This is a genomic window from Paenibacillus sp. J31R109 (genome assembly GCF_059692055.1).
The window spans coordinates 1-57,671 of record NZ_JCAUAR010000022.1 but is presented as its reverse complement, the minus strand read 5'-3'; the positions used below and the strand labels follow the sequence as shown (position 1 = coordinate 57,671).

At 44.9% G+C, this 57,671-nt stretch carries 32 protein-coding genes (1 of these 32 running past the window's edge); 6 read left to right on the top strand and 26 right to left on the bottom strand.

Annotated elements, in window-relative coordinates:
• From AC58QT_RS31625 to AC58QT_RS31610, 4 genes are all read right to left on the bottom strand, one after another.
• Nucleotides 1–795 carry the start of an alpha-mannosidase gene (locus tag AC58QT_RS31625; RefSeq protein WP_497412484.1) on the bottom strand. Its footprint begins 2,358 nt before the window's first position, so the window shows 795 of its 3,153 coding nt (coding positions 1–795); its start codon is at nt 793–795; its stop codon lies off the left edge, out of view.
• A gap of 45 nt (nt 796–840) precedes the next feature.
• A complete protein-coding gene (locus AC58QT_RS31620; protein ID WP_497412483.1) occupies nt 841–1,683 on the bottom strand; it encodes a carbohydrate ABC transporter permease in 843 nt (280 codons plus the stop codon).
• Nucleotides 1,680–2,669, bottom strand: a complete 990-nt coding sequence (locus AC58QT_RS31615; protein ID WP_497412482.1) for a carbohydrate ABC transporter permease — start codon at nt 2,667–2,669, stop codon at nt 1,680–1,682. The genes AC58QT_RS31620 and AC58QT_RS31615 overlap by 4 nt, the downstream gene beginning before the upstream one ends.
• Before the next feature lie 90 nt (nt 2,670–2,759).
• Nucleotides 2,760–4,259, bottom strand: coding sequence for an ABC transporter substrate-binding protein (locus tag AC58QT_RS31610; protein WP_497412481.1), 1,500 nt, complete (start codon nt 4,257–4,259; stop codon nt 2,760–2,762).
• Between the two features lie 271 nt (nt 4,260–4,530).
• Here AC58QT_RS31610 and AC58QT_RS31605 point away from each other — a divergent pair, with 271 nt between their 5' ends.
• Together AC58QT_RS31605 and AC58QT_RS31600 are read left to right on the top strand one after the other, a co-directional pair.
• On the top strand, nt 4,531–6,294 hold the full coding sequence (locus tag AC58QT_RS31605; RefSeq protein WP_497412480.1) for a sensor histidine kinase: 1,764 nt from the start codon (nt 4,531–4,533) through the stop codon (nt 6,292–6,294).
• On the top strand, nt 6,291–7,949 hold the full coding sequence (locus tag AC58QT_RS31600) for a response regulator transcription factor (protein WP_497412479.1): 1,659 nt from the start codon (nt 6,291–6,293) through the stop codon (nt 7,947–7,949). The genes AC58QT_RS31605 and AC58QT_RS31600 overlap by 4 nt, the downstream gene beginning before the upstream one ends.
• A 35-nt stretch (nt 7,950–7,984) precedes the next feature.
• Here AC58QT_RS31600 and AC58QT_RS31595 read toward each other — a convergent pair whose 3' ends face one another.
• Nucleotides 7,985–8,605, bottom strand: a complete 621-nt coding sequence (locus AC58QT_RS31595; protein ID WP_497412478.1) for a transposase family protein — start codon at nt 8,603–8,605, stop codon at nt 7,985–7,987.
• A 466-nt stretch (nt 8,606–9,071) separates the two neighbouring features.
• Here AC58QT_RS31595 and AC58QT_RS31590 point away from each other — a divergent pair, with 466 nt between their 5' ends.
• Nucleotides 9,072–9,266, top strand: coding sequence for a hypothetical protein (locus tag AC58QT_RS31590; protein WP_497412477.1), 195 nt, complete (start codon nt 9,072–9,074; stop codon nt 9,264–9,266).
• 2 nt (nt 9,267–9,268) lie between these two features.
• Here AC58QT_RS31590 and AC58QT_RS31585 read toward each other — a convergent pair whose 3' ends face one another.
• The gene (locus tag AC58QT_RS31585) at nt 9,269–9,634 is read right to left on the bottom strand and encodes a helix-turn-helix transcriptional regulator (RefSeq protein WP_497412476.1); all 366 of its coding nucleotides are present in this window, start codon (nt 9,632–9,634) and stop codon (nt 9,269–9,271) included.
• An 83-nt stretch (nt 9,635–9,717) separates the two neighbouring features.
• The gene (locus tag AC58QT_RS31580) at nt 9,718–16,374 is read right to left on the bottom strand and encodes a chitobiase/beta-hexosaminidase C-terminal domain-containing protein (RefSeq protein WP_497412475.1); all 6,657 of its coding nucleotides are present in this window, start codon (nt 16,372–16,374) and stop codon (nt 9,718–9,720) included.
• A 215-nt stretch (nt 16,375–16,589) separates the two neighbouring features.
• On the opposite strand from AC58QT_RS31580, the gene AC58QT_RS31575 reads away from it, so the two are divergent.
• A complete protein-coding gene (locus AC58QT_RS31575; RefSeq protein ID WP_497412474.1) occupies nt 16,590–18,452 on the top strand; it encodes a discoidin domain-containing protein in 1,863 nt (620 codons plus the stop codon).
• Nucleotides 18,453–18,509: 57 nt separating this feature from the next.
• Here the strand turns inward: AC58QT_RS31575 and AC58QT_RS31570 are convergent, their stop codons facing one another.
• The 18 genes from AC58QT_RS31570 to AC58QT_RS31485 all read right to left on the bottom strand — a co-directional run bounded on the left by AC58QT_RS31570 (nt 18,510) and on the right by AC58QT_RS31485 (nt 53,178).
• Entirely contained in the window at nt 18,510–20,723 is a 2,214-nt protein-coding gene (locus AC58QT_RS31570; RefSeq protein ID WP_497412473.1) for a sugar-binding protein, read from the bottom strand.
• A 198-nt stretch (nt 20,724–20,921) separates the two neighbouring features.
• Nucleotides 20,922–22,382 carry an RICIN domain-containing protein gene (locus tag AC58QT_RS31565; protein WP_497412472.1) on the bottom strand — a complete coding sequence of 487 codons (1,461 nt, stop codon included), beginning with the start codon at nt 22,380–22,382 and terminating at the stop codon, nt 20,922–20,924.
• Nucleotides 22,383–22,669: 287 nt separating this feature from the next.
• The gene (locus AC58QT_RS31560) at nt 22,670–23,914 is read right to left on the bottom strand and encodes an MFS transporter (protein ID WP_497412471.1); all 1,245 of its coding nucleotides are present in this window, start codon (nt 23,912–23,914) and stop codon (nt 22,670–22,672) included.
• A gap of 17 nt (nt 23,915–23,931) precedes the next feature.
• A complete protein-coding gene (locus tag AC58QT_RS31555; protein ID WP_497412470.1) occupies nt 23,932–24,357 on the bottom strand; it encodes a MerR family transcriptional regulator in 426 nt (141 codons plus the stop codon).
• A gap of 123 nt (nt 24,358–24,480) precedes the next feature.
• On the bottom strand, nt 24,481–25,968 hold the full coding sequence (locus tag AC58QT_RS31550; RefSeq protein ID WP_497412469.1) for a glycoside hydrolase family 88 protein: 1,488 nt from the start codon (nt 25,966–25,968) through the stop codon (nt 24,481–24,483).
• Between the two features lie 63 nt (nt 25,969–26,031).
• Nucleotides 26,032–27,096, bottom strand: a complete 1,065-nt coding sequence (locus AC58QT_RS31545; RefSeq protein WP_497412468.1) for an alpha/beta hydrolase family protein — start codon at nt 27,094–27,096, stop codon at nt 26,032–26,034.
• A gap of 15 nt (nt 27,097–27,111) precedes the next feature.
• Nucleotides 27,112–27,477 carry a Rieske (2Fe-2S) protein gene (locus AC58QT_RS31540; RefSeq protein WP_497412467.1) on the bottom strand — a complete coding sequence of 122 codons (366 nt, stop codon included), beginning with the start codon at nt 27,475–27,477 and terminating at the stop codon, nt 27,112–27,114.
• Nucleotides 27,478–27,479: 2 nt separating this feature from the next.
• Nucleotides 27,480–28,574, bottom strand: a complete 1,095-nt coding sequence (locus tag AC58QT_RS31535; RefSeq protein WP_497412466.1) for an amidohydrolase family protein — start codon at nt 28,572–28,574, stop codon at nt 27,480–27,482.
• A gap of 110 nt (nt 28,575–28,684) precedes the next feature.
• Nucleotides 28,685–29,509, bottom strand: coding sequence for a helix-turn-helix domain-containing protein (locus tag AC58QT_RS31530; protein ID WP_497412465.1), 825 nt, complete (start codon nt 29,507–29,509; stop codon nt 28,685–28,687).
• A 169-nt stretch (nt 29,510–29,678) separates the two neighbouring features.
• On the bottom strand, nt 29,679–36,047 hold the full coding sequence (locus tag AC58QT_RS31525; protein WP_497412464.1) for an S-layer homology domain-containing protein: 6,369 nt from the start codon (nt 36,045–36,047) through the stop codon (nt 29,679–29,681).
• An 11-nt stretch (nt 36,048–36,058) separates the two neighbouring features.
• A complete protein-coding gene (locus AC58QT_RS31520; RefSeq protein WP_497412463.1) occupies nt 36,059–41,170 on the bottom strand; it encodes an immunoglobulin-like domain-containing protein in 5,112 nt (1,703 codons plus the stop codon).
• A gap of 540 nt (nt 41,171–41,710) precedes the next feature.
• On the bottom strand, nt 41,711–46,180 hold the full coding sequence (locus tag AC58QT_RS31515) for an AAA family ATPase (RefSeq protein WP_497412462.1): 4,470 nt from the start codon (nt 46,178–46,180) through the stop codon (nt 41,711–41,713).
• A gap of 84 nt (nt 46,181–46,264) precedes the next feature.
• Entirely contained in the window at nt 46,265–48,418 is a 2,154-nt protein-coding gene (locus AC58QT_RS31510; protein WP_497412461.1) for an MMPL family transporter, read from the bottom strand.
• A 9-nt stretch (nt 48,419–48,427) separates the two neighbouring features.
• A complete protein-coding gene (locus AC58QT_RS31505) occupies nt 48,428–49,582 on the bottom strand; it encodes an NAD(P)/FAD-dependent oxidoreductase (RefSeq protein ID WP_497412460.1) in 1,155 nt (384 codons plus the stop codon).
• Nucleotides 49,582–50,298 (bottom strand): methyltransferase domain-containing protein, encoded by a 717-nt coding sequence (locus AC58QT_RS31500; protein ID WP_497412500.1) that lies wholly within the window; start codon nt 50,296–50,298, stop codon nt 49,582–49,584. The genes AC58QT_RS31505 and AC58QT_RS31500 overlap by 1 nt, the downstream gene beginning before the upstream one ends.
• Nucleotides 50,291–51,439: a type III polyketide synthase gene (locus AC58QT_RS31495; RefSeq protein WP_497412459.1), complete on the bottom strand. Its 1,149-nt coding sequence runs from the start codon at nt 51,437–51,439 to the stop codon at nt 50,291–50,293. The genes AC58QT_RS31500 and AC58QT_RS31495 overlap by 8 nt, the downstream gene beginning before the upstream one ends.
• Nucleotides 51,440–51,609: 170 nt before the next feature.
• The gene (locus AC58QT_RS31490; RefSeq protein WP_497412458.1) at nt 51,610–52,224 is read right to left on the bottom strand and encodes a PH domain-containing protein; all 615 of its coding nucleotides are present in this window, start codon (nt 52,222–52,224) and stop codon (nt 51,610–51,612) included.
• A 78-nt stretch (nt 52,225–52,302) separates the two neighbouring features.
• Nucleotides 52,303–53,178, bottom strand: a complete 876-nt coding sequence (locus AC58QT_RS31485) for a helix-turn-helix domain-containing protein (protein ID WP_497412457.1) — start codon at nt 53,176–53,178, stop codon at nt 52,303–52,305.
• Nucleotides 53,179–53,316: 138 nt separating this feature from the next.
• Between AC58QT_RS31485 and AC58QT_RS31480 the strand changes: the two genes are divergently transcribed.
• On the top strand, nt 53,317–54,099 hold the full coding sequence (locus AC58QT_RS31480; protein ID WP_497412456.1) for a phytanoyl-CoA dioxygenase family protein: 783 nt from the start codon (nt 53,317–53,319) through the stop codon (nt 54,097–54,099).
• A gap of 104 nt (nt 54,100–54,203) precedes the next feature.
• Here AC58QT_RS31480 and AC58QT_RS31475 read toward each other — a convergent pair whose 3' ends face one another.
• Nucleotides 54,204–56,231: a beta-galactosidase gene (locus tag AC58QT_RS31475; protein ID WP_497412455.1), complete on the bottom strand. Its 2,028-nt coding sequence runs from the start codon at nt 56,229–56,231 to the stop codon at nt 54,204–54,206.
• Nucleotides 56,232–56,352: 121 nt separating this feature from the next.
• Here AC58QT_RS31475 and AC58QT_RS31470 point away from each other — a divergent pair, with 121 nt between their 5' ends.
• A complete protein-coding gene (locus AC58QT_RS31470; RefSeq protein ID WP_497412454.1) occupies nt 56,353–57,174 on the top strand; it encodes an AraC family transcriptional regulator in 822 nt (273 codons plus the stop codon).
• The last annotated feature ends 497 nt before the right edge of the window (nt 57,175–57,671 follow it).

Below are 57,671 nucleotides of genomic sequence, written 5' to 3'. Positions count from 1 at the left end.
TTTCTCGCGCGTATGTTTCAATTGCCATAACCACGCTACGTCAATATGCGTATGCCCTACGCAGTGAACCGTAATCGCAGAGTTCTTGTCTAGTGAATCCAGCTCACTACGAAGCACATCACTCGCAGCTGCGACGCTTTCATAGAACGCTGGGGACCCAGGTTCTGCCCAGCTGATTTGCAAAAATGCTTTATTCACCGCTGCAAGCAGCATTTGCTTGTCTGCACTGTTTTCAGGAAGACGTTTAATCGTTTCCAACGCCGCTTTAGCTGTAAAGAATACATCATCTGCGGTTTCATCCAGCCACGTCAACTCTGCCTTGAGAATTTTATGCTCTGCTTTATTCCGTGGACCCCAGCTGCCATAGCCCTTCAAACCTGACCACAAGCGGAATGCGAGTGTGTGCGTCTGCGTCGTACAAGCTTGCGGCAGCAGCACCTCTTGATGGTTCGTATCCACGCCTTGATAGGGTACGCCATTCACATAAAGCAGCGATTCAAAGCCCGATATATGATTAGGACCGGAAGTACCGAAGTCGAAACGGCCGACAATTTTTCTACCCTGCCAAGCTTCAGGAGCTTTTATTTCCGTACGGAGCCAAAGGTACGTATCATTGCCTTCCCATGAGTCACCTAACTGCAGCGCTTGTTGTTCAAATGCAGTTGGAGGTCGCTCCCCAATATTTCCCTCCTCATCCGATGCACATTGTAGAGAACGAATGGCAATAGCATCTCTATAACGATATTCTGAGAGCTCGGCAATTCGTTTATCTAATTTTTCTATCGTATACAACATGTTTGTAATCTCTCCTATCTCATTTGCTTACCCAATATCCAGCCATTACCCTTTGATCGAACCTGCAATTCCCTCAATAAAATATCTTTGTAGGAATAAGAAAACGATTATAATTGGTATCAAGGACATACATGCACCCGCTGCAATTCCCGTCCAATCCACTGTGTTTGTACCAAAGAAGTTATACATCCCAACCCCAAGCGTGCGAAGCTCTGGTTTACCTAAGGTAAAGATCAATGGCACTAAGAAAGCATTCCATGCGGCAATAAAGGTGAAAATGCTAACCGTCGCTATGATAGGCTTCGTTAAAGGCAGCATAATATTGAAGAAGATACGAGGTTGACTCGCACCGTCCATGACGCCAGATTCTTCAACTTCTTTCGGAATTGAAGCAAAAAAGCCCATGAACAGTAGAATGGAGACCACATTGGAAGGTCCCGCTTCGGCTAATACAACGCCCATTAGGCTGTTGTTAAAACCTAATTTTACAATCAGTTCAAATAACGGGATAATCGTAAAACCCTTTGGCAAAAACATAGCCACAATAAGCGCAGCTAGTATGATCTTCTTTCCTGGCATATTACCGCGACCGAGTGCGTAGCCAGCCAATGATGAAACAAGGAGTACGACTAAGATAACCATCAGAGTAACGAAGACTGTGTTAAAAAAGTATAAATAGAACTTCGCGCTTTCCCACGCCCGACTAAAATTCACTAAGGTCGGTTCCTTCGGAATTAACCGTAAGCCGCCTAGAAACATTTCACCTTGCGATTTGAACGCCGAGGAGATCATCCATAAGAACGGATAACTCCACAGGAAGGTAATCCCAATAAAGAGAAGATGCATGGCGGTCTGAGCCAGTGTTTTACCCCTACGTAGTGTTCTCATGCCGATTGTCCTCCCTTACCAGGTCTTACTTTCTTCATGACAGCCGCTTGAACAAGTACGACTAGGAATACGGCCATACTAAAAACGATCCCCGCAGCAGACGCGAAACCATAACGTGTAGTCGAAAACTCCGTTGTTTCGAACGCATAGCGATAAATATAGGTATCAATGACATCAGTGGATTTGACGGGTCCGCCTTCCGTCATCGTTTTGACTAAGTCAAAGGGATGAAGATTGCCTATGAATGTCAACAAGACAATGATAATACCAATGGGCACGAGCAACGGAATCGTAATACGTGTAAAACGTTGAACAGCGCCGGCTCCATCGATTTTCGCAGCTTCATACAGTTCTGCAGGAATGGTTTGTAAGCCTGCAAGCCAATAAATGAGCGGCGTACCAAAGCTTTTCCATAGCGAAATAAACAATAAGGTAGGTAAGGCTAGTTTCTGAGACCCGAGGAAATTAATCGGGCTATCGATCCATCCCATTTTCAACAACACATCGTTGATTGGCCCGCCAAGCGGATTTAACAAAATGACGAATACGATACCGACAACCGCAGTCGTCGAGATCACAGGCAAAAAGATCAGCAAACGGTAAATATTTCTTCCTTTTACGCCAGGGTGATTGAGAATAACCGCCACGATTAACGCTAGGGGTAATTGAATACACACATTACTTATTGCAAATGAGAATGTAACTTTGAAAGCATTCCAAAATCCTGGATCTGTATAGATCTCTATAAAATTGGCGAAACCAATAAAGTTCGATGGTCTCCCTGTCCCGTCCCAATCAAAGAAAGCGTAGTACCAGCTGCCAACAATAGGCCATATTGAAAACATAAGAAATAAAACTAGCATGGGTAATATAAACAAGTAATGCCAGCGATGCAGCTTGATCCGTTTCCATAAAGCAGATGTCGATGCTTTACTTTCAATTACTGAGGTCGAGGATGGTAATGTCCTCTCTTGGTGTGTGTTCATTCCTTCCACTCCTTTTCCCGAGCCATTAGGTGAAAAGAGATTCCACTCAAGCGATTATTCACTCTTGAGGGAATCTCCCCACGAAATCACTTATTTTCTAAGATAATCTTTCATTGGATCCCAATCTGAGAATTTAAGGTCATCGATTGTGATTTTACTTCCGCCATCAAGAGCCTTTTTCATTTCTGCTTCGATTAATTGATTGACTTTCTTGTCATAATCGCTAAATACAGCTTTCACATCTTCATTGTTGATAATCGCTTTTACGCCAAGGTCTTTGATTCTTGGTTTTGGCAATCCATCAGCGATTGGTTTGGATAACTTATCCATATCGGCATTTTTCAAGCTTACATGTGGTGCCAAACGCAAGGTCTCGTTCATCACTTGCAACACTTGTTTCGATACACTATCCAACTCAATACCATCATATGCCTTAGGAATAACTACCATTTCCTTGGAAGACTGGAAGTATGATTTTTGGAATTCAGCAGATCCGAAATAATCAAGTACTTTCCAAGCTGCATCCTTCACTTTGGAGCCAGATCCAATTACGAACTTAGGCTCAGCTGGTGTAGGCACATCTCTAAAACCTTTGCGTCCTGTGTCAGGTACTGGTGCTGCAGCGATACCAAGCTTAATATCTGGTTTCAGCTTTAGAATTTCAGCAGCCTGCCACGCTGCTCCAACGAACATCGCCACTTTGCCTGCAGCAAATTGCTGATGCATTTGCGCTGGATCCCAGTTCTCCCAACCAGGTGCCAGTACTTTCTGTGCATTCAAATCACGGAAAATTTCAACCGCAGGAGCCATGGAAGCTGCATTTGCCTGACCCGTTAGGAGGCTAATCGGCCAGTCTCCTTCTTGCTGAAGAACCCCACCTTCGTTAGATACGGCGAAGCCTGCGATGGTAGCGGAGAAAGCACCTAGGTCTTTACCCATGATGGAAGTACCATACACTTGTCCTTTGCCTTCTTTGGTAATTTTTGCAGACATATTCTTGAATTCGGAATACGTTTTCGGAGGTGTATCAATACCGTATTGTTTCAAAATGTCGACATTGTAGAATAAAGGTCTAACTTTACTGTAGCGCGGATCCGCCAAAGGCACGCCAATCACCTTGTCTTTATAACGCAACCAGCTATCCTTGTCGAAGGTACCTTGCGGGTATCTGGCTTTGAATTCCGGTGTCAAATATTCATCAATCGGTTGAATCCAACCATTATCGGAAGCAAGCTGCCACTGGGCTTTACCTCCAACGATGAAGAATACGTCTGGCCCTTCATTCGTCGCAAACATCAATTGCACCGCATTGTTATACTGTGCGGAAGGGTTCATTTGCAAATCAACTTTAACGTCTGGATTTTTGTCCATAAACTTCTTAACTTCTGATTTATAGAAAGCTTCATCTTCTGCTCTAGATGAAGGCAATACAACTTTAACCGTTTTTGGCGGTTGCTGAGCAGTAGGTTTGCTTGTTGCTGGAGCAACGCTTTGAGCAGGTTCAGCAGCGTTATTGGAACAGCCAGCGGACACGATCGTTGTACATAAGGCTAATACTGCCAATGCCGACGTTTTGACTTTTTTGTTCAATGAGTTCGACTCCCCTTATTTGCTAGTTTGATTTTGTTTACAACTTTATTGTAGCAATCGTATCCCTTGTGCAGTATCCCACCCTACTATAAACGAGGTGGATAAATCTATAGAAATGGTTCGATCATAGACTAGCTCAAAAATGCTTCGTATATAAGAATCCTACAAACTGTGTGGATTAATCTATGGACACCCCAAAATACATTGACATGCACCCTTGCTTGCTTAACAATTACTTATAGGAACGATTACGAAACAGGACAGGTGCAACATGGGAATCATTCAACATTATCTGCGTTCCACTAAACGCATTCGTTTTAAAATTTTCATCCTAAATTCAACTGTCGTTATTGCTGCTGTCCTGCTATTAGGCTTATTCGCTTACCGATACACACTCCAAATTGTAACGCAAAGTCAGTTAGAGCGAATGGAAATACTAGCAGATCGGACTGAGGAACAATTAGCAAGAACAACGAGTGATTTACAACAAGCGCTTTCTTTAATCTCCAGTGAGATTGCCCAATCCAATTTAACGGAGAAAGAAATCGCTGCTATTCTCAAAACGTACAATTACTCACTATACCCTCTGACACAGAGTTTATTTTTTATAGAGCCTTCAGGCCATGTTATTCAATCTAGTGGCACATATACGGTTCCGGCTGATATCTCAGATTACATTATTAACCAGACAGGCAGTAAACTAATCAATTACATCGGACCTTACTATTCACCATCCAAGGGTCTCATTAGTACAGTCACAGCGAATGTCAGACAAGGAACTGAGATCAAAGGAATACTTGCAATCGATATCAATTCCGAGAAAATCAACAAATTATTTATGGATAGTAACATTGATAAGGAAATATCTACACTCGTGTTTAATAGTGAGCTTCGTCCCATTCTTAGTGACATCAAGCTGCGTGGCACCTTTCAACAGCAGGAATACTCCGAGCTATTTCCCGCTCTACAGGAGCTCGTATACACAGCAAATAATGAGACCAAAATTGTTAATATCCATAATGATGAATATATCGTACGGATTAGTACACCGGATTTGTTCAAATTGAAATTGCTGCACTTCGTTAATAAAGATCGTTTCTTAGGTGAAGTGGAAAAGTTTAAAAATTATACACTTTGGTTCGCTGGTGTCTTTACCTTAATCGTGTTCATCCTTTCCCTCTACTTGGCGAGGTCGATTAATCAACCGATCCAAAAGTTAATCATTCAGATGAATCGGATTAAAAATGGCAATCTGCATATCCGTATCCGTCTCAAGCGTCAGGATGAATTTCTATCCTTAGCAGACTCGTTTAATGAAATGCTCGACCGGATTGAAACCTTAGTAGATGAAAAAGTACTCATTGAGAAAGCTAAAAAGAAATTTGAACTCAAAGCGCTGCGATCGCAAATTAATCCGCATTTTCTATACAATACACTAAATTCAATTAACGCACTTGTCGATCTGAATCGCACAGATGAGATTCCCAAAGTGCTGAATGCGCTCGTACGATTGTTTCAGTATACAATGGATCATGGGCTTGAATTTACAGAGTTAAGCGCGGAATTAGAAGGTCTAGAACAATATGTCTATCTCCAGCAAATACGTTACCAACATAAGTTTGAGGTACACTATTCCTTTGATGATGAATTACTATCCTACAAAATGCTGAAGCTCTCCTTGCAACCGATCGTCGAAAATGCGATATTCCATGGTATCAAAGGCAAGAAAAAAGGCGAAGGCCTCATAACCATCGGAGGCGGCTTCACGAATGGCAAAACCACAATCCTATTATTTGTGGAAGACAACGGTACAGGGATCCCCCCAGAGCGGCTCACACAGCTGCTTATTGATAATTTAGGAGCCCCTTCGCCTGTTAGGCCAAGTGGATTTAATTCAATTGGTTTACGGAACGTACATGAGCGCTACCAGCTTCACTATGGGAAGGAATATGGATTAAGTATTACGAGTCAGGAAGGATTAGGCACTCGGGTTGAACTTCTCATGCCAGCCATGAAAGGAGATGACAGCTTATGAAATCGAATGTGATTATAAGCGAAAATATACGTTGCATTATCGTGGATGATGAAGACTTAGTGAGGGAAAGGTTCCGTATCGGATTTCCGCTTGCTGAGAATGGCTTTGAAATCGTGGGGGAAGCAGAAGATGGCGAAGAGGCACTAGAGCTGTGCAAGCAGCTCAATCCTGATATCGTCATTACCGACATCGTCATGCCAAGGATGGACGGACTGCAGTTGACTGAACACTTAAAAACCTTGATGCCACGTGTAAAAGTCATCATCTTGTCCAACTATCAAGAATTCGATTTTGCTCGCAAAGCAGTTCAACTTGGAGCGATAGGCTATCTCTTAAAAATCACTTCCGGTCATCGCGAGCTCCTGGACCTGCTTGAACGCGCAAGAAAAGAGATAGAACTAGACCGCGAATTATTACTAGAAAAAATACAAGAACGCCATCGCTTCCAGCAAAGTAAACCTCTGCTTCGCAAACAATTCATCATGAATGTGATGGACCAGATGTATGCTTCGCCAGAATCCCTTTATAAGGAATTCACCATGCTCGAGCTTCATCCGTTATCTTATGGATTTACGATTGCCTACCTGGAAATTGATAAATTTCCTGAACTGAAACAAACCTTTCATTCGCGGGACATTTCCTTATTCAAATATGTATTGATGCAGATGATCGAAGAGGTTAGTTCAACACACTACAATGGCAATCTATTCCCTTGGACAGAAGAGAACTCACTTTGTTTATGGCTTCATTGGGATTCAGCCTATCAAATGGAACAAGCGGAGTCGCAAGTCTATGCCTTGTTTCAAAAAATAAATGAATTTATCAAGCTTTATTTACCCTTTACCGTGACTAGTGGTTTCAGTAAGCCAAAAAGAATTTCTTTAGATCATGGTCAACTTCCTACACGCCTGAAGGAAGCAGTGAATGAAGCTATTAGCGCTACTTCACAGCGCTTCTACAATAATTTAGGCATGGTGTACACCTATTCCCATTTCGTGCCCTATCACACATTAGGTGAAGCTCAGAAACAAGCTTTGAACAATAGTTTGCAAAGTATTAATCCATTCCTAGATGACAGCAGTCTGCGAAGAAGCCTCTATGAGGAAGTCATCAGTAAAATTCAAGAGCAGCATGTTCAGCCCGCACAGCTGATTAGCTGGCTTGAAGAGCTCAGCAAGTATTGGACAGCGAATGACCCGTTGGGTGCTACAGCGCTAATCGATTCCCTTGAGCTTGTTGAGGTCCTTCAGGATGTTGAAGCTTACTTACTTCGATTAATGCACTGGAAACGAACCGTTCAAGTATTATCCAGCAAAGATCATCATTATCGCATCGAAATTCAGGATGCGCTTGATTATATCAATACTCATTTCCATAAACCGATCAGCGTCACTGATGTGTGCCAGCATCATCAAATAAGTCCAAATTATTTTAGTCATTTATTTAAAGCCCAAACAGGCAGTAACTTCTCTGATTACGTCACGCACTATCGCATGCAAGCTGCTAAAAAGTTACTGAAAGAAACTACACTGCAAGTCCAAGAAATATCTGAACGAGTTGGCATTCCAGATTACAAATATTTCACTAGGTTATTTCGCAGATCCACGGGCCAAACACCTAGCGCCTTCCGCGAGCAGTCCAAAATCCCGACATAAATCTTCCCCTATCATGCTATTCGTGGTAGGGGTTTTTATAATTGGAAACACCGTAAAAAATGTGGATATAAACGCACTGAAAAGAACGCATTCATCCATTTTCTAAACAAATCTTGTTCTTCGTATCTGATATTTCTGCGGGTTTTAAATAAATACGCAGCCAGAACACTTGTATTTCCTTTGGGTTGGGCAATCTTGGGGCTTTCATTTTCACTGCAGGACTGCGCTCCGTCTTCTTCTATGGCAACTTCCAGGGGATTCACTAACTTCTTTTTGCTCCTACATGCGTATTGCTTATATAAAGCTAATTGAATTTTTTCTATCATCAACTTAGCAGTTCGATAATTTACACCAAGTAAACCGGCAAACGTTGGAATCGAATATGTAGAATCATCTTGAATTAATAAACGAATAGCTTTGAACCAGAGTAATAAAGATAACTTCGATTTATGCATAACAGTGCCAGTCGTAATAGACACTTGTGTGCGGCACTCCTTGCATTCAAGTAAGCTGCGCGTTTTTACTTTATAAAAAGAATCATAATCGCATCGCGGACAAATAAACCCGTTCGCCCAGCGATTTTTCATCAAAAACATCTCACAATCTTCCTCTGTTTGGAAAGTATCGTCCAACGAATCTACAAAACACATGTCCATTATCACAATTACCTCCATATAAGAACTTATGTTCTTATTATACCAAACATTCGTTTCCATGTAAAGAAAAAAATGTATATGATGGAATGATATTGCGAATTAGAACACTTTCTGAGATATCTACAAATCGGATTAATCATTAAAGTGTATAGCTATTCAGCGCAACAACAACTAATACAGACAGGAATAAGGGTGCAAAGAACACATTTGAATCCGGAAGACACACCGCGCGCTCTGGCCCCCCATGCGTTGGTAGTGGTAGGTGTTTTAAATTCCCTACAGACATAACTCTTTTCTTTTGTAGATACCCTCAGAAAATTGTTTTTTTGATATATTAACCTCCTGGCACACTAGATTAATTCCCATAGAATCTCTAGTCCCCAATTTGAGCGGCATGGAGGTGGTTCGTGGATGGTTCTTGGGCGGTTCTTGAGTGGTTCTTGAGTGGTTCTTGGGTGGTTCTTCGGTGGTTCTTCGGTGGTTCTTCGGTGGTTCTTGGGTGGTTCTTGGGTGGTTCTTGGGTGGTTCTTGGGCGGTTCTTTGGTGGTTCTTGAGTGGTTCTTGGGTGGTTCTTGGGTGGTTCTTGGGTGGTTTTTATGAGGTTCGTGAGCAGTTTAGAAAATATTGGAATGGTTCTAGGGATCGAGTTAGTTTTACCTAATACTAGGGTTTTGCTTGTCGGTAATGAAAGGGGGTAATACCCTTATGGCGTTTAAATACGCGAGTGAAATAGGACGCGCTGTTATATCCGATTTGTTTACTAATTTCCTGAATGGGTAAGGAGGTAGATTTCAGTAACTTACTTGCTTCGTGCATTCTCCTTGTGGTTAGATACTCCGATAAGGTCCCTCCTGTTTCTTGATGAAAGAGATGTGAAATATGAGATGGCGATAGGTAAAGTACGGCCGCTAGTCTTTCCAATACACACTTATGATGATAATTGGCATCCACCCATTCCATCATTTTCATTGAATACTGAGTGGAGCGTTTGAAAAAACTTGCTTCTGACAACAGCACATCCGTTTTCAATTTCTTTCCCTCCTTCTTGGTGAGCTTGATTAGAAACTGCTAGAAAAGACAGGCTAAGTTATTCAGCCTGTCTTTTCTAGTAATTAGTTGATAAATTTCGCGTACTTGAGTAGTCTGCTTAATGTAACTGCCGCTTGTGCACGAGTAGCATTTGCTTCAGCTCCAAAGCTGCTTTCTGATATTCCCTGCATAAGGCCAGTTTCTAAGCATGTGTTAATGGCATCTTTCGCCCACTCTTCCATTAAGGCGTGATCTGCAAAGCCTGATGCTAGTGGACGTTTCTGGCCATTTGCAAGTTGAATATCGCTTTTTGTAAATTGTAATGCTCTTGCAATCATGACAGCCATCTGTTCACGAGTAATCGTGTCATTCGGTCTCATCGTTCCATCGGCATAACCATCGATTAACCCTGCTTGTAGTGCTGCATTAAGTTGTCTACTGAACCAGTCTGCTTCGTGGACATCTTTAAACTCTTGCTTGGTACTATTTTGATGTGTTAATCCAAGGGAGCGTGACAGCATAACCGCGAATTGCGCTCTAGTTACAGCCGCTTCTGGATCATACCCGTCAGATGTCATTCCTTTGACAAGTAGTTTCGAAGCCAATGTATGGACGTCATCTTCCGCCCAATGTCCCTTCATATCCTTAAAGTTTTTATCGGATTGAACAATGGCAAAGATTCCGCTCCCGTTACTACGCAAGGTAGCTACTGTTTGACCATTCACTACGGTGAATGTCGCAGGCACGAATACCATCTCACCAGTTGTCTGATCAATCATAACGCCTGTAACCTTGTTGGCATTCGGAATAGCTGGGAATGTCATAGTTTGTGTCAAATAGGTACTTCCATAACTATGAATGTCTTGTTGACGATTTCCCACTTCTACGAGAATTCCGAAGTTGATAACATCAGTGGCAAGCGAGACTCCTGTTGCCGCAGAGAGCGAGCTCACTTTCTTCTTGTCGTCTTGTGATGCTGGCTTTACAACAAACTTCACTTTCAGATCATCCTGTTTTACTTGCCACTCTTTTGCTAATTGTTCAAAGTCTAAAAGACTTGCTGGCACATTCATTGTATGTTTGCCAACGATTAGCGTTAGAATGGCATCCTTCTCTTTTTCTAATGCCGCTGCGGCCTTACCGCTAATTTCGAGTTGTAATCCGCTACTTTCATTTTCTCTAATTACAATCGTTTTATTTCTTTTACCGTTATTCTCGATTGAGTTAAGTGCTTTATCCATTAGATCATCATTGACGTGAATGCTCGTCAATTTATACCCGTCTTTGGACTCACTAACCTTACTAGCCGCATCCAGCGAAATCACGATACCTGCGTCAGTAAGTTCAACTTTTCCTTCTTGATTTCCGACTGATCCACCAGTCGGGGATGACGAATTTGTAGTAGTCGAGTTCCCTACTGTAACCTGACTCGTTGCAGTAAAACTACCATCTACTGTCGTTACCGTGATGACAGCGTTACCTACAGCATGTGCAGTCACAGTTCCGTCTGCAGCAACAGTTGCTACTGCACTATTGCTTGAGGACCATGTCACATCTTTATTTGTCGCGTTATCTGGAAGCACAGTAGATGTCAGCTTTTGTGTTGTTTGTGGATTAACCAAATCAAACTGTACTGTATCCTTATCTAACTTGACACCTGTTGCAGCAATGTTAGTTGGCGTTTGAACAAGTAATAGATCTCCATATAAGCTTGGATTTTTGCTCGATCCGATACCACTCATGTATTCGATCCATCCACGTCTTCCTGCGCCGTCGTCATCATTAATCAAGAATGAGATGCCGATCCGTTCAGGTGCATTTATTAAAGCATCTGGTAAGATTTCAGTCCATGGCAATGCGAGTTCATATGTTGTCGTTTTATTCGCCTCATCCCGTTTAACAGCTAACGCGCTGCTGAACTGATTACCTGTTGCTTTGCCGTTTGGAGCTGTTGATCTCCACTTTGCAGGCTGATTATCCGCTGTTAGTGCAAATGTAAGCTCGCTCGAATAGCCAGACTGCCCACTTGTTGTAGCTCTTCCCGCATCAATCGCAAGTTGCATGCTATCTCCACGCCAAATATCGGAGCCCGTATTCGTTTGAGTGTGTACGTTATCTTTGACGACTACAGAGAAGTACAGGTTCGTTGCATCATGCTTCACGTATCCCGTTGCACTCAAATCGTCAGCACCTGCCCAATCCGATGCAGTGAATTTAACCTGACTAGCCTGATTCAGAATTGCAGCATTCGTATCCATCCATTCTAATGCAGTCCCATCAATGACTGGCGGCATTTGCGTCTCAGCGGAGGCATAGAAATTCACGCTTTTGGTAAGATTGGTGATAGTGCCGATTTGATCAATCTTCAATGAAAAAGGTACAGCTCCAATGTTGGCTGGAAGTGGTGCTGGAATTGGAATCCGTACTGTTGTGGATTGACTAGGAGCGATCTCGCCAAAAGTGACAGGCGTAAGTGTAGCTGCCCATTCCATTGGACTTGTTACACTGACAGTACCTCCAGAGCTTGGTTGTAGTGTCATTAAGTTTTGAATCGTAACTGCGATTGCCCAACCAGAGCCGCTAGAAATCCGTTCGGGTTTGGTCTGAACCCCAATTTGATCCGTATTAGCTGTATACTGCTGAATAGTCTTTAATTGATCACTGGCGATATCAATAATCGCCCCACCTTTCGTTGCAGTATCGGTAAATGAGTTGGCAGTTAACTTCAGCGATTGAAGTGTACTGTCTTTGACCCAAATTCCCGAATAAGGCGTAGATTGAATCGTATTTTCAGTAATCGTGAAATTCCCGCCTTTGGACATCATGGAGCTTATTGCGCCGTATGTAAGCGTATTTGTCCCCGTATTCGTATTAATCAGTGTATTGCCCGTCACTGTAATCTTATCTGTCGGATAGACTTCACTTGTGTAATAGAACAAGACTCCAGCCATGTGCGTGTTCTTAATTGTATTGCCGGTAGCTAATATGTTGTCGCCGGAAGCAAACGCGATCCCGCTTTGTTCTGAATTCCCTTCGCCATCTATTACGTTTCCAGCAAGCCGAATGTACTCGGATTGACGTGCGAGGCTGCCTTGCTTATTCACGAAGATGGCATGGTCACGATTGCCTTTCAACGTCGAATTTTCCACATATACTTGTCTGGAAGCCACTAGCAGGATACCACTCATGTTGGAGCCGATTACGGTACATCCTTGAATAGATACGCCAGTGGATGCATCCACTTGTATACCGGAACCACCTGAATTCGCCACTGTCACATGCTCAGCTACGATGCCTTTGCTGCCAGTAATATCAAGCAGCGAACGATTATGGCGTAAAAACGGCTTATTCGCAAGCTCTAGCTTCAAGTTGCGTATGGATGAATTCGTTGTATTCAGAAGACGAATGCCATAATGATCCGCGCTTGTAAAGCGCAGTACAGAGCTATCTCCATCCCCTACAATGTGGACATTGTCACGACCTTCAAGCAGCAGATGATGCTTGATTTGACTATATGGTCGTGTTTCTTTGCCTGGCATTGGAGGTAATACATAGGTCCCTGCAGGAATGCGAAGTGTGCCGCCAGAAGCTGGAATCGCATCTAAAGCATCATAAAAAGCTTGCGTATCACTCGTTGATCCGTCGCCCTTTGCACCATAATTCTTGACGTTGATTTCATTTGCAGCAGTTGTGACTACTGGAGCTCCTGCCCAAGCGATCTCAGAAGGCTCTGCAGCAATTGCTGCATATGGATCCGTATACACAGGCTGGGTCGTAACTTTTGGGAACCCGTATGCATATGTCGTGTTGGAGACCGTCCCTGAAACCTTATTATTTGACAAATTTACGTTTCCTGATAAAACGGAAGCATTAAAATTAATGCTAGGATCAACGGGAGTTAAACGTAATTCATTGCCGAACATGTCATTATTCATAATATCAATGTTATTCACTTTAATATTGGAATTAAATACCATGGCACTTCCAGCAACAGCTGCAATTTCGTTATTTTTTATACGAACGTTGCTGATTGTGGATGCAGGTCCCCACGGATTGAAATATATCCCATGCGATTGCCCACCGTAAACATGGTTATTTTCAACGGTTAGATCATCTTTATACTGGTTAAATGCAATGGCACCTTTTTGATTATCATTCAAGCCCATGAGCCCGGAGCGAACGATCGTATTATTCTTAATTAATAAATGCTCCGTATCATGACCGTTACCGGACACACTGCTCTGACCGCCGTTGTTTGTATAGACGCCGGATGACTTAATATTTTCAAGCCAGTTGTCTTCAACACGACTATTCGTCCCCGTGACGGTAATCCCGCGTCCCCAATAGCTGTTTAAGATCGTGTTATGCAAATACTGATGATTATCTGCAACATTATATTCCTTATCATCGATACTAGCTATCGAGTCGTCATTGGCACCATCGACGAGGTTGTAAGCAGCCACTACATCCGCAACGTTCGCAAAGTGAATACTGTCTGCCGCCGTGTTACGAACTTGCGTGTCGACGACATAGACGTTTTTCGTATTTTGCCAAAAGACCGCTCCAATATTCCCTTGATCGATCGTTACGCGATTCATTTGGATGTTCTCGCCAGATGTTGCAACCGTATAGCCTCCTGCTCCACCTCTCGCGTCATACCGTGGGTACCAAGAGAACGCCAGATCCTTATAAGAGATATCCTTTCCATCAATTCTCCAACCGTAAGCAAAGCCTGAGAACACACCGTTTCTATTCGTCCATGTTCTGCCTGCTGGCAAAGTTGGAATTCCTGGAAGCTTGAAGCGAATAACCGATTCGTCACCTTCACCGATAAAATGAACATTGTTATAATTCCGCTTCCAAGCCCAGCGATTCAATGGATCAGTCAAGTCAAACGGGAAATAGTAAAATCCTTTTGGAACGTAGACAACCCCTCCATCGACAGAATTTAAGGCGTTAATCGCCTTCTCAAAAGCCTCAGCATCACTAGCATTGCCGTCCCCAACTGCTCCAAAATCTTTGACGTTTGCCACTTTCATGGCTTCATAATTCAAATGCGGCATGTTTTCAAGCCCGTCTCTGTTATAGTAACTATCAGGCAAGTTCGTCACAGATGACGTTGACGTTGGCGTGTAAATGGTATACTCATATTGTGCAACAGCCGTGCCGACAGTACCGTTTAATTCTGCGTACGTTTTAACTGTTGTTGCTGCTGTTACGACGATCGGCGCTGTATATAACAGCTTGGTTCCCGAAGAAACAGGATCGCTGCCATCTAACGTATAATAAATGGAAGCCCCGTCAATCGTTGATGTCAGCTTAATTTTTCCACCGTTAAAAATTGCCCCTGAAACTGCATTAGCCTTCACGGGCTCAGCTAAAGTTATTGTATAGTTATATACGGACTCGTCACTATCCGTCATGCCTACCTTGGTTGCATAAGCGCGCAGGGTAGTATTTGCGACAATTGAGAATGGTGCTATGAAGTCCTTGCTGCTAACTGATGTTTTCGGATCAGTACCATCAAGCGTATAGCGAATCGTCGTCCCTGCAGATGAGGTCAACGTTACCATTTTACCGAATGACACGTTACCCGTAGGTACAGATGAAGTCGGTGCTACCAACTTGTTTGTTAGGGTATACGTAAAAGTGGAGACAGGACTGTCCGTTAATCCATTCCCTTTTGCTGCCGCTTTAATCGTCGTGTTGTTCGTAATGACAATCGGAGAGGAATACGACAGACAAGTACCTGAAGTCAGCGGGTCACTGCTGTCAAGCGTGTAGTACACAGATGCGCCTACAGTCGGTGTCGACAGTGTCACAGCTTGACCAGCTGTAATTGTTCCTGAAGGTACATTTGCAACGACAGGCGATACTGAAAAATATTTATTCATTAAATAATTTTCAACCGTTTGTCGATCAATATCCGATAGCACTTTTTGGTAAATAATCACTTCAGATACATCTGCCGCCATATTCAGCTCAGATGTACTGTAGCTTTTGCCAATGACATAATGTTTAAAGGAATTAAAACTTTTATAGTAGCTATTCTTAACGGGTCCTACATTCATCAAGCTATCCACGGATGATAGCACGCCATTTTTATATGCGTTAATGATTCCTTCAGTAGCACTGGATGTCGTATCTATCGTGACAGTTAAAATGGTCGGATTCGTAGTGGACGCGCTCTCCAAGTTCGCATTGGATGTACCGCCAGTTCTTGGTCCGAGCACCATCAGCCTTTGCGGATTGCCAGTACTTGTCACAATGGACCATGCTCCGACATTGGAGCCTATGTCATTAGAGAAAATCCCTTTAGCATTTAATTGCGCCAAGCTGGATTGTTGCATCACCATAATCACTGTACTATTATTAGTCCATGCTTTCGATCCTAAATCCTTACTCAGAAATTGATTGCTTCCCCCGCCAATATCTCCTGAAAACCGAATGGCAGGCTTACCATATACAGCGTCCGTAACTAAGCTTGGAAATTTCGTCGCTGTAGCTTGAGTTAAATCATTACCTTTCCCAGACTGATCCGCCCACTGACTTACTTTCCCATTAGCATCCACTGTAACTCCAGCATCTGCTTTTAACCAAAGATCAAGATTCGCTGTCGGAATGACACTATCCGCGTAAGCGGGCGTTGTGGTTACATCCCCAACTACAGGTAATGGCAGCAAGCTTAAGAGCATGGCCAAAACCAAAAGAAGCGAACACTTTTGCTTGAACGCTTTCAATTAAATCCCCTCCAATTTTTTACATGAATACGCTTTCTTTAATCATTGTATCAACAGTCTTTTTGCCTCAATATCCGATGATGCTACGAATGATGTGCATATTTCTATGAAGTTTGTACATTCGTAAAATAGTGCTATTTCCAAGCAAAAAAGTGCAATTCATCCCCCTTATACTGATGTAGTACGTAAATTCAAGTTAGAAAGGGAGAATGAATATGATGGTTCAATTTCAGTTTCATCAAGCATGGAGGAGATTTCTTTCGTTTATGCTGATCGTCGCACTCAGCGTCGGTCTTAGCGGATTAAGTCCTTCTACTGTATTGGCCGCAGACGCCATTGTGTCTCAAGGTAAAACGGTCACCGTCAGCTCTACGCAATCAGGCAATCCAGGCAGCAATGCCAATGATGGTGACACCGCTACTCGCTGGGCTGCTTCAAGCGGTACGATGCCGCAGTGGTGGCAAGTTGACCTCGGCGAAATGAGAGCACTAACCAAGGTTTCCTCGCAATGGTACTTAAGCGCTAGTCGTTCTTACAAATATAAAATCGAAGTCAGCGCAGATAACATCACCTTCACAACTGTTGTCGATAAAACGAGCAACACGACGTTAGGAGATACAAACGATAACTTTTTGGATGTGGGCAGGTATGTAAGAATTACGGTGACTGGCTCATCGGTAGCAGGTGCATTTGCTTCGGCGAATGAATTCCAAGTATATGGCAAGCCGAACGTCAATATTACGAGTTATGGAGCCGTCGCGACAACAGGTACGGATAATACAACAGCCATTAACAATGCTATCACAGCTGCCAAAGCTTCAGGCTCCGCCGTCTATGTCCCAAGTGGTCGGTTCGAGCACGCTGGTCTCATTCAATTAGACGGTGTTGTTATGTACGGAAGTGGACAGTCGTCTATCCTCGCTGCTACGAATCAAACGAATCAGGCCGTACGCATGACCAATACGAATGCTGTATTAACTGATCTTAAGCTGACGGCTGTCACCTCTACTCGTTCAGCAGCTAACACGACCTGCGGCATTTATGTGGATGGCGCTGTTACAGGCGGTACGAGCAACATTGGCTATTTTCTGATTGAGCGAGTAACGGTAGATGGCGCAAATGGCGCTGGTATAATGATTAAAGGAGCTAGCAATGGGCTCGTTCAACATAATACAGTGAAAAACACATTAGCTGACGGGATCCATACAACAGCAGGCTCTTACAATATTCGTATCCATAATAATAATGTCAGCAGCACAGGTGACGATGGGATTGCGGTTGTCAGCTACCAATTAAAAGACCCTCAAGCGGTCCACGATGTGTGGATTACGAATAACCAGTTTTCCAACCAACCAACGGCAGGTCGGGGAATGACGGTCATTGGTGGAAACAATGTAACGATTCAAAACAACACAATTACAAATCCGCTGAATGCAGGTATCTTAATCGCTTCTGAATCCGCGTATTCCACCTTTGGTGTGAATAACGTTACCGTAGACAACAATACGATTACAAATGGCGGTAGTACAGCGACAAGTCATGGTGCTTTAATGGTTTCATCTAGCTTTAACAACGTTTCCAACGTCACTTTTTCGAATAATAAGTTATATAACTCTCGCAAAATGGGGATTAATGTTACCGGAGACCATGTCCAAAGCGTAACTTTTTCGAATAATACCATTACAAGCACATCCCCTAGCGGATCCAGCACGAGTACCGAAGGAGCCCTTATTGACTCCAGCTTTGTAGGTACAGCTACGTTTACCGGCAACACTTTTGTCCGCACCGCAACGAATGGTTTGAAATGGAAGAACGGCATTACCGCAGGCACATTGAATGTTCAAGGCAATACGTTCCAAGACATTAACACCTCGAATACAGCAGCAAACGATGTCATTAAGTTGGAAACGGGCACTGTTACAAGTGTCAAAATCCAAAACAACACACATACCAATCCTGCTGGTTATGCAATCAATTACTTCCTAGAGGAGCTCGTGAACGGCTCCACGCAAACCTATAGTGGCAATAGCTCACCACTGCAATCTTACATTAACGGTGCTGCTGTACCGACACCTTAACGCACACAAAAGGCTAGCTCTAAGGTCCTCGACCCTTGAGCTAGCCTCTTTCATGCTTTATTTTTTCGGCACTGCCAACTTCACTTCATTATAAACCTTCGTATCTGCCCAATACGGCAGGTTCTTATCTACCCAAGTAACGAAAGCGTTACGCACTCCATCGCCATTCGAATCATCATTCGCACTGGCATTGAATCCGATGATGGTATTAGCCGCAGGCTTCAGCTCTCTGTAAGGTACGGCGAACTCTACGATGTAGCCGCCTTTTACTTCTTTTACAGCACTAACCACGTTGGTTAAGTTCAAGCCTTTCATAGAAGTGGTTACCGCATTCTTCAAATCGACACGCATCTGGTAGTCGCCTGTTGTTTTGGCCCCGTTCTTCTTGTTAAGCTCATCCACCCACACTTCAACGGAGTCATTTTTCTCATTAACCGCTACAGCATAAGGCGTGGTATCCTTCATTTCGAATAAGTAGTACAGGGCTTTCTCGTCCCATGCGATTTTAGCTGTGCCTGTCGTACCTGTAGCTGCCGTATTCATCTGCAGAACGCTTGCATCTGCCCATAACCCATCGATTTCACCGTCAATCTTAGGTGTCCCATATGCGGCTACACTACTTGTACCTGCGCCTCCACTGCCGCTTCCTTCACTCGCCAGATCACTCGTTATGCGTTTATCACTAGACTGATTGGCATACACGGCTTTGCCTGACTTCGTTATCTTATTTCCTGCAATGTTAATGTCGCCAACGATTGTTTTTACAATAAGGATACCGTAATTCTTCGGATTCACAATGGTATTGTTTTTAAACTGAACACCTTTAATTTCAAAAGTACCCGCAATCAATACACCATTATCGTGTGAATCGGTGAATGTATTATTTTCAATGAGGACGTTAACCAAGCTTGGATTTTTGTTCGTTGCCGTAATATTTAAACCACCTTGTGTCGGACTTCCTCCATCACGACTGTCATTCACAACTGTGTTATTGCGTACGATAGTATCTTTTACCGCATACGTCTTGTAATTGCCCTCCGAGCTGAGATATATGCCAGCACCGTCAATATCGGACACTTTGTTATTCTCTACAAGGATATTCTCCCCGCCTGAAACCGTAAGCCCGCGCGCTTCACCATCAGAGACGTTATTCCCCCGAACTGTGACGTTCTTTACCCAACCGCCAAATTTCTCATAGGATACTACAGCAATGAAATCGTCCCCGACACGGTTGACGGTATTGTTCTCAACGAGAATTTCGCTAGATAAGGCAGTGATATGAATACCGTCTGCCAGCATGTTTTTGACCGTATTCCCACTGATGACCCCGTTCGTCCCCGCATTGAAAAACCCTACGGAAGATCCACCGTCAATCACAATGTTGGTAATCGAATAATTCTTCGCATTCGGACCTACACGCACCCGAGCGGAATCATCGTTGGTCAATCGAACAGAAGCCGGCACCGAGATTAACTTTACTGCGCTTAGATCCGTACCTTCACCAGTCAGGATAATTGATTGCAGTTTGAGATCCATACTTTTAAGAATGGAAGTCTCTCCGTCACCAATAAGATCGACAGAATCCAATGTCAGTAAGCCGTTTAGATTAAATTCTCCGCTTGGCACATAAACGCCCTTACCCTTTGCTTTAGCCGCTTCTACCGCAAGTTTGATGGCTGGCAAATCATCTTTACCATCATTCGGGATCGCACCATAGTCCAGGATGGACAAGTTCTGCAACGGTGCTGCAGCCCGATTCAATACGAGCGCCGCTTCTGCACGGTTAATAGGGTCCATAGGTCGCAACGTTTGATCGACAGCATTCCCAATTAATATGCGACGAGCGACGGTCATATTTACCGCGTCCTTTGCCCAAGTCGCTACAGAATTGTTATCCGAGAACTGAGTTGCTGTACTTGGAGCTGAGGATAAGCCCCTCGCTCTAGCGATCATCACAGCAGCCTCCTGGCGGCTAATGGACTTACTCGAACCAAAGGTACCGTCTTCGTAGCCCTGAATGTAACCAGCTTTCACGGCTTTGGCTACTTCATCATAATTGGCACTGCCCGGGTTCACGTCACTAAATGAAATATTCGCTTTTTCCGTAAATCCGAAAGTACGATTCATTAATGTGACGAATTCCGATCTGGAAATAGGCTGATCGGTTGATGTTGTGGAAACCCCGGCTGCACTAGCCGTCCCCACTGATGTGACTAGCATGCCTGCTAACGTCATACAGGACATCCATTTTACGAACAAAGTACGTTTCATTCTGATTTCCTCCTACTTAATAATTGCATCTACTAATGAATGCGCTTTCTCAACAGTATTGTAACAACGATGCTTATCCCTTTATATCCGACGCTACTACGACCGATGTGTATATTTCTATGATATAGACAGAATCACAGTACGAAGAAAATAAAAAAAGAAGCATGGAATTGCTCCATGCCTCGCTTCATACGACCTTTAATTAATCGTCCATTGCTGATTATTGCCACCATTCCACGTATATTGAATGTTCTGCCCCCCATCGGCTGTAGAGCTTCCACTGATGTCCATAAATTTACGGCTATTACGATTCTCGATGGCATAATAACCATTTCCTAGATCAACCAGCAGCCATTCTTGATTCTTACCGCCATTGCTTGCATATTGAATGTTCGTGGCGCCATCCGCCGTGGATTGACCATTAATATCCATATATTTGCCGCTTTGTTTGTTGATAATGCTGTAGTAGCCGTTCGCCTTTTTCACGAGTTGCCATCTATGGTAAAGCGCCGTCGTATCCGTAAATTGCTGGATTGGCGCTGCACTGAGATTTTTATCCGTTCCACTGACAGCTAAAGACTTATTGCTATTCCGGTTGAGAATCTTATAATTTGTCGTGGTGTTAAAACTATAATTGGACCCGGAAACGGTGCCAGTCGCTGTATCGATCGTTATTTTATCATAATACGTTAGGCTCATCGATGTATTGGAAGGGAATGAAATCGGCAGGAAAACGTACCGCGAGTCATTCACAATACCGCCCCATGCCCCAGCCCACCGATCTCCGATGTAGAGATAGGAGGTTGTGGAGGTGCCTTGAACAGGGAGAATATACGCAGGCTGGGAATCAAACGAAGTACCGTCTCCAACATTGCTCAGGGCGCTCCATGTGCCGGCAATGCTCGTTGCTGTCCCATACTTCATTTGATTCGGCGCCCAGCCGGTCGCTCCGGAGGTCACAAGGAAGTACACGCCATTCCTTTTAAACATCGCTGCCGCTTCACGTTGACTTCCCACCCAAACCTTCTGAACTAAGGAGGCAATGGATCTATAATCGGATGAAAGCTTGTAGATATGCGTATCTAAATTTTCTCTGGCAGAAGAAATGAAATACGCTGAACCATCGTCATCTACGAACAAGGTGTCATCCCGAGACATGTACTGACCTTGTGGTTGGAAACTGCCCTGCCAGGTGTAATTGCCATCAACGGTCGAAGAGTAAGCCACCGCTGCTCTTGCTTCTCTGTAATCAACACCATTTTCTTTATGCATCCACATGACGAATTGACCTGTAGAAGCATTATAAATGACTTTCGGACGCTCAATATTCGCAGTCGCGAGTTCAGGAGCTGAAGAATGCTTGAGTACATTATTGCGGAACTCCCATGTTTTGAGATCGGTTGAGCGATAACAAGCGACTAAGTTATCTCCACTTCTATTCTCACCAAACCAGTAGTAATACGATCCTACTTTAATGATGCCTCCACCATGCGCTTGCAAAAGATTGCCTGCCGAATCCTTTATTTGAACACCATTACTTGGTATGGTTACACTCGCTGCTTCTGCTTTTTGTGCGGATAGAAACAATGACACGAATAAGGCAATGATTAAACCGACAATCACTAACTTTCTTACATGTCTAACTGAATTTACGTACACGGCTCTCATCCTTTCGTCCTAATGTGGGACAAGCGGTGATTCGATCTTGCATGGCCATCTACTTGATTCCTGTCTTCCTTAAGCTCACCTCCTATTGCCTTTCTCAGATTCATGCTATCGGATTTATGGGCTGACTCCTAGTGAATAATTACAAGTTCTATGAACAATTCGAACAATGGGCTTCCCCACTTTCATCACATTCCTGAACTTTTTGCTTGTCCTTTTCGATGAAATGTTCAAGAACAACTAAAAAGAGCCACGCTAAACAGCGGGCTCTCCTATATATATTAATGCGCACTTTCCACTTCATCCACGTGTTTCAAATGCTGACGATTCATCCACAGATAGATAACAGCCACGACTACACACGCGCCGCCAACAATAAATGGCATTTGCGGGTTGAACCATTCAGCCAATTTGCCTGCTAGGAATGGAGCGATTGCCCCTCCGATGAAACGCAAGAAGCTATAAGCCGCTGAAGCGGTTGGACGTTCGACCGGTGCAGCATTCATTACTGCAGTCGTAATTAGCGTATTGTTATTACCAAGAAACGCTCCCGCAATGATAACTGCGATAATGATAACCGTTTTATCCGTTGTCCAGTTCGCCATGACAAACAAAGTAACAGCGAATAACAATAATTGAACGCACATGGAAGATACTGTACCAAAACGTTTTTGCAGTTTCGGTGCCGTAAAAACAGATGTAAAAGCAAGCATAAGTCCCCAGCCCAAGAAAACATAACCAAGTTGATGCTCATCTAATCCTAGCTTGCCTAAGACTAATGCTGCGTAAACAAGTAAAGTGAAAAAACCAAAGTTATATAGAAAAGCCGCGATTCCGAAGGTACGAAGAGCTTTGAATTTCAAAGCGCGGAATGGATCCGCTAACGATGCTTTGGTTTTGCGGATTTGTGTTTGTTGTTTGGGCATGATAAACAAAATCATAAAGAAAGCAATGACCATGAGGCCGGCAACACCGAAGAATGGGCCTCTCCATGAGATGGCGCCGAGTTCCCCGCCAAGTAATGGACCAACGGAGATCCCAAGTCCAACCGCGACTTCAAACAAAATAATAGAGCGAGCAACGCCGGTTTTGGACAAAGAGACGATGGCAGACAATGCCGTTGCAACGAACAACGCATTGCCTAGTCCCCAGCCTCCACGCAGCCATACTAGACTCCAAATACTATTTGACATCCCACCTAATGCAGAGAAAAGGGCAATAATGATGATGCCTGCGAGCAGTGTTTTTTTGATACCTAGACGGGACGAAACAACGCCTGTGATTAACATTGCTACAGCCATGACGGCATTATAACTCGTGAATAATAAGGTAACATCACTATGGGAGGCATGTAGTTTTGTAGCAATAGCGGGTAAAATCGGATCTACCAGACCTAAACCCATGAAAGCGATAATGCTGGCGAAAACGACCGCCCATACCGCTTTGGGTTGCGTAAACATACTAACTTTCTGTGTACTCTGATGCTGTGCGGCCGTATTGGCCTTACTCGTAGCTGTTGGTTGCATGACCCAGAAGACTCCTTTTATGTTGTCATTTTAGAAATACCATCATTGACGCGCTTTTGCATGGTTTCGATTTCTTTGCGAAATTCAATCATCTTATTAATTTTTTGATCAACCATGTCCATCTGCTGATCGATCATGACCTTTATTTCCCGCAGCTGCGAGAGCTTCTCTTCGGCTGCTTCGGTTTTCCAATAGACTTGCTTCTGTTCGTCCAGCTTTTCGCGAATCGCTACGAAATCCTGAATTTCCATAAGTGAGAATCCGAGAACATCCCGAGCATTGACAATTTGACTCAATCTTTCGATATGTTTGCGCGTGTATAAGCGCATGCCGCCCTCACTACGTTCTGGAGGAAATAAGACGCCGATTTCCTCATAGTAGCGAATCGTCCTCTTCGTCAGTCCACTTTCTTTCGCTACATCATCAATTTTGTATTTATCCATCTAAGCAACACTCCTTTCAAAATAGTTTCTTCTCGATGTCATTATCATAATCCGTTCTAACGTTAACGTCAACGTTAACTTTTTAATAAAAGGTTAACCCTGATCAATCAGGGTTATTATGTGCTATTGCTCGTTTTCTATCCAACTTATCGCAGCCCATAGTTGTGCCGCCAGGCCTGTTCCCATTTGGGAAAGGACGCGATACCCTCCGCGCTGCAAACTTTCTCCTCCCTTATTCCCTTGAGAAACACCGCTAAGAATACCATCCTGTGTTAGATACGGTGTTAATGCTTCCTTGGCAAGCGTAGCAGCCGCTAATGCCTCCTTGTCTAACAAGCCCATCTCGACGCCAATTGCCAGCGCCGCTGCAATCCCCGCAGAGCCTGAGGTTTCAGGACCTGTATCCGGATCATCTAGGAACACTGACCACAAACCACTAGGAAGCTGATAGCGCATTGAAATTCGCGAAACACGCAATAGTTCTTGCTTCAATGTCTGAATAGCGTGCATCTCATCGTTCATTAAGAAATCTGCGCCATCCAATTCTTTCAACGTACGAGCCAAGCCTAACAAATACCATGCGTAGGCACGTGACCAATTTCGAAACGAATAGCTCCCGTCCTGATGATAGCGTAGGTACAGATCATCGCCAAGTGTCAACTTCTGTCTTGCTTCTAGCTGCCTGATGGCAAGACGAGCTAAATCCAATCGTCCCCGCTGCTTAGCGAGCACAGCCATCGGATAAGCAAGTGTGTAGTTTCCTTCTGCAGTAAGCATCGTATGATCAAGCAACACACCTTCCTCATTACGCGGGTCCATCCAGAAATGGATTGCGCGTTCTAGGGTGGGGTGTGTGGCATCCAACTGTGCGAGCATGGCGAAGGGCAAGGTCCCTTCAATGCCATAAATCTGATCGTCAACAGGCATACTGCGTGGATTCTCATAGCGCAGCTTCTTTTCCTCATCGATAAACATGTGAAAGTGCCGTGACAAAGCCTCGCGGTATTCCCGCTCCCCCGTTACGCGATTTAACTCCATTAATCCATGTAAAACACAGCCCTCTAACCACCCAAAAGCTTGTAACGAAGATAAAGTAGGCAAGGTTATTTTCATGGCTTCCCACCGATCCACACCTTGATCCTGCGCATCATACAAATGTGGAAACAGAAGTGGCGCTTCCTCCGCAGATGCCGGCTTTCTCCGATCGGGGACAAATAGCCATAAAGGCACATTCCCTTCAGTCTGTCTAAGTGAAATGCCTTCGCTTACAGCAAGCTGTACCTGCTCTTTGGAGAGGAGGAGCTGGAATGGCTGAAGTACCGACGCATAGCGAATATCGAAGCTACCTAGCAGAATATGCGATACGGCGCTTCTAACTTCCAACTTCACTTCTTCACGTAAATCCAGTGCCACCGTAATTCTCAACCAAGCGGAGTCGTGCGATGCTCTATTTTTCCATAATAGTGTAATCTTACGCGCCTCTATACCGCTAACGGATGCTGCCGGCCACCCAAACGGAACACGTTTATCCGCTGGAACAACAGATTCGTCAGCACTATAGGTATCTGCAAGCCAGTAAGAATCATTATTTTTCAATCTCGATTTTTCCATACTCTGTCACAACCTTATCGATTCATAGTCACTACGTTGCCAAGATAAAAAAGCCAGTATCATCTACTGACTGATCGTAATTACACTGCATATTCCTGTGATGACCCTGCCATCCAAGGTTGTCAATGTGTAGGGATAAGGTTTCCTTGCACGCAACTGATACGTATTATTTGGGAGAGAGTATTCAACTTGCGCGACATGATCCATCGAATCAAGCACAATTTGAAAAGGTTTCGTGTAGAGATAACCGCCGATCTGCAGTGTCCCTTGCTGTGGAATGGTCACAGGTATAGCGTGGTTCCTGCGATTCGCATCCGATGCTTCCTGAATGCCTGCCAATTGTTCAGCCGTAATGCCATCTTGGTGACCTCGACCACCAACACCTGGGAGTTCTTCATATTGAATGAGCTGCGATTTGCCATACGCCTGTGCTTGTTGAACATAGGCTCTCGCATGGTCCACTGGGATGCGAATATCTCCATTTCCATGGGCCAAATAAAGCGGGGTATGCAAGTTATTCACGAGATGAATCCCGCTTCTAGCTTCATATCTTTCGCTGTCCACCTCTGGCGGACAACCGATCCAAACATCCATCTCGTCTTGAAACTCGCCAACTTCATCTTGTACATACCACTTCGCATAATCAGACATGGGGTAAAAGGAGGAAGCAGCAGCAAACGTATCCGGGAACTTGCCTAACATCGCCAGCACATTGCCACCTCCGCCGCTTCCTCCTTCTAAATAGATGAGTTCAGGATCAGAAAGATAGTGCGCATATTCTTTTCGTACAAATTGAACGGCATCATAAATATCCATGAGCTCATAGCCATTACAGTCAGCCTCCCCTTCCGAAAAGGCTCTGCCTCGCATATCCACCTGGACTACCAAATAATGGTCCATATTTTCTGCTGGCGTTACCCTCATCTGAGGCTCGGGCATACTCATGTGCCACCCATGGAGCTTTACCAGCATTGGAGCTGGACCAAGTGGCTTAATTACGTTGATGGCAAGCTTAATATCAGGCGTGACCGATGAGACATAATACCTGAAGTCTTGATATTCCGTTGTAAATTCAGATAACGAGGCTGTTTTCTTTCGTCTTATATGATCCTCGTACATGTCCAACATTGGCTTAACATCTCCTTATATAAGCATGTAAATATGGTCGCCATCCACTTCTAGATCATAGCCCCGAAGCTTCACGCCTCCCTCAACTAGATGCATGCCCGTCTTTAGATCAAACTCCCAACCATGCCAAGGACAACGCAAAATCTCCTGCTCTCGGCCATGTATATATTCGTAAACCATGGAGGGAAGCCGGGTTCCACAAACCGTCCCTTCACAGACGGGCGCCGCCGCATGCGGACACACATTACGCCAAGCATAGAAGTGTCCATCAACGCTGAAAATCCCGATTTCCATCCCTTTCACTTCCACAATCTTTCTGCCTAGCTGTTCGATTTCAGCAACCGTTGCTACGACATGCCTTGATTTAGATCTTATCGTCATGTCTACACCTCCGTTGCTGTAATCGAAGCTGTTGTGAGATTATAAAGCGCCATAGCATTTTCCACTAATATTTTCTGTCTTAGCTCTTTTCTGATCGGTTGTAGGGCCATCTTCGGATTATCAAAATCCCAATGCGGATAATCGGAGGAAAACATCACCATATGATCCCCGCCAAGCATATCCAAAATTTGATTGATGTGGTCAGGTTGACTAGGTTCTTCAATCGGCTGTGTCGTTAATCGGATATGTTCCCGGATGTATTCAGAAGGAAGTCGCGTCAGCCATGGCACTTGATCCCGAAGACCTTTGTAGTTCTTGTCCATTCGCCACATAAGATGCGGCAACCAAGCGAGTCCGCCTTCGATCGCTACAAATTTGAGCTTAGGAAATTTCACAAAAACCCCTTCACAAACCAAGCTGTTAATATGGGCCATGTAATTCGTTGGTAAAATATTATGCCATTCAAAATATTTCGTAGGATACCCGGATGGTGTAGGTGCGCCCGCGATGCCCCGTCCTTCTGTTCCAGGATGGATGGCAACCGGCAACCCGTTGCGTTCTGCTGCTTCATAAATCGGATGGTAAAAACGTTGTCCGAATAACATCGGTGAGCCGGATGCCATAATGACTTGCACCATATCAGGGTGGCCGCCCATGCGATCAATTTCTTTGGCTGCTGCATGCGGATCGGAATGATTGATCAAGATGGAACCTTTATATTGTGGGCTTACTTTCAGCCAAGTCTCCACTAACCAATCATTATAAGCGCTGCAAACCGCATTCCCGTAATCGGGATCTGGATTTAAAGACACACCCAAAATGCCAGAACCTGTCAATATTGCATAATCAATGCCATATCTATCCAAATGGTGCTTTTTTAGAAAATGAGGGTCACTTCCAGGTATCCCGCCGTTGTCTGGTCTAGCATCTTTGCGCATCACACCAAGCGGCGAGTAATAGACGCCAGGAGCACCAGGTCCGGCTGATAGAAGCTGCTCATGCCATTCTCTTGCAAGATAAGGGAGTAAATCCTTGTTATGCGGTACCGCATTATGAACATCCGTATCAATAATTCGAGGGGCATTACTCATAGTCATATCGCCTCCATCAGGAACTTTTGTTTTATAGGTCTTACTATAAAACGTTTTCAATTCTCCGTACATGAAGAAACTTTATCAATAATCTGGATTATTGTTAGATAACTTTTTCATGATTTCCGATACTCACTTGGCGCCATACCTGTTTCTTTCACAAACATTCTGGAGAAGTAAAAAGAATCTTGAAATCCAACTTCCTCTGCCACCTGCTTGATGGGATACTTCGTATTTTTCAATAGGTGCTTCGCTTGATCCATTCGAATTCTATTTAAATAATGAATTGGGCTTAGGCCTGTATGTTTTTTAAAAAGAATGGAAAAGTAGCCCGGTGATAACGATAACCGTTCAGCCATTCGTTCCCGCGTCAGTTCCTCCTTATACGAGGTTTTCATAAAATCAATAGCCTCTTGAACAGATCCAGCAGAACTGATCTCTCCCGCAGGGAACTTCCCTTGCAGAAAGCTTTGCAACATATCAATTAGCAGTTGTCTTACCTGCCATTCGTAACCGCTATTTTTATTTTTCCATAACGTGAATGCCTGCTGGAATTTATCTGCGAGCGCATTATTTTCGGGCCACAAATGTGTCTCTGGAAGTGGCAAAGCACCTTCACTCGGTGCTAAGCGAAGCTCAGTACCCTCCCAATGTGCCATTCCGTATCGACAATGTATCGAATAAAAGCACAATGTATGATCAGGCGTTGTCGTGATTCGCATCGCTTTACCTGGAGGAACCTGGAATGTGCAGCCAGAAGCGAGGGGTGTCCGTTTCCCGTCAACCTCCAATATCCCCTGCCCGGAATAGACATACGCCATGACATGGAGAAGTGTACGGTCTCGCTCAAGTAGATATTGGAACGTTTCCCAAAAGGGTTGATCTCGTTTTACAACATCGATAATTTTAGGAGTAAATGAAATTAAAAATTCATAATCCATTCTTATGGCCTGCTTTCATTCTGAGATACAATAGCGGATTGAATGGGGAATTCCCGATATTTCTATCATTTCATAATCACTACCTACGCACAAGTCCCTTTCCACAGCCAACCTTCCCTGCTACTAAAAAAAATCGAGCATCTCCCGTTAAGGGAAATACTCGATTGCTTTAGTTCTTCACATCCAGCATTTTACTAATGATAGCCGCTGCTTCTTCTCTCGTAATTTGTGCCTCCGGCCTCAATGTACCATCGGGGTAACCACTGATGACGCCAAGCTGAACAAGCATCGTTACATAGGGCAAAGCCCACTCAGGAATAGCATGCGCATCCGTAAATGAAACCTTAGTATCTGCTGGCTCCAACTCAGTTTGCGAATGGATCATCCGACCGATAATCGCTATGGCTTCCGCTCTTGAGATGGGCACCGTTGGATCTAAGTAGAGCTGCTCGTCTCTCTTAGTACCGCCAAGCCATTGATGCTCGATAGCCGCTGTTACATAAGGCTTCGCCCAATCAGCTACGCGCTCTCGATCCGCAAAGTCGGCGGAAAGTTCGCCTGTAGGCGTTGATGCTGCGGCTCCAAGAACACCAACCGCAATTTTGGCAAATTCTTGCCGTGTAATGGCACGCACTGGCTCATAGATTAAGCCTTCTTCGGATTGTACACCGTTAACTGCCCCCATGGAGGCCAAACGGTATACGACATCATGCGACCAGCGATTGATCATATCCATGAAGATCGGTAATTCACCATTATACAGTAAGGCAAATTTACTGAAATGAGGCAACGTTGCCGTAACGACGCCTGTTATTGGATTTATCAGACCACCGATGTATTCCCAGCTATGAGTCTGTTCATTGTAATAATAGACCGCAGCTCGCCCAGGATCTTGGAGCTCTTCCATCGAATAGCGCACCGTGAGTTCAGCAGGTGCTTGAAGTTGGGTAGGTCTATCGAACTTGAATTCGTAGATATCGCCAATCACCTTTAAGCCGCCAACTTCATACTTCTTCGGAACACGTACTGCACCAATGCCGAGTCCAACGCTTTCTTTAAGCGGTTGCGCTGGTATCCGAATAACAGCACGATCGCGAATTGGAATGATACGTTCCTGATTGGCTTCGATTTTGGCTGAAGTTACAAAGTCTACGCCTTGCTCTTGCTCAATCAACCGTTTTAGAATGTTGTGCAATGTTTCTTCGACTGGACTTCCAGCCTCTTCACTGTCATCCCCTGGAAGTGTCGTCGTCGGAGGTATATACCAATCGTCATAGTCAACTGGCGGCGATTCTGGTGTTCCAGCAGGTTGAGTTACATGTACAATAAGCGTATCCTCAAAGGCAAAGTCACCTGCAACCGAATAAGAAGCTTTAATGACCATATCGCCTTCATAAGAAGTATGTAAACGTCCTTGTTCTGAAATACTTCCATTCGTATCCCCTAGCAGAACACTCCATTGTACACTGTTAGGATCAAGATCGAACGAGTTTCCTTCCTTGTCTGTACCTATGAATTCTAAAGATTGCTCGCTGCCTGCAGGAAGCTGGAGCTCTTCGTCTTCCGACAGAGTTGCAGAAGGACGAAGTTCAACTTTAGCTAATGAAGTCACCGTGCTATTGATAACTTCCGTATTCAGCACGGTTTCATTTCCTGCCATATCTTTGGCAGCAATCACAATAGGCTTAGAAAGGTAACCTTCTAAAGGAATCGATTGCTCGAAAGCACCGCCCTCTTGAACAGGCACCGACATGCCGTTGATTGTCACCTGACTGCCTGGCTCAGCCATCCCTTTCACTAAGGCCGTCTGTTTGTCAGCATTTGTTCGCGCGTTCTCGACTTTCAAATCAGGTACGGTCATATCGGAAATGACACGAACACTGGCAGAACTTCGATCTCCTCGCTGATTGGTTGCGAACAATTGGATAACATTTTCTCCCTCGCGTAATGAAATTGATTTGCTCCAGTCTGCTCCCACAATGGGCTCAGCAGTTTTCACATTATTCACAATAACTTCCGTTGATACGGATTGATCTGCATGCATGTGAAGCTGAAAGCCCGATTCATTCATGATATACGTTGTCGTACCATTCTGCGTAAACGTATTGGTTACCGGTTCGTTATTGGCATGAAGAACAGATAACTGCATGCTTGCAGGCTGTGGCTCTGGCAGCAGGACAGCTGCTGTAACCGCAGGCTCACTGTACACTTTGACGCCATCTACAAGTTGATAAGCACCCATCGATACTTTGTACGAAGTACCAGGCAGCATACCGACTTTTTGACCCCCTTCGTTGTTCACCGTCCCACCGATCATCGCCTCATGAAGGTCGCTATTCAGCTCAATCACACCCAAGCTTGAGATGGCCTCGCCATTCCCATTAAGCACTTGTACTGTGTATCCGTCTGCCGCCTGCTCATCCCAAGAAAGCTTGAACAAGCCGTTACCTGCAGGATTCAACTGAACGTGATTTGGTTTCATTGGTTGGTACGGATTCACAACGTTGAAGGATTGACCACTGTAGACGCTGCTTAGATTGGTATCTCCTTGTGACAGGACAGCTTTGACGTAGTAGGTCCCGCTTGCTAACGATCCAGGCAACGTAATCTGCGCACTTTCTTCAGAAACATCGAGGTCCTGAATAAGCAAACTGCCTGGATCGTTTTCGTTGTTTGAGCTAAGGAATAACGTGACCTTTTCATTCGTCGTATGTTCACCCTGCCAATTCACCGTTAATTGATGGGAATCCGTTTGCTGAACATCAACACTTGCCAATGTTGGAGGCACGGTTACATGTTGAAGTGTCCATTCCAGTTCACGATCTGAAGTCACTCGCCACGTGCCGCTGGTTGGATTTTTAATCGAAATAAGCACACTTTGCTCTAGTTCCCCTGACGATGAATCCGCAGCAGAAACTTCCTGAATATCATAATTCTCGCCTGCAACAAGCGGGTAATTATTCCCCTCTGGGTCCTGAACCTGAAGTGCAGCAGGATCTCCTGAGTAGGCAATGTCCAGCAAGGCCATTTCTAGCCCCGATGAAACAGGTATCGCGTATTCGAACGAATCCATAGACCTTAATGATCTTCTTTGAGCTGGCTGCTGCACATGACTCCTCGGCCCGGAAGTTGCGATGGATTTCATATTCGTACCGAAGCTCATCGTGCCAGATACATTGCCTGACTCATCATAATACGTTTGCTCGATGAAGCTCTTGTCTGGCTGGTCGCCAGCCAAAGGTTCACTAGATGGAGATTCCCCATCTAGAGCGAAGCTTCTGCTTTTAAGCAGATTAATCTTACCTATGCTTATTTCTGGCTTTTTGTCCCCCCACTCATATTCAAAGCCCCACGGGATACCAAGAAACTCTACGTTGCCTGCTATCTTCTCTGAGCTGATTTCACCTTCAGCAGCTGCGAGTACTAAGCCCCGCGGAAGCTTCACTTGCACGTTGCCTCCACCAGCTAAATAAACAGGTCCGAGCTTGCCATGCTTCTCAGGATCGTAGCGGAAGACGACATACACTTCACCAGTTATGATATTTTTAATATTTATTTTCGCACCAGCCATGAGTTCAACGCCAAATTGAGACAAAGAATCTTTCAGCAGTACGCTGCCATACACCTCTTCTAACAACTGGATGCCGAGCACTTCGAACGCACCAGAAAATTCAACACCGCGCATCGAAAGTCCGACTGTGGCATCATCCGCTTTAAACACTTTAGCAACACTGAGTCCGCCAATCATCTCCAATTTCAGTGGTGGCAGGAAATTATAGTTGCCCATTATCGAATCGAAGATGTTGTATATTCCGCCTCCACCTTTCGTTATATAGGCAATTGGAGCGATAGGAATTAAGGGTATTCCTGGTTCTCCCCCAACCACAAAACGGAAATTATCCACAATTGGAAAGTTTCCATCCGTTAATCGAATGGTCAGCAGTCCGTTAACTTCGACAACTTTGAACTGGACATTCGCTTCAACCTCGTATTTCTTCTCGAACGTGTCTACACGAACAATACCGTTGAGCCCTAGATCAAGACCCGGGACCAGATTGGAAGGTAAACCGGCCTCCCCTTCAGCCCGCAGCCCTAAAAAGCCGAATTTACCTGCAGGTCCAAAAGCATCGGCATTCTGCCTTATACCAAATTTAGCTTCATCCAAATCAACGGAAACTAATACCGAACCTGCACCATCATCTTCACCATCGGTATTTTCTGTTAAATCTTGTTCATTTGGCGGGTTCGGAGGATTATTGTTACCTGGCGAATCTTCTTTACCGTCTTCCGTTTTCTTGGAACCTGGTTCAAAATCCAGGGCTAGCCTCCCGCCAAACGACACACTCTCTGTTCCGATTACGGCGTTCTTAATGTTCAGTTGAAACCACGCGAGGCGTTGAATGACGGATAATCCTTTTAATACATCCCACTCAATCTCAATCTTGGATTCTTCCTGTTCTTCGTTCGCTTCGAGTGCGTATTTCTTTCCATCCTCCAACTCAATACGGAAAGGACCATAAGCAAATTTAAAGTTAGGGATCGAAAGCGCACCATTCCCCTTTACATTGATATAGTCCTCACTGTGCGAGCTGTCCTTGGCACTTTTTTGAATCGTAATCTTCTGTGAAGCTTCACCGAAAATAGCTGTTAACATGTCCGTCGTATCATGGCGTATCACCGAATTAATCGTTGATCCCTGATCAATCTCATAAATTACTTTGCCATTTTCTCCATTTTTACCGCGAATCGAACCTCGGAACTCCAACAAGGCAACTTCGCGGCCTCCAGTACGTTCATATTGCGTTTTCAACTCCGTGAGCTCGGTCTCACTTTTTACGGGAACAAGCTGATAGGTCTGTCCCTCATTTTCCGTCATGTTGTCACCGACAACGAGTAAAATTCCGTAATCTTTTGATTTATAGGCTTTATCAGTCGTAAACGCCATTTTTTTCGTAAATACTTTGCCGCCAGCAGTCAATCTCACCGTGTACGAGCCAACTTCGAGTTTGTGCTGCTTCCAAAGATCACTTTTCAAATTTAGCTTAGCCGTAATCTGTTTATCATCTTGAATCGATACATCTGAGAGGGGAACAGCCACGCTCGCGCCATCGCGATCTCGAATGAGATCGACATTCCATCCGGATGATCCTTTCAATATTTCAAAACCTGCTCCTTGCAAGGTTAGCGCAGGATTATCATCCAATGTATAAACCTTCTTGGGAAATACCTCCATCAGCTGCATGTTAGGTATTTCACCGGTCAGTGCAGGAAGTACGATGAAGGAAGCTTGAATACTCTCCTCCCCGCCGGCCGCTTGTGCAATAACCTGAAATGGGGCAGCTTTATACGTAAGTTGTACCTTTGGCTTGACTCGCCATGTGACAGTCTTCGTCTCGCCTACCTTCATGACGCCTACCTTTTGGGTCATTGTCTCCCCTATGGCAAGATCTAGTTCTGCAGGGAGAGCGAGTGTTACTTCGACACCGTCCATATGGACCGAACGATCAATGGCATTGTCGATATCGACGCGAATGTCAAACTCCTCTTCTTTATAACCATTGCGATCATCCGTTAATGTCAATTGTTTCGGCGCACCGACTTGCAGCCTATACGAAGCTTCTTTCTGAGATGTGAAAAAACTGCCCAGCCCATAGTACGTCTCATATACAGCTTCTCCTCCAGGAGCGAGTCCATCTGGCTCCCAGTAGAGAGCCACCGCACTGTCGGCCGAACCATAGGCATTCATTTTGCTCGTGAAATCTAGCATAGGATTCACCGTGTAATCCCACTTGGTCTGGGAAATCCCGTTCCAATGGGCAATAACCATCTGATTCGGCGCTTTATTTCCCCAACCTTGCATGAAACCGTAGGACATCACTTTGGGATTCAGTGGATTATCTGTCGCATTCCAGTAATACGGAAGCTGCCCCGTAATGACCTTCTCGTTGCGAATATATTCACTTCCGCCAGCTATCGAAATTGGAGAAGCATCTTGTGAGCCAAGCATCGTATCCAACAAAATCCTAGTTCCAACACTTTGCTTTTGTTTGGTCGTATTTTTCACGAGATAAGTGACCTTCATATTACCTGCATTCGGGTTCGTTGGATCATTAACTAATGTTAATGTCTGTGTAATATCGAGCCCTTCAATACGCCATGTTGACTTATTCGTGAAGCCTTGATTGGCTGGCGAGAACGTAAAACCACTAGTAGACCCCATAAAGCCATAACTGTTTCCGTAAATATAATCTTGTCCATTAATGCGAAACGTCGTAAACGAAGTCTCCGGAAGTCGATCTTTAAAGAGGAGCGATTTATTGTCGTCACCCCCTTTTAGAGGAGAACCTTGCTTCGTATTGACACTGAACCTGCCGGACTCCTTATCAACACTGATTTCCATAAAGGTATTGGCAACAGTCACCGGCGTCAACTCGGCTTCAACGGCAGATACCAACCCGCTTCCAATAGGAAAGAGCAGGACAAGCATGGCGCCTATTAACAACAATTTTTTAGCTAGCTTAAACTTCGCTTTATTCATTGCTCACACTCCTAAGAAGCTTGTCTCGGCAAAATATACACACGAATCAGCTTCAACTGTCGTTCTTGATCTTGGATTAAAAATGTATAATAGCCGTATTCCGTTATCGGTAAAATGCCGTTGCTTACTCTGTTGGCATTGGTCTTAAAATCCCCAATACTTTTGGGGCCTCGCGCCCATTTGATAATGTTGCTGCCTTGATAGCCAAACAACGATAGTTGGATTGCATCCCCGTATACGATGACATCTGTATCTTGAACCTTCACCGAATTCACGTAAATCGTGAAATCAGTTGGGGCAATGACAATCGCCTTCCGAGTCAAGAGGCTTTCGTTGCCCGCACGATCCGTTACACGGTACACAACTGTATACTCACCTGGTACTTGTGAGTTAATTGAATGGGTACTAACGATGATCTTAGATGTCATGTCTCCGTCCATATTATCGATCGCCGAGACATCTACTAATGGATGTACAGGGTTGCCCACTTCTATCAGCAGCTGCTCGCCTCCGACAAAACGAAACTTCGGTGCCTCACGATCAATGTTCGTTACATCCACACGCAACGCATAGGTATTACCAAGCGAGTCTATGGCATCTATCCAACGCGTGCCGTTGTTTGTAAAGGTGACCTTGTTGCCAATTAAACCGACATAAGTAAGCGGTTGGTCTGATGTTAGTGTCACGTTCACATCATTTCTCGTTGGCAGCGTTTCACTAAATGAAGCAATCACTTTTGCCTTCGTTTTATTGATATTGCTTACTGCCGCTTGAATTTCAGTTAAATTCCCAACAACATCTTGCAGATAAAAAGTAAATGTACCGTTGTCCTTAAACACGAATTGCTTCGCTCGGTTATTGTTTAATACATAGAACGGCTCATCCGCATCTACCGTTACGATGACATCATCCTTTGTAGGAGCTGATGTACTGTACGAAAGTCGCGGTAGAGGAGGTGTTCGGTCTATATAATTGACTGTTGCCGTTACGCTGTTTTGGTTGCCTGCCCGATCCTTAACGACAAATGTATAGCTCCCATTACTTGTAAAGTCATAGGTTGTATTGCCGTTATTCCCTATGACGGTAATGGGTTCATCCGCAAGAACGGTGGTTCGCACATCGGATCTTGTCTTCAAATTTTCCGAATATTGAATAGTTGCCACTGGTGCTGTCTTATCAATCCGATCAACAGCTGCTACAAATTCCTGCTCATTACCTGCCGTATCTCGATAAATAAAAGTAAACGTTCCATTCTGCGTAAACGTATGTGTATTACCGCCGGTGCTTAGAAACTGTACGGGTTCACCAGAGTTATCTTCTACCACTAAGGTCGCGACTATATCTTGATTCGTCCACCCGATATGACTATAAGAAACGGCCGCTGTTGGTGCTTCCCGGTCGATATACGTCACCGTTGCCACGGTTTGTCCTTCATTCCCAGCGGCATCGCGATACTCGAATGTGAATGAGCCATTCTCTGTAAAAGAATAATGACGATTCCCATTATTGTTCGTCACTGTCACCGAAGAAACATCCGTGAAGGTAATGGTGACTCCTACAGGATCTTTCGTCCAATTGGAACTGCTATAAGTAAGCTGAGCTAGTGGCGCTTCCTTGTCAATCCAATTGACTGTAGCCGTCTTGTGTACAAGGTTGCCTGCCTCATCTTCGAAATCAAATGTAAATGAACCATTTTCGGTAAACGTGTAAGTAGGGCTGCCCCCATTATTTAAAATATGTACGATCCCATTGGTTTCATCTTGCGCAATCAAAGTCACGGTAACATCCTGATTCGTTGCATTTTCCGTGCTATAGATGAAATCCCCTGTTGGCGCAATCAAATCGATGTTATCAATGATCACTTCATCGACGTTCATGATGCCTGTACTTACATTGCGCACGGTATAGTGAATCGAACCGCTGGTTGTAAATTCATACACAGCTTGAGTCACAGTCTGACTAATGACTTGTGCATCGCCTGTTACTTCAAAATTCGTTAACTCGCGGTCAGGACTGCCTTGCGCATCAATCGTGACGCGGACTGGACCATGCGTCCACCCACTCGGAGAGAGTGTGACTTCTGCTGAAGGCAGACTGCGATCAATCCAAGTAACCGCTGCTAACGCCGTTCCTACATTACCCGCAGCATCTCTAAACTCAAATTGGAACTGTCCGTTATCTGTAAATACAACCTCTTTCTTCCCAAGGTCCGTGTTCGTTACTGTAACGGGTTCATTTGTCGATAGTGTCGCAGTCACATTATTTGCAGTTAAACCAGTAGGTTTATACGTAATTGTACCTATTGGTTTTGTATTATCGATGAGAAAAGGATTGCTGATTATTGTTGCAGCATTTCCCGCTTTGTCAGTGACTTTCACCCATAAATACCACGTGCCGGTCACGCCAAACTTCGTTGCAATACGTTCACCTGTCGCATTCGCTGGGAGAGGTAGCCATGTCGCAGGAACCGTTGAACTGGAGTTCGACCAGGCATGAACGAACGTTAAGTCACTCTGTGGTGCCCCTGTATCACTCGCCGTTACGGCTGTACTCACAGCTTGCTGTATGGAGGAGCCGTTCTGTTGCAGCGTAATAACCGGATTAGACTTATCAATCCAGTCAACTTTTGCTTGAGCTGTGTTTACGTTACCAGCCTTATCTCGGAAGGTGAACGTATACGCCCCATTCGACTGAAAATGGTACGTAGCCGCTGTGACACTATCCACCGTTATATCGGCTGCAGGTGTAACATTATCCGTCGCGGTCAATGTTGCAGACACAGGCTGGTTCGTCCAAGAAGTTGTACTATACACAATTTTGTTTAACACAGGCTTAACCGTGTCATACGTTACCGTATCGGAATACGTCGTACTATAATTGCCCAAGGCATCGATAAATTGAACAGCTATCGTGTGCACACCTTGCGTCGCAGGGATGGTGATCTGCTTAAGTGGCGGTGTCGACACGTAAGTCTCCAAATTCCCCCACACGCCGCCGTCTATGGCGAACCTCATCTTATCGACGGAGCCTTGTGCATCTGTTGCACTCAATTGGATGGGCACAGTAGTGAGATTCGTAACCTTATTCGGAATTAGCAACGTCCCTGTCGGACTCGTGTTATCCAGCTTGAAGGCCCCACTATTTACAACTGTTGCATTCCCAGCTTCATCATACACTTTGGCATGGATATAAAAATTCCCCGTCTGGCTAGTCAGCGAAAACTCATTACTTGTTGACGTATTCCATGATGTATCATTGCCGTCCGTTGTTGCTACTTGATCTATTTTATATTTGATAACAAATGAGGCTAGAGCGGTTGTGATGTTATCTGTCACATTTAAAGCGGTTGTAACCGATTTACTGTACCCTGTCGTTGAATTTAGTGTAAAAGAAACCGTAGGCGCCGTCGTGTCGAGTTTAAATCCCTGAGTTGTTTTCGCATATCCGATGTTACCTGCACTGTCACTTGTTTTGATATACAGGTAGGTGAGACCATTCGCTGTTGGTGGCGAAGTCAAAGTCGTGGTCCATGTCGCCTTAGCACCTGTACCATCAAAAATCTGCTGCCAACGAGAATCACTCGCTGTAGGTGTCGTTACATCGGTTGACCAGATATAATACGCCTGGCCAAGTGTTCCTTTCGACTCCTGCAAAGTAAAGCCCACTTGTCGAGAGGTGGCTGGTACAGGATTGCCCTGCGTCGTAAACGTGACGCTTGGTGCCGTTTTGTCAATGATATACGTTGAACTTTCCTGTGTGCTTACATTATCCAAGTTGTCCTTCATGGTGAGCTTCAACTTGTAGCTGCCTTCTGCGGTGTTTGGCACCGCAAGAGTACCCCCAGTGATACTCCCGGTACCCGTCGAATAAGAAATACCATCTTTCAGCCATTCGTAATTCACCAGTTTTAAACCAGCATTCGCATCTGTTACCGTATAGGTAATGGTATGGCTAGACTTCGCCACGCCAGAATTCGGTGTTATCGTTGCTGTTGGCCCTTGATTATCATAATTAAAAGGCCCCGCTGACTTAATGATTGTATTAGCAGCAAGATCAACCGCCTTCGCATGCAAATAATAAGAGCCAGTACCGGTTGGATCGATAGGAGCTGCCCCGTTAAGCAGATTATTTGAAATAGCCGAAGCTGCCGGTGCTGATGCACTCTGCGACCATGTGTAGTAAAGAGTCGTATTCGCTGTTAGCGGTGTGTCCGAGGTCGTGACAGTTACACCATGGCTTTTCTTATAAGTGGCATCCGACTGCTTGCCGAAAGTAAGGGTTGGTACCGTATTATCCAAATAAAAAGGTCCTTTGGTCTGGACAACTTCATGTCCAACAACGTCAACCACGCGAGCATGAAGAAAATAAGTACCAGGTGCAGCAGGATCTGGCACAGCAGTTCCGCTTGCGATCCCTGTGTTAATAGCTGTAGGCAAGGGTGCTGTCTGAGACTGTGTCCACGTGTAATAGAGCTTCAAGTTTTCGTTCAGCGGTAGATCATTGGCCGTCAGTGTAATCCCCAATGACTTCTTGTAGCTGGTGTCCGCTGGCAAATTACCAAAATCAATCGTTGGCGCCGTGTTGTCAATATACATCGGCGTTGCAATTAGACTCTTGAAATAGTCAACATTATTCATCGATGTGCCGTCTGTGAAATACGTAATGCCATTGGCATTCGCATTCCACCCAGGCATGGGAAGGTTCACGCCGTCAGATGGGCCGCAGCTATCTGGTCCTCTTTGGATCGTGATAGGCCCCGAGGCCATATCCGCAGTTATTCCCCGAGCGTAGACGGGTGGTGAATAACCTTCAAACACCGCGTCGAATAAGCGAAGCCAGTCCTGTGTACCGTTGATGGATATGGGAATAACCGATTCCATATCACACTTGACAGAGGGACTTGATGTCTCAAAAGCCACACTCATTTTGATCGTCTGCCCAGCTGTAAAAAAGTATTTACCATTTACCGGAGCAACCGTTGCTCCAACAGAACTAATTGTGACAGCCGTAGGCTGCTTGACGGCACCAGCTGGTTTTAGTGTGGCAGCCATCGTTGTATTGGTGAAAGGTACTGCAGCAGTAGCCAGTAACATCGTTGTTACAAGCGCAACAATTTTTCTCATAAAGCCTCCTTTGTTCGAACCAGCGATGCTAGATACAAGATGCTAGAACCACCCTATTCTAAGCGCGAATCGACAAGATTCGATAGTACCAAAGGTCATTTTTGGGAAAATAAGATACGAAAATAGTCCTGATTTGCCCAGCCTGATGAGCAAGAATACATGTATGAACAACTCGGCGCAGTTGAAACACGGCTGCTCCGTCCTCGGAAAGTCAGAATCTAAAAAAGGATGCGAATATACATCTTTTTCCATTAGATAAGTCGTAGTCAATTAGCAAAGATGCAATTATACATCTATTTCCACCTTATTTACCCTTTTTATCAAATATAGGTAAAAAAAGATGTGTTTTCGCAGCAATTTCTCGATAAACGGTCTATTCTCCTTAAAAAGGATGTATTTTTGCAGTTCTCTGCTCATAGCGAGATGCTGAATGGGAACCCAAATAGGGGTAAGCGCTGCTTACCCCTAAACATATAAATTCTTATATGTCAAAAAAGGAGTTAAGCAGCTCCTACCTCCTGCTTAACTCCTTATCTCCACCTAGATCGACCAATCCTTTGCTTTCGCTACGGCCTGTGTGCGCCGGTTCACCTGAAGCTTGCCATAAATGACCAGTGTAATGTTCTTCACCGTTCCAACTGCTAGTTCCAATCTTTGTGCAATCTCTGGGTTCGACAAGCCTTTTACCATTAATCGCAGCACGTCTTTTTCACGCTCGGTCAGCGATTGAAGCAGCAGACTCGTTTCCATTCTCGATTTCCCTGTATCCGAGATCACCGGATCCACTTTGCCATCCGCCACTTCACTCGCGAAACGATTTAACACCGCAAGCTGAGCAGACAACATCTGCATAAGCTCCATACGCTGGCTGGCTTGCGCCCCGGTCACGGCCTCATTTTCCAAATAGACAATGCCTGCTAATCGGTCCAATTGCTGAACAGGTAAGCAGATGATGGAACGAGGTCGAACACTGCGTATATAAGGATCCCATGCGAATAGATCATCCAGATGGGCATCGCCAAGTATCAACGGCTCTTGCGTTCGGGCTACAAACCGGACCACTGAAATCGGTAAATCAAAGCAGATTTCCAACGGAGCGGAGTGACCGCTTCTTGACACATTACGATTAACGTCATGCTCTGCTTCGATCCACCAGTCGCCGTCTTTATTGACGATCCAAAAGCCTTTGGCAGCCCCAGCGTTTTCAATCAAGGTGACTAGATATTGACCTAGCAGCTGCTCCAAGCCGCTTGCTTGCGTCAGCCGAGCTGCTGCCTTTTTGAACATATCCCGTTCCACTTCCCATGACTGCTCGTCATCCACATCCACATGTTCAACTTGTGCCGATTCTCGGGCAAGCTTCAAATCCTGCTCCCATACGCGACCATACTCCTGTGACACCAGTAGCAAATCCGCGTACTGTTCATGCAGCTGCAAACACTTTTCGTGCGCTCCCCATTGCTGATAACCGTGGTAGGCGTCCATCAGGTACGTTTTGGCGAACTTCTTTTTGCCCATTTCAAGCAACAAGCTCCCGGCAAGCTCACACGCCACAGCTTCCAAATGGGTATACCCGGAATCACTCGCTGACGCTATCGCCTCATCGAAGAAGACTAATGCTTGCTCCCACTTCCCTTTCAGCCGTGACGCCTCTCCTTGCATAAGTAAATACTTATGTTCAAAGTGACTAGGGCCCAGCTCCGACCACTTGCGCATATGAGCGAGCATCGATCGCATCTTTCGTGCTGTCTCTGCCTGTTGCTCTTCGCACAGGGTTGAATACAACCGTGACATGGCCAAGTAACCGTACAGCAGTCCCTCAGGCAAATGCGAGTGATACGTATAGTATCGTTCACTATGCTCGGTTCGTTCCCAAAGCTCTACTGCTGACTCATATTGTCCAAACATATACATGAGTTGAATGGTGCAAATATGATATTCAAATAGAAGGCCAATTCGAATGTCTGCAGGGGTCATTTCCTCCACAAAATTCTCCCCGTCAAAGGAGCCATCATTCATAGATAAACGTCCTTCTGTTTCACCTTGCAAACATTTAGCAAACTGATGATACAGTCGAAATGATTGTTGTGTGAAGGGATCTTTCTTATATAAAGTCCCGCCTTGTGTTTCGCAAAACGCGAGCAACTCACTCAATTGACCACCGTAAAATAAGCTAAACATCATGCCGCGAAGCGAAAATCCCGCATAATAGAAATCTCCACTCGCCAGACTGATGCGATGCGCCTCCTTAAACAGAGGCCAAGTCTCTTGCGCACTCATACTCCAGAAATGAGTTAAGGCATATATGAATGAAAGTTTTGCTTTCACAGGAGAGAATGACGCTTCACCTAGGTGTAATGCAGCTTCTGACAGCTCATTTCCCTCCTTATGCCAACCTTCTTCACTGGAGATGAAAGAGGCAAAAATCGAGATGATTTCCGGAAACTGATTTGCCGTATGATGGTTGAGCATTTTGCGGATACTTTGACAAATAATCACAACAAACAGATTCATATCTACAAAAGAGGAGGCTCGCGCAACGATGGGCAACAATTGAAGCATGGCTAATTCATGCGGAGAGGCTTCCTGTCTTTGTGAAGCATGCAGCTCACCTGCCATGTCACCTTGAAGCAGGATGCGTGTTTGATTCAGTTCCTTTTTGCGCCTCGCTGTCCCAACCTTCCTTGGCAGCTTCACTCCCAATCGTTCCAACAGCTGCAAGCCTTCCTCCAAAGCCGCTTTCGCTTGGCCGCGATTAATATCTATTTCAAGCTTGATTGCCTGTATCCGAAGCTCGTCCACACTGCCGCCAGAATGAGCGATTAGCTGTTCAAATAACCGTTGTCCCTCATCTAGATGGCCACATGCATACTCTATCTGCATGCGTTCCGAAAATATTTCATATGTGAGGGGATATCGTGATACCCACTCCTGATCGGTCAATAGCTCTGTACCGAACGTAATGAAAGTAACAGCAGAGAAGTAAGCAGCCGATTTTCTAGCTTTCCGACTCGCTTGTAATGAAAGTTCGGCCACTTTCAACTTTTCCTCACGATCGATTAATTGATTTTTCCCCAGCATCAGATGGTGTAAAAGGGTATACAACTGTTCTTCCGGCTTGTCAGGCGAATATTGCCCCCATTTGTATCGTCCTAATGCCACATGAATCGTTTCTTTGTCAGTAGTGGGAATGGCCTCATAAGCAACTTGTTGAATCGTATCATGGATAAAGACAAACCACACATTCGGCTGTGAATAGGCGAAGGACCCTGCATCTACTACCTGAGATCTCCCTTGCCAAGACTCACGTTCTCGCACAGGTAGAACCAATCCTTCACGCAGTGCTGGCTCCAAATGTAGCATCACATCTTCAATAGAATCTTGACAAATCGCTGCCAACGTATGTAAATCAAATGAATGACCGATACACGCTGCTCGACTTATCGCTTTTCCTGTTGGTTCGGGGAGCGTTTGCAAATGATCCATCATAAGGTCCCGAACATCCCCCAGCGCATCTTGCTTACGAATTTGCTCTGCATCCCACTGCCATCTTTCCTCATGGGTATTAAAACGCAGCCATTTATGATCGTATAAAGATTGTAAAAGTTGCTTCATATAGAGCGGATTGCCAGCTGTTTTCTGAAAAATCACCTCAGCAAGCGATCGAGATTCCTCGATTTGCAGCAATCTACATAGATACTGCTCGGTCTCTGCCAAAGTTAATGAAGAGAGCACGATTCGCCGAGCCGGCATTGCTTCTTGATGACAAAGCCAATGTCCTGCTGGCATTTCTTTTTCGCGATAGGCGACGATACATAAGAAATATCCTAAATCTTCATTTTCCGTGATGCTGTCAATAAAATCCAATGTTGCCGCATCTGCCCAATGGACATCATCAAGAAATAAAACAAGAGGTGATCTTTTCACGGCAATTGTCCGAATCATCGCTTGAAAAGCAAAATGAAGTCGATTTCTTGACGCCGTCCATGGCAACATGTCAGAAGCTGGCTGCTCGCCTATGAGTAAGATCATGTCCGGAATAATTTCCGTTATAATGCTCGCATGATCGCCTAGTGCAGCGATTAGCTTGTCTTTCCAACGTGTGAGCTGTTCCGTGCTGCTGGATAGAAATCGATGAATGAGCTCTCGAAAAGCATGGATTAACGGTGCATACGGGATATCCCGCAGCAGTTGTTCCGATTTCCCGGAAATAAAATAGCCTCTCTCTTGCTGCTGCGCTGCGAACCATTCACGAACAATCGTTGATTTGCCACTTCCCGGCTCTCCACTTACAGCCACGATTTCCGTCTTCCCGTCCATCGTCTTCACAAATGCGTTCGTCAATTCGGACAGCTCATGGTCACGGCCACTCACAACGATCGGCATCCGCAGTTGACTCGCAAACTCTTTACTTCCAAGCGGGAAAGCTTCAATAGCGCCGTACTCCTCCCAAGTGGAGCGACACTTTTTAATATCGTAGAGTAAGCTATAGGCACTTTGGTAGCGCATTTCCGGTGTTTTGGCTAACAGTTTTACAATGAGGTTCCCTAACATATGTGGAATATGAGGTTTCATCACGCTTGGGTGTGGCGGTCGTTTCGCGAGATGGGCATAAATCCATTCTGTCGGCTCTGCCGCAAGATAAGGAAGTTCACCCGTCAAAAGTTCGAAAAAGATAACCCCTAGCGTATACAAATCGGTCCGTTCATCGATGTCTGAGCTCATCCGCCTGGATTGTTCAGGCGCACGATACGCCCAGCTGGACACAGCTAACTCACTTCCTACCTGAGAGTCCGTCTGAAACTTGAGCAGCGTAACGCGAATGGCTTCATCTTCGATTTGACAGCCAAACACTTCCGGACTCAAACGACGATGAACACCATGTTCTTCATGAAACGCTAGAACCGATTCTGTCATGGCTTCTGCGATTCTCAAAAAGTCCTGCAGTCCGCCCTGCTGATTTGTCCAATATTCAGGAAGAGAACTGTCTCTAATTTTCTTCGTGACCATACTGCCTCCCACACACTCATTCCGAGCACATTGTTCTAATGATGCAAATTATATCATACACAGCTCGTTTTGCGGATGGTAGACTCATCTACTATGATTCGATGGTCCCCACCAATTCCATTTGCCTAAGATGATCATCAGCGCTGGCACTAGCACTAATCGGATCACCGTTGCATCGATAAATATGGCAGCTGCAATACCCAGTCCAAGCTGTTTCACACCCACAACCTCGCCAAACGCAAACGGCAATGTGACAGCTATCATAATGGCAGCAGCAGAGTTTATGATTTTACTTATGGAAGATAAACCGACAAGCACAGACCGCTGATTATCATGAGTCCGCTGATACTCCTCATAAATTCGCGAGACTAAGAATACGCCGTAATCCATGGAAATTCCAAACGCGAGCCCAAAGATAAATACGGGAATCATAATGGCGATTTTGCTCGGCTCCAAACCGAAATGCCCCTGCTCAAAGAGCCAGGTTAGAATTCCAAAAGAAGCCCCAAGACTCAACAGGTTCATGATGATCGTTTTTAGCGGAACAAGAATAGAACGGAAAGCGATGAATAACACCATATAATTCGAAACAAGAATGAACAGCAGCACATAGGGTAAATGGTCAAAGATATCATCGAAAATCTCCTGCTGATATTTGGCTTCCCCGCCTAACAGATATGGAAGCGTCCCCGATTCTCCCTCTCTTTCCCAAACCCTCAGCCAGTCCTTCACTTGCTGAGAGGACGGTTCATCCTTTAGTCGAACTTGAATGAGCATCTTGTTCTCATGCACAAAAGTTTGAAGAATTTGCTCGTATTTGGCTCTGGTCGTTGAATTGTAAAATAACCCATATAGTTGATCATAGGGCACTGGCATTCTCTTAAAAACCGAATCTACTCTTTCGACGAGCCGTTCTCTCTCCAACTTTTGAATGAGCAATAAGGCTTGTTTCCAATCACGCTCCGTCAGTTGGGCTGATCTTCCAGTCACAAGAAAGATAACATCAGAGTTCCTTTCACTACTGCCAAAATGCGTTTGATACACCTCGAAAGCGGCGCGGGATGCATAGCCTTCCGGTAAGGATGTCGCATCAGGAATGGCTAATTTCATCTTCGTTAAAGGCAAGAAGCAACATAGAAGGATGCAACCCGCGAGCAAGGACATTTGAACAGGTTTTCTCATGACAAATCGCGCCATGACAACCCAAAAATTGTTCTTACCTTTTGTCATTGAAAAAGGTCTGCGTTCGGCCTGAATGGCAGGCCACCACAATGCTAGAAGCGCTGGCACTAAAGTTAACGTCAGGGAGACAGAAACGGCTACTACGATCATTGCACCTAACGCTACGGTCGTAAACATGGGCAATGGAATGAACAATATCCCCATAAGACCTAAACCTACACTAAGCGCAGAGAATAAGACGGCTCTTCCCGCTGTAGTCATTGTGATAAGGATGGCTGTTCCTGCATCATTCTGATGAATTTCTTCGCGAAAACGACTAACCATCATCAAGGCAAAATCGATGCTAAGCGCGAGCCCTACCATCGGAATGACATTCAGTACAAAGTTAGATAAATCGATCTGAGTTCCCAGTCCATACATCATGCCCATTGTGCTTGTAACGCCAATAAGCCCAACAATAATTGGGATGAAAGCTGACGTCACGCCGCCAAAAGCCAACCAAAGGATAAGAAAGGCCGCTGGAAGGCCTAAGCTTTCCGCTCTTCTTAAATCATGTTGACTCGCTCGATTTACATCTTCTTGCACAACAGATTTCCCTGTCCATGTCACTTTCATTTCTTTGTGCGCAGGCAAGCGCATTTGAAGCTCACGCAAGACAGGTTTCATTTCATGTGGATTCTGGCTGAATCCAAGCAGCGCATAAGCATAATCCCCTTGAAACATCCCCTCTCTTTCGAGGGGTGATATGATCTCTTGCAACCCTTGCATGCCGTGTAAGGAAAGCAAATCTTGTTGAATATATCGCTCAAATTGTCTGGCGTCCAGCTTCTTATTTTTTTCAAATACGACCATAATCGGATTGGCTGGGAGATGAAAATCTGCGGCTAATGTGTCTCGTACTTTGACAAAGGCACCGTTCGAGATTAGCCCATGATCCTTCAGTACGGTAGGTAGCTTAGGGGCGAAGAATCCGGAATAGAGGAAAAATACAGCCCAGATTAGCAAGATCATCTTAGGATAGCGAAGGGAAATCATGGCAAGTTTACGCAAAGTCATGTCCCCTTCTCAAAACTCAGATTCGTTAAGCCTAGTTGCTCTAACCAATTTTTCAGCTAAGCGAGGTGTGTATTGAGCTGCAGCAAACATCATGTTAGGGAGATACGGCACACGTAACATTCCTTGCAACAGATGGCCCCATTTCAGGGGTCCCTTGAATTCCCGATGAATAGCATGTGTATACATCTGTTCCCACACCGCTAAGGTAATATCTCCCTTTAGATACCGTGAGGCCAAAGGCGCACATAGCGCTGCTGATCGCAGCGCCATCGACATCCCGTCACCACAAAGCGGCGGTAACATCATGGCTGCATCTCCAAGGCAAGGCATTTCATTCCATGCCATCGGTTTGCTCGTTAGCTTTACAGGCGAAACAGCCACCTGTGTTCCAGGAACTGCTCGTGCAGACGATAGGCGTTCGGACAGCTTACTATGTCTAGCACTTGCGGCTTCAATCAACCCGAGAATCGATTTCTCCGCATCCGGAAACTTTCCTCGCTCCAGCAAAGCGGCCATATTCACCCGTCCCTCTTCAATTGGCGATAGACCTAGGTAACCGCCTTCAAAGAAATAGAGTTCAACAACTCCACGCATATCTATCCCTTCATAATGGGATTTCACGCCTAGATGTACGCCAGGTATCGCTTTAACACCATCTCGCTGATGATGCTTGTTCAGTGTGCTTAAGCCAATTGCACCGCAAGCAGCAATCACAGCCCGCACTTGATACACATGAGCTTCTCCTTGCTGTTTCGTCTCAATCACATATCCCCGATCAACAGGCTGTACAGCACTTACCATGGTTTCAGTCTGCACCTGCACACCTGAGCGCAAAGCGGCGTGGTGAAGAACCGTATCCAGCTGGTATCGGCTTACTCCCCAAGCTGTTCCCGGAAGAGCTATCTGCAGCTGCTTTCCTCGGCTAAGAATCAGGTTAGTCTGCTTGATCTTACTTGGCTTCAGGGCAGCAACTGCTTCACGCAGTCCAAGCTTTTTCATCATTGCAAGGGATTCAGGGGACAGAAACTCTCCGCAAACCTTATGCCTTGGGAATGCTTTGCGATCGAACAATACGGTATTCCAGCCGTGATCAGCTAAGGACTTCGCCATCACACTACCTGCGATACCTGCACCAATAACGGCAACGTCATAGGTGTGAATCATCAGGCTTGCTCCCTTTTCTCAATCACGACCGCATATCTGAATAAAGGCCTCCAAGAAACCAACATATCGGAGATGCCCAACGCATTTCGAAGGAACATCCAATCCCTTGCACGGAAACCTTTCGCTACCGACAAAGGCCCATCATTCCGAATATATCGATTACTGGAAATGAGATGTGCTGTAACCCATACGGCTGCCCACGCGATCCAATGCCGATGAATATCATTTATAACGACGCCTAGCCGCGATGCCTTCAATAGACAACCAACCACTTGAGGAAGTTCGTTATTATTAAAATGATGCACAAATTGTGTGCTGGTCGTGATATCGGCTCCATTTTCTGGGAGCTCAAATAAACTGCTTCGCATGACACGTACACGTGGCTCGCTGCGGAATAGCTCTCGTGCTTCTTCACAAGCTTCCTCGGTGATATCAACTAACGTGATGCTAAGGGCTACCCCATTGTCATCCGCCCAGCGCAAAAGATGCCGATTGATATCTCCAGAGCCAGATCCAACATCCAGAATCGATAACGTCCGTGGTTTGCCTGCTTGTAGCCAGAGACGCTTAAATCCAAATAAAGTTGGCCCTGCTGCACCAAAAATACGATTAAGCAATCGCAAATGCTGCAGGGCTTGTCGAAGTTCAGGGCCACCTGACGAAAAGTCATCCATTAATTCATGCTGCAGAGCCCGTTGTTTGAGCCCTTTAAACATAGGATTCATCTAATTGCTTTTCATCATGGACAGGTATTCCCAAATAAGTAATTTGAATCATTTCACAAGTAAGTCCTGGTCCGAATGCAAGGGATATCCCGCTTGTTGGTCCTGCTCCGCGATTCGCAAGTTCCTGCCTAGTTTGATCTAATACAAAAAGAATCGTTGCAGAGGACATATTGCCAAAATTACGCAATACGGTTCGGCTCGGATGTGTTTCATCTGCTGATAATCCGTAAACCTCCTCTAACGTATCGATAATCCCTTTACCGCCAGGATGAATCGCCCAAATCTCCGGTCGAGGACCTCCAGACAGCAGATGCTCTATTTGTTCGGGGATCCATGTCCCAATTAATTTCGGAATATTCGGGGACAGATACAGATCGAAGCCGTGATTTCCCACATCCCATTTCATTTCATCTGCACAATCTTGTAATAGAATCGAATGATCGTTCCCTAGTTGAAAAATGGGATGATGCTGATCATTACTGACGCCGACTACACAAGCAGAAGCACCATCTCCGAAAAAAGAAGCTCCAAATAAAGCTTCACGATCACTAGAAGGCTGAATGTGAAGTGTACATAGTTCAACACAGACTACTAGTATTTTGGCAGTTGGAAGGCTAGAGGCGATTTGGCGTGACAAACAAACAGCCTTCAAACCAGCCGCACATCCTAAGAAATTGAATGGGATCCGATTGACATTGGCGGCTAGTCCCAACTGATGCGTCAACGCAGCATCGAGTCCTGGAAGGAACTGACCCGTACAACTTACGGTAATCAGATGCGTAATGTCAGACACGTCTACTTGAGCATCATCCAATGCTCTGTTGGCCGCCTGCAAAGCTAAAGGCACAGACTCACGCTTGTACGTCGCCATTCGATCAGAAGTTGATGGCGCTTGGTCATTGTTTTGCGAAAAATATCGGCAATTCTCTGCTGTTTCTAGCAGGTTCGGTTCACATGTATATCTGGTTTCTACGCCGCATTGCTTGAAAATTTTTTTCGCCCAACGCGCGGAATTAGGATTGTCACGTAAGGCGTCCGTTAATCGGTGAGAAGTATCTGCTTGATCTAGACGGAATTCAGGCACAGCTGTGCCAATCCCAAGAATTGCGATAACCTGATCTTCTTGTTTCATGATCTAATCTCATCCCCTTGGCTCATTCAATTCTTGGCTGGACATGCAGGTCACTTTACACATATCTATTCATGTGCAGCAGCGGATATGAGAAATTTTTCCATGGTAGGCTAAAAAAATACAAACGAAAAAGCCATGCAACAGCATGGCTTTCTTCATCTATGTGTCATTTAGTTATTGATATAACGTTCGAAAATGGCACCGAAATCCTTCACCTTTAACTCCGTGTGTTTCGCTTTCAACCAATTATAGGTGGATTCATTAATTGCATCGAATTGGGTGACCGGAGAAGTCGTCTGTGTGGAGATGCGACCTGTGGCTTCCTTCGCAACAGCTACGCTTTGCTTGGCGTATTCGAATAATTCCTCGTTATGCGCGACTGTCTCCGAAATTTTAATCAAAGCTTTGTACAAATCTTTGATCTGTTCAATTTGCTTTTTGTCCACATCAATAGAGAAGTTCGTATGACCAATTATGAATTTGATCTCCACATCAAGGTCGATCGTTCCTGCCGTTTCCATATATACTTGGGAAATCGCATGTGTATGATAGCTAAAACGTTTCAGCACTCGCTTAGAACTAATCGCACTATCTCCATCTAAATGAATGAGTGCAAGGTTCGTAAAACAATATTCATCCTTCTTGGACTTAATAATGAAGTAAATCTTCTCGCCATCCTCATGCATCACATAATCATCAGAATCGACCTTATCAAAATCCGCTGGACTAATTACTTTACCGATATCACTTAAACCTAATGCATCTGCTGCAAACTTCTTGAACACGGAAATCATCCTCTCATTTTGTAGATTAACCCCTATTATACTTTATTGGTAGAAATTAGATAAGTAGGAAGTAGGAGATTATTCGCCATCGTACCGCTTCTCCTTTTGGCGAAACTGACCTGGCGGAAGCTTTTTTTCCATTTGAAATGTGCGTGAGAAATAATGAACCGAGGAAAACCCTGTCAATTCAGCTATCTCTTTAATTGGTAACTCACTGTTAAGCAAGAGATGTGTGGCTTGTCGGATACGTTCTCTGCGAATAAAATTAGTAAAATTCTCATGAATCCCTTCTGAAAAAAGGCGTGAGAGATGCCGCTCTGATACACTCAAATAATCGGCAACATCTTTCAGTTGCAGCGTTTGCGAGAGATTGTCGCGGATATAGAGCTTTGCACGTCTCATCAAGACATGCGTGCTTTTATGACGAACGACGGAAGATCTCGTACGTGTTCCGAATACAGCCGGAAATGATACCAGCAAAGCATAAGCCACAGCATGCACAGCCGCATAAGGTAAACTGCCATGACCTTCGCGAATCAGCAGCGACAACCATAATTGAACCGTAGGCTGATGTTCCGCATCATACAGGATGACATCACCTTGCGTAGCAAGTTCGTGATACGCGTCCCGGACCACGTCCTCACTCATGCTCTCATCTAATTCAAACGCGATATATACGATGTTTAGTCCTTTGCCCGTACGAATTTGGTGCGTAATGCCAGGCTTAGAGCAAAACAGCGTTCCCCGACACAAGGGATATACGAGATCTCCCTCCGAATATTCACCCTCTCCATCCAAAATATAACAGATTTCGAAAAAGGAATGCTTATGCGGTTGATTATCGTACAGACAGGGATCAGCTCCCCAATAATTCACTTTAAAAATAGCTTCCGCGCCTTGGATGACTGTCAACGCTTCATTCAACATGGCATACGTTTCTTTATACTGATACATGAACTTCACCTTTTCAAAAAAATGGCCTTATTGTGCAAAAGTATGTCCTCTGTTGAAAAAGATTACACCGACGCGATCTCCTATAATTATAGATAGAAATCGGTTTAATGAGCAACTACAAATTGGAGGCATGGTACCATGATACAACCCAAGGATGTTGATTTTTACAAAAAGAATGGATATTTGCTAGTCAAAGGGGTTTTTAATGAAACGGAAGTCGTAGAGATGCGAGAAGCGGTTGAGAGTATTATTAAGCGCGCTGCTCTCGCGAAGGCTGATCGAAATGATGCTTGGCAAGGGGATTATTTGCCTGCAGAGGAATTAAAAAAGCTCGTCCTTAAAGGCTTTCATGATGTGCATTATCACGATTCCGCCTTCATGCGAGCTGTTATTCATCCGAATATGGTAGCGGTTTTGAGACAAATTATAGGACCGAACGTTCAACTCCATCATTCGAAAATGCTGGTTAAACCGCCTGAGAATGGCGCAGCTTTCCCCATGCATCAAGATTATCCGTATTTCCCGCATGAGAAGCATACGATGCTAGCGGCAAGTGTTCATTTAGATCGCGCAGACGAAGAAAATGGCTGCCTTCGCGTTATACCGGGCTCACACCTCACAGGGAGTTTGCCGCATATCGGCAGTCATTATCTGAATCATAAGGAATATCCCATTCATATGGGAACTCCGTGTGAGGCGGAAGCCGGCGATGTCTTGTTCTTTAACTATTTAACGATACATGGTTCATCATCGAATAAAAGCTCAAGAACACGGCGAAATGTATTGTTCCAATATCGGGAGGCTAGTGATTTCCCTACGACACAGGAGCATTATGACTGGGGCATGGGGTTAATGGTCAGCGGTGAGAATCCTAATTTTACGAAGGTGAAGCCTAACTACAAGATTATAAAAGACGCTTAGCGTGCTGTTGATATAAGCAAAGAGGGTGCCCCTTGCCATTTTCATGGCTTATGGGACACCCTCTTCGTGTATCTATTGGGGACCGTCTTCAAGTAGCAAGCCATTTACTTCGCAATAATGAGGACTTGCTTGGCTGCCAGTGTCGCTTCATTTTCAATGAAATCACCGGATAGTAAGTCCGTTCCCTTCAGATCTCCAAGTGCAATCGTTGCAGCTTGATCATTATGATTTAAAATAAAGACGAAGGCATCGTTATTGTCGTTCGTTCGGATAGAAACTTCTACACCAGGTACTGCTGAAATCGGTGCCGTAATTCCTTTTTCTTGGCATAAATTACCCAACAAGCCTTGCAAAAATGCTGGCTCTGGACTTGTAGCCACATACCAAGCTTGACCCGCTCCGTATGAATTCACCGTAAGTGCAGGCATACCTTGATAGAAATCTTTGCCATACACAGCTTTCACTTCCGCACCCTCCGCATGAATTAAATCACACAGAATCCCACATTGGTAGCTGCCATCAAGCATTCCCCAAGACTCATTCACCTGGATTTCGTTGCTTTGATCTGGGAATAACGCGTCGATTTCTTCCGCCCAAATCCCAAGTACCTTCCGCAATTCACCCGGATACCCGCCAAGGGTTACACGATCATGCTCGTTAACGATGCCACTGAAGAAGGTAGTAAGAAAGGTTCCTCCAGCATGAACGAATTGTTCCACGCGCTTCGCATATCCCTCTTTTACCATGTAAAGTACAGGTGCAATGACGATATCATAACCCGTGAGATCCGTATCCGTGCCGATCATATCTGCTTGAATATTTTGCTTAAACAAGGCGTCATAGTACTTATGAACTTCTTTTACATAATCTAACGCGATGGTGGGTCCGCTCGAGAGCCCAACCGCCCAGCGGTTTTCCCAATCAAAAACAATACCAACACGCGCTTTCACTCTTGCATCGAGCACTTTATCTGATAAGTGCACCAGTTCATGCCCTAGCTCTGCGCACTCACGGAATACACGCGTATGTTCATGCCCGACATGCTCTATCACTGCGCCATGAAACTTCTCACAAGCTCCTGCTGATCGGCGAAGCTGGAAGAACAGAATGGTATCCGCGCCGTGAGCAACCGCTTGATAACTCCATAACTTCATGACACCAGGACGTTTCAATGAGTTGTACTTCTGCCAGTTCTGTTGACTTGGCGTTTGTTCCATTAGCATGAACGGTTGACCGTTCTTCAATCCGCGCATGAGATCATGTGTCATGGAAGTCAGACTGACCGGTGTATCTAGGGATGGATAGTTATCCCATGAGATCACATCCAAATAAGGCGCCCATTTGAAATAATCTAATTCTTTGTAAAGTCCCATTAAATTCGTGGTGATGGGCACTTCAGAGCAATGCCGTCTGATCGCGTTATACTCTAATTTATAACAATCTAGTAAACTATCCGACATAAATCTCCGATAGTCTAGTGAAATCGATTGAAAGAAAGAACGATCACCAGGCGTCTCCTCCGTAAGCGCATTAGGCGGCTCGATTTCTTCCCAGTCGTAGAACGTATGACCCCAGAAACCTGTATACCACACTTTGTTTAACTGCTCTAATGTTGTATATCGTGCTTGCAGCCATGTGCGAAAAGCAGCGGCGCAGTTATCACAGTAGCAATATCCGCCATATTCATTTGATACGTGCCAAATGAGAACAGCTTCATGATCTTTATATCGTTGGGCTAATTTGTCGGCAATTCGCTCCGAGTAGGTACGATAAGTTGGACTATTCGGACAAGAATTGTGTCTCTTACCAAATTTATGTTTACGTCCTTCAAAATCCACACGACAAACATCCGGATATTTCTTAGCCATCCAAGCCGGGTGAGCCCCTGTGCTCGTAGCTAAGCATACATAAGTTCCATTCGCATGGAGACGATGAATGATGTCATCCAGCCAAGTAAAATCGTACGTATCTTCATTCGGTTGTGACAGCGCCCACGAGAAAACATTGATCGTCGCGACATCAATTCCTGCAAGGTTAAACATGCGTAAATCTTCATCCATGACCTCTTTATCCCATTGTTCGGGATTGTAATCTCCACCATACCAAATTTTTGGCAGCTTAGCATGTATCACCGATTTGCACCTCTTCGTGTAGATTCATATAAGAATAAGTCCATTATATATAATTCATATTCATGTTAAAATATAATAAAATTACATTCTGATATAAGAAAATGGAACAGGATGATACAGTATGCATACCCGATTTCTCCTAACGCCTAGCACAGCCCAGCCCTACCCTTTATTTATAGAAAGCATTGGACATCACGAAGATCAGGAGAAGCTCAACCGTAAGGATGGCCTCCCTTATTATCAATGGCTGCAGACTTTTTCTGGTGAAGGCGAGTATGAAATGGGCAAAAAGAAAGTCATTTTAACCAAAGGCTCTGGTGTCCTCATGCTGCCCGGTGAACCGCACGCTTATTATGCCCTTACGCCTACTTGGTGCACACAGTACGTCACGTTCGGAGGTAATAGTGTACATACGATCTTAAGCACATTAGATATGCTGGAATCCGCCGTCTTCCGTTGGGACGAGGATGGTCCGTTCAGCCTAGCTCTCACCCATATTTTGACCAAACTTAAGACACAAGCTGATTATTCCGGCTATGATGCATCGGCTGATTTGTACCATTTCTTGATTCAGATTAAAAAGCATGCCCAAACCAATAATCGCACGTCGATTACGAATCAAATGCTTCATTTACAGCCACTTACGGATTGGTTAGAGGATTACTATCCGAATCCGGATACTGGAATTGAACAGATGGCCGCAGTCCTTGCGATTACACCACGCCATTTGAATACCTTGTTTCAGCACGCTTTCGGTCTTTCACCTTATGCCTATCTCATTATGATGCGGCTTCGCAAATCCAAAGAAATTTTGCTCACCGATCGACACCTCGCCATCAAAGAGATTGCGGTGCGTGTAGGGTTTCGGGATACGAGCCATTTTATTGCAAGTTTTCGCAAACAAATTGGCCTTACGCCAGAGCGATTTAGAGATTTGAATTAAGGAAGTCGAGCCACGGCTGATTTCAGAAACAGTTGGAATGCTGAGACAGCAATTTTCGTCGGCTCATGAAGGGAATCGCGCCATTACAGACTAGTTTGTTATCTGAGACAGCACTATTCGACGGCTCAGAGCACGGTTGGTGCTGGTTGGCTGCTGAGACTGCAATTTTCGTCGGCTCAAGTAGAGAATCGCGCCATTACAGACTAGTTTGTTATCTGAGACAGCACTATTCGACGGCTCAGAGCACGGTCGGTGCTGGTTGGCTGCTGAGACTTCAATTTTCGTCGGCTCACGAAGGGAATCGCGCCATTACAGACTAGTTTGTTATCTGAGACTGCAATTTTCGTCGGCTCAGAACGGTTGGTGCAGGTTGGCTGCTGAGACTACAATTATCGACGGCTCATGAAGGGAATCGCGCCATTACAGACTAGTTTGTTATCTGAGACAGCACTATTCGACGGCTCAGAGCACGGTTGGTGCTGGTTGGCTGCTGAGAC

Excerpts from the sequence above, each read along its gene's own strand:
- AC58QT_RS31515 (WP_497412462.1), bottom strand. The coding sequence starts at position 46,180 with ATGGTCACGAAGAAAATTAGAGACAGTTCTCTTCCTGAATATTGGACA.
- AC58QT_RS31485 (WP_497412457.1), bottom strand. The coding sequence starts at position 53,178 with ATGTATCAGTATAAAGAAACGTATGCCATGTTGAATGAAGCGTTGACA.
- AC58QT_RS31470 (WP_497412454.1), top strand. The coding sequence starts at position 56,353 with ATGCATACCCGATTTCTCCTAACGCCTAGCACAGCCCAGCCCTACCCT.
- AC58QT_RS31540 (WP_497412467.1), bottom strand. The coding sequence starts at position 27,477 with ATGACGATAAGATCTAAATCAAGGCATGTCGTAGCAACGGTTGCTGAA.
- AC58QT_RS31495 (WP_497412459.1), bottom strand. The coding sequence starts at position 51,439 with ATGAAACAAGAAGATCAGGTTATCGCAATTCTTGGGATTGGCACAGCT.
- AC58QT_RS31555 (WP_497412470.1), bottom strand. The coding sequence starts at position 24,357 with ATGGATAAATACAAAATTGATGATGTAGCGAAAGAAAGTGGACTGACG.
- AC58QT_RS31560 (WP_497412471.1), bottom strand. The coding sequence starts at position 23,914 with ATGCAACCAACAGCTACGAGTAAGGCCAATACGGCCGCACAGCATCAG.
- AC58QT_RS31575 (WP_497412474.1), top strand. The coding sequence starts at position 16,590 with ATGATGGTTCAATTTCAGTTTCATCAAGCATGGAGGAGATTTCTTTCG.
- AC58QT_RS31520 (WP_497412463.1), bottom strand. The coding sequence starts at position 41,170 with ATGAGAAAAATTGTTGCGCTTGTAACAACGATGTTACTGGCTACTGCT.
- AC58QT_RS31620 (WP_497412483.1), bottom strand. The coding sequence starts at position 1,683 with ATGAGAACACTACGTAGGGGTAAAACACTGGCTCAGACCGCCATGCAT.
- AC58QT_RS31500 (WP_497412500.1), bottom strand. The coding sequence starts at position 50,298 with ATGTTTAAAGGGCTCAAACAACGGGCTCTGCAGCATGAATTAATGGAT.
- AC58QT_RS31535 (WP_497412466.1), bottom strand. The coding sequence starts at position 28,574 with ATGACTATGAGTAATGCCCCTCGAATTATTGATACGGATGTTCATAAT.
- AC58QT_RS31505 (WP_497412460.1), bottom strand. The coding sequence starts at position 49,582 with ATGATTCACACCTATGACGTTGCCGTTATTGGTGCAGGTATCGCAGGT.
- AC58QT_RS31510 (WP_497412461.1), bottom strand. The coding sequence starts at position 48,418 with ATGACTTTGCGTAAACTTGCCATGATTTCCCTTCGCTATCCTAAGATG.
- AC58QT_RS31605 (WP_497412480.1), top strand. The coding sequence starts at position 4,531 with ATGGGAATCATTCAACATTATCTGCGTTCCACTAAACGCATTCGTTTT.
- AC58QT_RS31525 (WP_497412464.1), bottom strand. The coding sequence starts at position 36,047 with ATGAATAAAGCGAAGTTTAAGCTAGCTAAAAAATTGTTGTTAATAGGC.
- AC58QT_RS31550 (WP_497412469.1), bottom strand. The coding sequence starts at position 25,968 with ATGGAAAAATCGAGATTGAAAAATAATGATTCTTACTGGCTTGCAGAT.
- AC58QT_RS31595 (WP_497412478.1), bottom strand. The coding sequence starts at position 8,605 with ATGGACATGTGTTTTGTAGATTCGTTGGACGATACTTTCCAAACAGAG.
- AC58QT_RS31615 (WP_497412482.1), bottom strand. The coding sequence starts at position 2,669 with ATGAACACACACCAAGAGAGGACATTACCATCCTCGACCTCAGTAATT.
- AC58QT_RS31480 (WP_497412456.1), top strand. The coding sequence starts at position 53,317 with ATGATACAACCCAAGGATGTTGATTTTTACAAAAAGAATGGATATTTG.
- AC58QT_RS31530 (WP_497412465.1), bottom strand. The coding sequence starts at position 29,509 with ATGGATTATGAATTTTTAATTTCATTTACTCCTAAAATTATCGATGTT.
- AC58QT_RS31570 (WP_497412473.1), bottom strand. The coding sequence starts at position 20,723 with ATGAAACGTACTTTGTTCGTAAAATGGATGTCCTGTATGACGTTAGCA.
- AC58QT_RS31545 (WP_497412468.1), bottom strand. The coding sequence starts at position 27,096 with ATGTTGGACATGTACGAGGATCATATAAGACGAAAGAAAACAGCCTCG.
- AC58QT_RS31600 (WP_497412479.1), top strand. The coding sequence starts at position 6,291 with ATGAAATCGAATGTGATTATAAGCGAAAATATACGTTGCATTATCGTG.